Source organism: Virgibacillus xinjiangensis, assembly GCF_042643145.1.
GTDB lineage: Bacteria > Bacillota > Bacilli > Bacillales > Amphibacillaceae > Virgibacillus_O > Virgibacillus_O xinjiangensis.
Genome location: NZ_JBHRSA010000058.1, coordinates 57,672 through 115,342 on the forward strand (window position 1 = coordinate 57,672; position 57,671 = coordinate 115,342).

54 protein-coding genes (2 of these 54 cut by a window edge) are annotated in these 57,671 nt (G+C 46.9%); all 54 read left to right on the forward strand.

From position 1 onward, the window contains the following. Window positions 1-592, forward strand: the 3' portion of a protein-coding gene (locus tag ACFOGI_RS16370; protein ID WP_390274934.1) for an SDR family NAD(P)-dependent oxidoreductase. 185 nt of this gene lie to the left of the window's left edge; 592 of the gene's 777 nt are visible here — the last part of the coding sequence; its start codon lies beyond the left edge, outside the window; it ends in the stop codon at window positions 590-592. A gap of 39 nt (window positions 593-631) precedes the next feature. Further along, the gene (locus tag ACFOGI_RS16375; RefSeq protein ID WP_390274937.1) at window positions 632-1,360 is read left to right on the forward strand and encodes a metal-dependent hydrolase; all 729 of its coding nucleotides are present in this window, start codon (window positions 632-634) and stop codon (window positions 1,358-1,360) included. An 11-nt stretch (window positions 1,361-1,371) separates the two neighbouring features. Beyond that, window positions 1,372-2,799, forward strand: coding sequence for an FAD-dependent tricarballylate dehydrogenase TcuA (gene tcuA, locus ACFOGI_RS16380; protein WP_390274940.1), 1,428 nt, complete (start codon window positions 1,372-1,374; stop codon window positions 2,797-2,799). 157 nt (window positions 2,800-2,956) lie between these two features. After that, window positions 2,957-4,471, forward strand: coding sequence for an FAD-dependent tricarballylate dehydrogenase TcuA (gene tcuA / locus ACFOGI_RS16385; protein WP_390274943.1), 1,515 nt, complete (start codon window positions 2,957-2,959; stop codon window positions 4,469-4,471). Window positions 4,472-4,566: 95 nt separating this feature from the next. Then, a complete protein-coding gene (locus tag ACFOGI_RS16390; RefSeq protein ID WP_390274945.1) occupies window positions 4,567-5,406 on the forward strand; it encodes an alpha/beta fold hydrolase in 840 nt (279 codons plus the stop codon). Window positions 5,407-5,661: 255 nt separating this feature from the next. Beyond that, window positions 5,662-6,918 (forward strand): MFS transporter, encoded by a 1,257-nt coding sequence (locus tag ACFOGI_RS16395; RefSeq protein ID WP_390274948.1) that lies wholly within the window; start codon window positions 5,662-5,664, stop codon window positions 6,916-6,918. Between the two features lie 53 nt (window positions 6,919-6,971). Continuing rightward, window positions 6,972-9,269 (forward strand): arylsulfatase, encoded by a 2,298-nt coding sequence (locus ACFOGI_RS16400; RefSeq protein WP_390274951.1) that lies wholly within the window; start codon window positions 6,972-6,974, stop codon window positions 9,267-9,269. Between the two features lie 107 nt (window positions 9,270-9,376). After that, entirely contained in the window at window positions 9,377-10,324 is a 948-nt protein-coding gene (locus ACFOGI_RS16405; protein WP_390274954.1) for a formylglycine-generating enzyme family protein, read from the forward strand. Between the two features lie 103 nt (window positions 10,325-10,427). Next, on the forward strand, window positions 10,428-11,435 hold the full coding sequence (locus tag ACFOGI_RS16410) for a TRAP transporter substrate-binding protein (protein ID WP_390274957.1): 1,008 nt from the start codon (window positions 10,428-10,430) through the stop codon (window positions 11,433-11,435). 75 nt (window positions 11,436-11,510) lie between these two features. After that, window positions 11,511-12,002, forward strand: coding sequence for a TRAP transporter small permease (locus ACFOGI_RS16415; protein WP_390274961.1), 492 nt, complete (start codon window positions 11,511-11,513; stop codon window positions 12,000-12,002). Then, window positions 11,999-13,276, forward strand: a complete 1,278-nt coding sequence (locus tag ACFOGI_RS16420) for a TRAP transporter large permease (RefSeq protein ID WP_390274963.1) — start codon at window positions 11,999-12,001, stop codon at window positions 13,274-13,276. The genes ACFOGI_RS16415 and ACFOGI_RS16420 overlap by 4 nt, the downstream gene beginning before the upstream one ends. 145 nt (window positions 13,277-13,421) lie before the next feature. After that, a complete protein-coding gene (locus ACFOGI_RS16425; protein ID WP_390274965.1) occupies window positions 13,422-14,618 on the forward strand; it encodes an acyl-CoA dehydrogenase family protein in 1,197 nt (398 codons plus the stop codon). 183 nt (window positions 14,619-14,801) lie between these two features. Further along, window positions 14,802-16,214 (forward strand): hypothetical protein, encoded by a 1,413-nt coding sequence (locus ACFOGI_RS16430; RefSeq protein ID WP_390274968.1) that lies wholly within the window; start codon window positions 14,802-14,804, stop codon window positions 16,212-16,214. Between the two features lie 210 nt (window positions 16,215-16,424). Further along, a complete protein-coding gene (locus ACFOGI_RS16435; RefSeq protein WP_390274971.1) occupies window positions 16,425-16,853 on the forward strand; it encodes a MaoC/PaaZ C-terminal domain-containing protein in 429 nt (142 codons plus the stop codon). 27 nt (window positions 16,854-16,880) lie between these two features. Then, complete coding sequence (locus ACFOGI_RS16440; protein ID WP_390274974.1) at window positions 16,881-17,867, forward strand: NAD(P)H-dependent flavin oxidoreductase; 987 nt, start codon at window positions 16,881-16,883, stop codon at window positions 17,865-17,867. 136 nt (window positions 17,868-18,003) lie between these two features. Then, a complete protein-coding gene (locus ACFOGI_RS16445) occupies window positions 18,004-18,429 on the forward strand; it encodes a hypothetical protein (protein WP_390274976.1) in 426 nt (141 codons plus the stop codon). A gap of 9 nt (window positions 18,430-18,438) precedes the next feature. Next, window positions 18,439-19,749 carry a sigma-54 interaction domain-containing protein gene (locus ACFOGI_RS16450; protein ID WP_390274979.1) on the forward strand — a complete coding sequence of 437 codons (1,311 nt, stop codon included), beginning with the start codon at window positions 18,439-18,441 and terminating at the stop codon, window positions 19,747-19,749. 726 nt (window positions 19,750-20,475) lie between these two features. Beyond that, window positions 20,476-21,792, forward strand: coding sequence for a GntP family permease (locus tag ACFOGI_RS16455; RefSeq protein WP_390274981.1), 1,317 nt, complete (start codon window positions 20,476-20,478; stop codon window positions 21,790-21,792). 19 nt (window positions 21,793-21,811) lie between these two features. Next, on the forward strand, window positions 21,812-22,255 hold the full coding sequence (locus tag ACFOGI_RS16460; RefSeq protein WP_390274983.1) for a MaoC/PaaZ C-terminal domain-containing protein: 444 nt from the start codon (window positions 21,812-21,814) through the stop codon (window positions 22,253-22,255). 131 nt (window positions 22,256-22,386) lie between these two features. Then, a complete protein-coding gene (locus ACFOGI_RS16465) occupies window positions 22,387-23,571 on the forward strand; it encodes an acyl-CoA dehydrogenase family protein (protein WP_390274986.1) in 1,185 nt (394 codons plus the stop codon). 28 nt (window positions 23,572-23,599) lie between these two features. Beyond that, window positions 23,600-24,400 (forward strand): 1,4-dihydroxy-2-naphthoyl-CoA synthase, encoded by an 801-nt coding sequence (gene menB, locus ACFOGI_RS16470; RefSeq protein ID WP_390274989.1) that lies wholly within the window; start codon window positions 23,600-23,602, stop codon window positions 24,398-24,400. An 18-nt stretch (window positions 24,401-24,418) separates the two neighbouring features. Then, window positions 24,419-26,050 carry an AMP-binding protein gene (locus ACFOGI_RS16475; protein WP_390274991.1) on the forward strand — a complete coding sequence of 544 codons (1,632 nt, stop codon included), beginning with the start codon at window positions 24,419-24,421 and terminating at the stop codon, window positions 26,048-26,050. A gap of 29 nt (window positions 26,051-26,079) precedes the next feature. Further along, a complete protein-coding gene (locus ACFOGI_RS16480; RefSeq protein WP_390274994.1) occupies window positions 26,080-26,829 on the forward strand; it encodes an SDR family NAD(P)-dependent oxidoreductase in 750 nt (249 codons plus the stop codon). Window positions 26,830-26,878: 49 nt separating this feature from the next. Further along, entirely contained in the window at window positions 26,879-27,625 is a 747-nt protein-coding gene (locus ACFOGI_RS16485; RefSeq protein WP_390274996.1) for an SDR family NAD(P)-dependent oxidoreductase, read from the forward strand. A 433-nt stretch (window positions 27,626-28,058) separates the two neighbouring features. Next, window positions 28,059-28,928: a 3-hydroxyacyl-CoA dehydrogenase gene (locus ACFOGI_RS16490; RefSeq protein WP_390274998.1), complete on the forward strand. Its 870-nt coding sequence runs from the start codon at window positions 28,059-28,061 to the stop codon at window positions 28,926-28,928. Beyond that, complete coding sequence (locus ACFOGI_RS16495; protein ID WP_390275000.1) at window positions 28,918-29,697, forward strand: enoyl-CoA hydratase/isomerase family protein; 780 nt, start codon at window positions 28,918-28,920, stop codon at window positions 29,695-29,697. Before ACFOGI_RS16490 ends, ACFOGI_RS16495 begins: the two co-directional genes overlap by 11 nt. Before the next feature lie 14 nt (window positions 29,698-29,711). Further along, on the forward strand, window positions 29,712-30,875 hold the full coding sequence (locus ACFOGI_RS16500; RefSeq protein ID WP_390275002.1) for an acyl-CoA dehydrogenase family protein: 1,164 nt from the start codon (window positions 29,712-29,714) through the stop codon (window positions 30,873-30,875). A 33-nt stretch (window positions 30,876-30,908) separates the two neighbouring features. Then, window positions 30,909-31,682, forward strand: a complete 774-nt coding sequence (locus tag ACFOGI_RS16505) for an IclR family transcriptional regulator (RefSeq protein WP_390275005.1) — start codon at window positions 30,909-30,911, stop codon at window positions 31,680-31,682. A 38-nt stretch (window positions 31,683-31,720) separates the two neighbouring features. After that, complete coding sequence (locus tag ACFOGI_RS16510) at window positions 31,721-33,397, forward strand: sigma-54 interaction domain-containing protein (RefSeq protein WP_390275008.1); 1,677 nt, start codon at window positions 31,721-31,723, stop codon at window positions 33,395-33,397. A gap of 20 nt (window positions 33,398-33,417) precedes the next feature. Next, a complete protein-coding gene (locus tag ACFOGI_RS16515) occupies window positions 33,418-34,365 on the forward strand; it encodes a ketopantoate reductase family protein (RefSeq protein ID WP_390275010.1) in 948 nt (315 codons plus the stop codon). 335 nt (window positions 34,366-34,700) lie between these two features. Beyond that, the gene (locus tag ACFOGI_RS16520; protein ID WP_390275012.1) at window positions 34,701-35,849 is read left to right on the forward strand and encodes an acyl-CoA dehydrogenase family protein; all 1,149 of its coding nucleotides are present in this window, start codon (window positions 34,701-34,703) and stop codon (window positions 35,847-35,849) included. An 8-nt stretch (window positions 35,850-35,857) separates the two neighbouring features. Further along, window positions 35,858-36,628 (forward strand): SDR family oxidoreductase, encoded by a 771-nt coding sequence (locus ACFOGI_RS16525; protein ID WP_390275013.1) that lies wholly within the window; start codon window positions 35,858-35,860, stop codon window positions 36,626-36,628. A gap of 17 nt (window positions 36,629-36,645) precedes the next feature. Next, window positions 36,646-38,610 (forward strand): TRAP transporter permease, encoded by a 1,965-nt coding sequence (locus tag ACFOGI_RS16530; protein WP_390275016.1) that lies wholly within the window; start codon window positions 36,646-36,648, stop codon window positions 38,608-38,610. 15 nt (window positions 38,611-38,625) lie between these two features. Continuing rightward, window positions 38,626-39,627: a TAXI family TRAP transporter solute-binding subunit gene (locus tag ACFOGI_RS16535; protein ID WP_390275018.1), complete on the forward strand. Its 1,002-nt coding sequence runs from the start codon at window positions 38,626-38,628 to the stop codon at window positions 39,625-39,627. A gap of 42 nt (window positions 39,628-39,669) precedes the next feature. Beyond that, window positions 39,670-41,271, forward strand: coding sequence for a long-chain-fatty-acid--CoA ligase (locus tag ACFOGI_RS16540; RefSeq protein WP_390275021.1), 1,602 nt, complete (start codon window positions 39,670-39,672; stop codon window positions 41,269-41,271). Between the two features lie 15 nt (window positions 41,272-41,286). Next, window positions 41,287-42,150, forward strand: a complete 864-nt coding sequence (locus ACFOGI_RS16545; protein WP_390275023.1) for a 3-hydroxyacyl-CoA dehydrogenase family protein — start codon at window positions 41,287-41,289, stop codon at window positions 42,148-42,150. A gap of 17 nt (window positions 42,151-42,167) precedes the next feature. Continuing rightward, the gene (locus ACFOGI_RS16550) at window positions 42,168-42,941 is read left to right on the forward strand and encodes an electron transfer flavoprotein subunit beta/FixA family protein (RefSeq protein WP_390275026.1); all 774 of its coding nucleotides are present in this window, start codon (window positions 42,168-42,170) and stop codon (window positions 42,939-42,941) included. Between the two features lie 26 nt (window positions 42,942-42,967). After that, a complete protein-coding gene (locus ACFOGI_RS16555; RefSeq protein WP_390275108.1) occupies window positions 42,968-43,948 on the forward strand; it encodes an electron transfer flavoprotein subunit alpha/FixB family protein in 981 nt (326 codons plus the stop codon). A 17-nt stretch (window positions 43,949-43,965) separates the two neighbouring features. Further along, window positions 43,966-45,150 (forward strand): thiolase family protein, encoded by a 1,185-nt coding sequence (locus tag ACFOGI_RS16560; RefSeq protein WP_390275028.1) that lies wholly within the window; start codon window positions 43,966-43,968, stop codon window positions 45,148-45,150. A 34-nt stretch (window positions 45,151-45,184) separates the two neighbouring features. Continuing rightward, entirely contained in the window at window positions 45,185-45,586 is a 402-nt protein-coding gene (locus ACFOGI_RS16565; RefSeq protein WP_390275030.1) for a PaaI family thioesterase, read from the forward strand. Window positions 45,587-45,764: 178 nt separating this feature from the next. Beyond that, window positions 45,765-47,345, forward strand: coding sequence for a long-chain-fatty-acid--CoA ligase (locus tag ACFOGI_RS16570; protein ID WP_390275033.1), 1,581 nt, complete (start codon window positions 45,765-45,767; stop codon window positions 47,343-47,345). 73 nt (window positions 47,346-47,418) lie between these two features. Continuing rightward, entirely contained in the window at window positions 47,419-48,594 is a 1,176-nt protein-coding gene (locus ACFOGI_RS16575) for an acyl-CoA dehydrogenase family protein (protein WP_390275035.1), read from the forward strand. Between the two features lie 26 nt (window positions 48,595-48,620). Then, window positions 48,621-49,385 (forward strand): beta-ketoacyl-ACP reductase, encoded by a 765-nt coding sequence (locus ACFOGI_RS16580; protein WP_390275038.1) that lies wholly within the window; start codon window positions 48,621-48,623, stop codon window positions 49,383-49,385. 18 nt (window positions 49,386-49,403) lie between these two features. Then, window positions 49,404-49,853, forward strand: a complete 450-nt coding sequence (locus ACFOGI_RS16585; RefSeq protein ID WP_390275040.1) for a MaoC family dehydratase N-terminal domain-containing protein — start codon at window positions 49,404-49,406, stop codon at window positions 49,851-49,853. Continuing rightward, window positions 49,850-50,254, forward strand: a complete 405-nt coding sequence (locus ACFOGI_RS16590; protein WP_390275042.1) for a MaoC/PaaZ C-terminal domain-containing protein — start codon at window positions 49,850-49,852, stop codon at window positions 50,252-50,254. Before ACFOGI_RS16585 ends, ACFOGI_RS16590 begins: the two co-directional genes overlap by 4 nt. A 49-nt stretch (window positions 50,255-50,303) precedes the next feature. Next, the gene (locus tag ACFOGI_RS16595; RefSeq protein ID WP_390275044.1) at window positions 50,304-51,509 is read left to right on the forward strand and encodes an acyl-CoA dehydrogenase; all 1,206 of its coding nucleotides are present in this window, start codon (window positions 50,304-50,306) and stop codon (window positions 51,507-51,509) included. Between the two features lie 18 nt (window positions 51,510-51,527). Continuing rightward, the gene (locus ACFOGI_RS16600; RefSeq protein WP_390275046.1) at window positions 51,528-52,301 is read left to right on the forward strand and encodes an SDR family oxidoreductase; all 774 of its coding nucleotides are present in this window, start codon (window positions 51,528-51,530) and stop codon (window positions 52,299-52,301) included. A gap of 36 nt (window positions 52,302-52,337) precedes the next feature. Further along, the gene (locus ACFOGI_RS16605) at window positions 52,338-53,507 is read left to right on the forward strand and encodes a thiolase family protein (RefSeq protein ID WP_390275111.1); all 1,170 of its coding nucleotides are present in this window, start codon (window positions 52,338-52,340) and stop codon (window positions 53,505-53,507) included. A 69-nt stretch (window positions 53,508-53,576) separates the two neighbouring features. Beyond that, window positions 53,577-54,164, forward strand: a complete 588-nt coding sequence (locus tag ACFOGI_RS16610; protein WP_390275049.1) for a TetR/AcrR family transcriptional regulator — start codon at window positions 53,577-53,579, stop codon at window positions 54,162-54,164. Window positions 54,165-54,195: 31 nt separating this feature from the next. Continuing rightward, a complete protein-coding gene (locus ACFOGI_RS16615) occupies window positions 54,196-54,600 on the forward strand; it encodes an acyl-CoA thioesterase (RefSeq protein WP_390275051.1) in 405 nt (134 codons plus the stop codon). Between the two features lie 36 nt (window positions 54,601-54,636). After that, window positions 54,637-55,695, forward strand: a complete 1,059-nt coding sequence (locus ACFOGI_RS16620; RefSeq protein WP_390275053.1) for a phosphotransferase family protein — start codon at window positions 54,637-54,639, stop codon at window positions 55,693-55,695. A 21-nt stretch (window positions 55,696-55,716) separates the two neighbouring features. After that, a complete protein-coding gene (locus ACFOGI_RS16625) occupies window positions 55,717-56,508 on the forward strand; it encodes a 2-phosphosulfolactate phosphatase (protein ID WP_390275056.1) in 792 nt (263 codons plus the stop codon). Further along, window positions 56,474-57,268: an enoyl-CoA hydratase/isomerase family protein gene (locus ACFOGI_RS16630; protein ID WP_390275058.1), complete on the forward strand. Its 795-nt coding sequence runs from the start codon at window positions 56,474-56,476 to the stop codon at window positions 57,266-57,268. Before ACFOGI_RS16625 ends, ACFOGI_RS16630 begins: the two co-directional genes overlap by 35 nt. 41 nt (window positions 57,269-57,309) lie before the next feature. Then, on the forward strand, window positions 57,310-57,671 hold the beginning of the coding sequence (locus ACFOGI_RS16635) for a long-chain fatty acid--CoA ligase (protein ID WP_390275060.1). 1,309 nt of this gene lie beyond the right edge of the window; 362 of the gene's 1,671 nt are visible here — the first part of the coding sequence; it begins with the start codon at window positions 57,310-57,312; its stop codon lies off the right edge, out of view.

The window sequence follows — 57,671 nt, forward strand, 5'->3', positions numbered from 1 at the left end:
AGCGATCGCTGTGTCCATTGATGTCACAAAGGAAGATAGCGTGGATCAGGCCGTCCGTAGCGTCGTGGATACTTATGGGAACATAGACATCCTGCATAATAATGCGGGTGCTATGCTTCGGAAGCCTTCTGTGGATACAAGGCTGGAGGAATGGCAACGGATCATCGATGTCAATCTGACCGGCTCATGGCTGGTCGCCCGCCGGGTCGGCAGGGAGATGCTCCGTCAGGAAAGCGGGAAGATCATCAATGTTTCTTCCCTCTATTCCAATTTGGTCGGCCCGTTGCCGGAGCCTGCCTATTACGCATCCAAATCGGGGGTCGTGAATTTGACCCGTGGGCTTGCTTCAGAATGGGGCAAAAGCAATATCCAAGTAAACTGTATCGCACCTGGCGTGTTTTATCCGACCAATATGACGCAGCCGCTTGCCGACCAGCCGGGCCGTCTGGAAGCCATGGCTGAGCGGACGCTTCTCGGACGGCTCGGCAAACCGGAAGAAATCAAGGGTGTCGTCCTCTTTCTGGCATCCGCGGCTTCCGACTATATGACCGGCCAATTATTGTTGGTGGACGGTGGATGGAGCGCCTGGTAAGCCGACAGGAAAAAATTATGCAAAGGAGATGGACAAACAATGGCAGAGAACTATATCAAAACAAGATGGATGGGACATTCCTCCTGGGAATTGGAGACAGCGAAAGGAAGGAAACTGGTCATCGATCCGTGGTATACGGGAAACCCGAAGAATCCTGGCGATGTGGAAGATGTCGAGGCAGATTATGTCTTGATTACCCATGATCATTGGGATCATGTGAAAGACGTTCCGGCACTGATTGAGAAAGGGGCCAAAGTGGTGGCACAGCCCGAGGTGGAGAAACGGTTCGTTGAAGAGCACGGCGTGAGCGGTGAATCGTTCATCCGTATCAACATGGGCGGTACCGTAGAATTGGAAGAGGACTTGAAGGTAACCCTTTTTCATGCGTTCCATAGTGCGGATAGCGGAGCACCGGGAGGCCTGATCATCCGCAGTGGCGGGGTTACGATCATGAATGCGGGGGATACGGCTTTGCATAAGGATTTGGAACTCTATGGAGAAATCTATGAACCTACTTTATTCATGCTTCCGATCGGCGACCGTTTCACCATGGGGCCACGTGATGCCGCGCGGGCCGTTTCCATGGTACAGCCAAAGTACTATGTGCCGATGCACTATAATACCTTCCCGGCGATCAACCAGGATCCCAAAGGATTTGAGAAGCTGGTCAAAGAGACGGGGGCAGCCTCGAGCAGCTGGATACCTGAACCGGGTGAAGAAAAATTCTGGAGCAAAGATGGTTCTAAGGAAGCTACATCTGTAAAATAAGGAGGTTTATCATGGCGGAGAATACCAATGAAATGGATTTCGATATTGTTGTAGTGGGCTGTGGCGTGGCCGGAACAGCTGCGGCACTATCAGCAGCTGAGCAGGCAAAGGGTCTTGACCGCCCGTTGCGGGTAGTGATCCTCGAACGTTCCGGCTATGAAACAAGAGGAGGAAACTCGCGGGATACTGCAGCATACCTGCGAATGGAAGACGAAACGAAGGTAGCGGAAAACTTTGTGGAAGAAATGATGGAATTTTCTGGGGGGAGCAGTGATGAAAATTATATCCGTACCCTCAGTGAGAAAGCAGGAGAGACCATTTCCTGGGTGAAAGAAAGAGGCGTGGAGTTCGATTACCTGCCTACTTTGTTCCTGACGGCAAATCGGCCGCGTCTTTTACCAGTCGGAGGCGGCAGGGCCATTTTGGACCAACTTTCCAAGCATGCGGAACGTTTGGATGTACAAATCGCCTATCAATCTACAGCATGGCGCCTCGGAATTGGAGATGATGGCAGCGTAAATGAAATCTGGATTCGCAGTGAAGATGGCACTTCCACAAAAGTGACGACAAGGGCGGTCATTCTTGCTAATGGCGGATTCCAGGGCAACGCAGAAATGCTGACCAGATATCTGGGCAAGGATGCGTATAAACTCCCTACCATCGCACCTGGAGGGATGTTCAATAAGGGAGAGGGCATCCATATGGCATTCGATCTTGGTGCAAAAAGTTCAGGGCAGCTGGATTCCTTTCATGCGGAGCCATCCGACCCGCGCAGCAATCGCGGGGACGCTGCGGTGATGACCTATCCATATGGCATTCTTGTCGATCGTTCCGGCAGCCGTTTTGTTGATGAAGGTGTTTCCACCATCGATGAACAATATGAAGCGGTGGCAAGGAGGATATTCGACCTGCCGGACCATGTTGCTTATATGATCAGTGATCAACGGATGTTTGATATCGAGGATTATGAAAATGCCATTCAGACAGAGAAACCGCCAATACAGGCAGAAACAATCGAAGAACTGGCTGAAAAAATAAATATCCCGCCAGAGAAGCTGAAGAAAACAGTAGAAGAATATAATGCAGCTGTACAGCCGGGTGAGTTCGACCCTAAGAATCTGGACGGCAAATGCACGAAGGGGCTTACACCAGAAAAGTCGAACTGGGCAATTTCAATTGATAAAGGTCCATTTATTTGCTATCCGATCCAATGCTCCAATGTTTTCACCTATGGAGGGATTGCAACCGATAACCGTAGCCGTGTCCTTTCACAAGATGATTATCCGATCCCTGGGTTGTATGCAGCAGGAGAAGTGACTGGCCTTTATCATGGCAAGTATCCTGGTGGAACCTCTGTGATGCGCGGCTTGGTTTTTGGCAGGATTGCCGGTGAAGAAGCCGCTAAATTTGTTGCCGAAGTACCGGAAACAGTACGTTAAAGCGTAGAAATATTCATACAGGAGGACTCATTCCTCCTGTTTTTTTAAACAACAGAGGACATACATACACCCATGTCCCGGAAAGTACACAGCATATGTCCACCAATAAGGGGCGGGACCAGTCAACTAACAGTGATCAGAAAGGGAGGGTCTCCAATTGAGTGAAAGAGAACACTTGGAAACAGATGTGGTAATTGTCGGAGCAGGGAATGCAGCGATGTCTGCTGCTATTTCTGCGAGTGAGCATGGTGCCCGGGCGCTCGTACTGGAAAAATCCCCCGAGAAGCATAAAGGGGGGAACAGCACGTATACACATGGATCCATTCGTTTTGCTTATGAAGGTATAGAGGATATCAAGGAAGTGGTGCCCGATCTCACGGAAGAAGAAGAGCGGACAACCGACTTCGGAAGTTATCCAGATGAACAGTTTTTCGAAGATATGTGCCGTTTGACGGATTACCGGACCGATCCGGAACTGGCATCATTGCTTACAAGTGAAAGCTTGGCGACGATGAAATGGCTGCATTCTCATAACGTGCGCTTTGTTCCCATCTACGGCCGGCAGGCATTCAAGGTCGACGGCTTTTTCAAATTTTGGGGAGGTATGGTCCTGGAATCCGTTGGCGGGGGTTATGGACTGGTGGACACTCTCCATAAGAAGGCGGAGAAGCTAGGAACAAAGGTATTGTTCCAGGCCATGGCTACAGAGCTTCTATATGATGATGAGGGAGTCCATGGAGTGGTCTTCAAACATAAGGGGAAAACGAAAGAAGTGCATGCCAAATCTGTCATCCTTGCTTCAGGCGGGTTCCATGCCAATAAAGAGATGCGCACCAGGTATCTGGGTCCTGGATGGGATCTTGCAAAAACCCGTGGCAGTCGTTATAACACGGGAGACGGTATCCGAATGGCTCTGGATATCGGTGCAGCATCCACAGGAAATTGGTCTGGTGCCCATTCAGTTGGCGGGGATATGAATGCCCCGGAATTTGCCGAGGGGTTCCAAAAGCTAAGTTATCCTTTCGGGGTCATCGTCAATGCAGAAGGAAAACGCTTTGTGGATGAAGGAGCGGATTTCCGAAATTATACGTATGCCAAATATGGCAGAAGGATACTGGAGCAGCCTGGCCAGTTTGCTTGGCAGATATTCGATCAGAAGGTGACCGGGTTGTTGCGTGAGGAGTATAAAATCAGGCAGGTGACGAAGGTGACGGCCAATACGCTGCAAGAGTTGGCCGAAAAGCTGGTAGGAGTAGATGCCGAAGCCTTTATGAAGACAGTAGATGAGTACAATCAAGCTGTAAGGAAGGATGTTCCGTTCCATCCAAATATAAAGGACGGACGCTGTACCGAAGGACTGGAGGTGCCAAAATCGAATTGGGCCAACACGCTGGATGAAGGGCCGTTTGAAGCTTATCAGGTCACTTGTGGAATCACCTTCACCTATGGAGGCCTGGAGATCAATACAGAAACGGAGGTCCAAGATATACTGGGGCAATCGATTCCTGGCTTATATGCGGCTGGAGAATTGGTGGGTGGTTTGTTCTACTTCAATTATCCTGGAGGTGCAGGTCTGATGGCTGGCTCCGTGTTTGGAAGGATTGCCGGTAGAAATGCAGCGGAATTTGTCGAAAAGGTGGAGAATGGCCAGTTGAACCAAGTCAACCACTAAAAATTGTTGGAAACCACCAGCTTTTTAAGTGATATTTCTTCTAGATATAGTAGGTAGAATATTTTTAAAATTAGAATACAAGGAGGCTGGTTTACATGCAGAATAATGCAACACAAACCATTCAGACGAAGAATTTTAAAACTTACGTAAACCGATCCGGTGAAGGGAATCCGGAGACGATACTATTCCTCCACGGTTCAGGTCCTGGTGTAACGGCTTATGCCAATTGGAGATATCAATTGGAAGAGTGCAGTGACCAATATGACTGTGTGGCGCCGGATCTCTATGGGTTTGGGGATAGTGGACATCCGGATCCTTTGCCGGAGAACAGGCAAGGATGGATGCGCTACTGGGTCGACCAGATGATTGAATTGCTCGATGAATTGGAGGTAGAGAAGGCTCATGTAGTCGGTAACTCTCTGGGCTGCTCCGTAGCACTGGAACTTCTTCTGGAACATCCGGAAAGATTCGAGCGAGTCGTACTGATGGGACCAGGAGGCACCCCGAATACAAAATTAAGTCCGGAATTGGCGCGGGCGAAAGGATTCTACAACGAACCTTCGCCTCAGAAAATGCTTCAGATTCTCAGCTGGTTCGTCTATGACTATAAAGGAATGGCTGATGAAATTGAATCAGTAACAGAGATAAGATATGAGACGGCCATGCGTCCGGAAATCAAACGTTCCAATGCCTCCATCTTTTCGACTGCTGCCGTTCCGGTACCCGTAACGGCCATGGAGCGGATAGAACAAGAGGTCATGCTAGTGCATGGACGTGATGACCGTGTATGCTCCATTGATGCCAGCTATTATCTTCTTTCACATCTTTCGAATGTCCAGATGCATGTATATAGCCGCTGTGGACATTGGACGCAGATTGAGCATCATGAAAGCTTCAGCAATCTGCTGAAGGATTATTTTTCAGAGAATATATAAATCTCCAAATGAGGTGTTGTCCAGCCGTGATGTGATTCTTTTGTAAAGGAGCAGATCACGGCTTAGCTATAGTAGGGGACAATAGAAAGTTGGAATTTTTCCAGCATGAAAGGGGGGAACATGCGCATTTAATTACCAGAATATTCTGTTTAGAAGAAATCTGTCTACAGACTCTGTCACTGGTTTTTGACAGGACTGACTGACAGGCAAGGAGCATCCGGGTACAAAAATTGAATAGGGGAAGTGGGTCTGTTAATGCGATTGAAAACGAGTGAAGTGAAGTATGAATCAATGCTGGTGCTAATGTTCTTTCTGGCATGGGGATTTTTGTTTTTGGATAGACAGGCCTTATCGATGCTCATGCCTTTGATGATCGAAGATATTGCGATGACCAATACACAAATAGGGCAGGTCAACATGTGGCAGACCATCGGATTTGCTGTATCTGCCCCAGTGTTCGCCATTCTCTCAGATAGACTGGGGCATAAAAAGCAGATTATCTTCTGGGCTACGATGGTAACCTCCGTCCTTGCATTGATTACGATGTTTGCTGGTTCATATGGCTATCTCTTAATCGTCCGTACACTGCTTGGGGCTAGTGAAGGTGTAATCCTGCCGATTGCTATTTCCATGCTTGCAGCTGTTTCGCGGCCAAAGAAGCTTGGAAGGAATATGGGATTGATCTATGCAGGCAGTGCAGTAATCGGAGTTGCCATTGGACCTGTAGTAGTGACCCAACTGGGTGAACTGTTCAATTGGAGATGGTCTTTTCTCTTTGTAAGCTTCCCAAGTTTTGTAACCGCTTTATTGATGCTCAAATATATCAAACCTGATGTGCCATCCACGGAAAATCAACCATCTGGCAGAGAGTCGGTCAGTTTCCAGCAGATTTTCTCCGTCCTGAAGAACAGAAATATCCTTATTTGTGTTCTGTTAAGCATCTGTTGTATGGGTGCCATGTGGACGTTCAACTCATTTATACCATTGTACCTGACACAGGTCAGCCTGTTGTCCGTAACCAAAATGGGATTGGTCATGGGCCTGTTCGGTTTACTGACTATTTTCTGGCAGGTGTTCATCCCTTTTTCTTCGGACAAGGTGGGAAGAAAGCCGGCCATGATCGGATATGCTTTCTTGGCAGTAGGTACGCCAATGATGCTTTTCCTTTACCCGGAGTCATGGATGAGTCTGGCTGTATACGTGATGATCGGTGGAGTGATTCTTGCGCTTAACACAATCTATCAAAGCATCATTCCAGTAGAGAGTGTGCCAGGATCTGTCATGGCTACAGCCAATTCCCTGATCATGGGCACAGGGGAATTGATTGGGGCTCTTTCCATCGGTTTGTCTGGAGTGCTGGCTGATGCGTACGGATTAACGGCAGTCATGGTCGTTATTGCTGTCTGCTTCTTAACTGCCTCTATTGTTTCCTTCACATTAAGAGAAACATTGAAAGGAAAAGAGAAGCCGGTTAAACATGTACCAATGCCGGAAGCGGCCGGGAGTGAATAATGAATGGGTATCAAGTGAAATGATTTGGATCCAAATAGTTAAGGAGTGATTGTTTGCTGAAGTTGAAGGACGAAATAAAGTGGTCATCACCACTCAAAAGATTCACAGCCACAGCTGCAACATTAGCCCTGATATCGGGGTGCACTACAGGGAATGCTTCTTCGGATAATGCAGGGGATGCAACTGCCAGGACGGAATCAGAAAATGCTGATCAAGGAAGTGAGGTAGAACCCGATACCAATATTGCATACATCGTACTGGATGATTCGGGATTCTCTGATCTCGCCAGCTATGGATCGGAAATCGAGACTCCATATACAGATGCACTTGCCGATAATGGTCTTCGTTACAATAATTTTCATGTGAATCCAACCTGTTCGCCAACTAGAGCGGCCTTGCTTACGGGAAGACAGGCCCATTCAGTAGGCATGGCAACAGTAGCCAACTTCGATATGGGATCTGACTATCCAAACAAACGCGGTCGTATCAGTCCTAAAGCGGGAACGATTGCCGAGGTGCTGGGTGGTGAGGGATATAACAGTTATGCGTTAGGAAAATGGCATTTATCCCCATCCCATCAAGCGACCCCCTCCGGCCCTTATGACAACTGGCCGCTTGGCAAAGGGTTTGATCGGTTCTATGGGTTCTTGGAAGATTCTACAGATCAGTTCCAACCAGAAATTGTCAACGATAACACCTTTGTTGATGTTACAGAGGAAGAGGATTATCACTTTTCAGAGGTAATGGTCGACCAGGCTAATCAGTACATTACCGATCATGTTTCGACCAATGATTCTCCTTTTCTTATTACCTTGAACTTCGGTTCCCAACACCAGCCAGTACAAGTACCTGATGAATATATTGAAATGTACGAAGGAAAGTATGATGAAGGTTGGGATGTCATCAGGAAACAGCGATTTGAAAGACAGAAGGAACTCGGAATCATCCCGGAAGATGCCGAATTCGTTGAAAGGAACCCGGGCATACCGGCATGGGACGATCTATCTGAAGATGAGCAGAAACTATTTGCCCGTTTCCAAGAAGCCTATGCAGGAATGATGACCCATACAGACGAGCAGATTGGCCGGTTTGTCGAGCACCTTCGTTCGGTAGGTGAACTCGACAACACCATCATTATGGTCATGTCGGATAACGGGGCAAGTGTATTGGGTGGGCCAAATGGTTCCATCAATCATACCTTAACTTACAATGTCATTCCTCAGGAAATGGATGAACTGATGGACAACTACGACAAAATAGGCACCAATGAAGCAAAGGTGGAATTCCCGAATGGATGGGCACAGGTAAGCAATACACCCTTCAAGATGTATAAGGCAACGACATATGAAGCTGGAATCCGTTCACCATTGATCGTTCATTATCCGGAAGGCATTGACGATAAGGGAGAGGTCAGAGGGCAATATCAACATGTAAGTGATATAACCCCAACTATTTACGATCTTCTCGGTGTAGAGCTACCGAAGGAAATTGACGGGGTCAAGCAAATGAAACTCCATGGAGAGAGCTTCGCTGAGTCCCTCGTAAATCCTGAAATAGAAGGTAAACAAACACAGTTCTATGAATCTAATGGAGTGAGGGCCATCTATGATGGAGGCTGGAAAGCGATTGCCAGTCATCAGCTTGGAGAACCATTCGAGGATGATCCGTGGGAGCTTTACCATGTGGCTGAAGATGTAACAGAGATTAAAAACCTTGCAGAAGCAGAACCGAAAAAACTGAAAGAGATGCAAAAGTTATTTGAAAAGGAAGCGAAGAAGTATGATGTTCTGCCAATGACAGACTTGGGACCAGATGGATTTCTATCCGTGCCAGAGGATTCACAGCGGGCAAAAGATAAATTTATCTTTTATCCGAATATGTCCCACCTGCCGGAAGCTGCCAGTCCTTTCATTTTGAATAGATCATTCTCTATTACCGTACCGCTTCATAGGGACAGTAAAGAAGAGGAGGGTGTCCTGGTAGCTCTTGGAGGTTACCAAAGTGGGTATACCCTTTATTTAAAGGACAACCGATTGGTATATGAATACAACATGGGAAATGAAATATATCGGGTTGAATCAGATGAGGAAATACCTGAAGGAGAAACCACTGTGAAAATGCATTTCGAGAAAACAGAGGATCATCAAGGCATTACTAGTTTATATGCGGATGAAAAACAGATCGGAAAGGGAGAAATTGCCCAAACCCACCCATTCAAGCTTTCCTTCGAAGGATTGAGTATTGGAAAGGACAGTCTCTATCAAGTAACACCTAATTATGGGGAGAATGGTGTATTTGAGTTTGGTGGAGAGATAGAGAAAGTAATCTATGATCTGGAAGGACAGAAGTAAATAGGTGAATGGTAGTTTCTGATAATTACTTCCACTCTGGGACTTGGATGTGAGTTCCGGAGTGGAAGCAATCTTTATAGATAGGGAAGCAGAGAGGGGGATTCATCATGGGAAACAAAAAAAGTTGCTTTGCTGCCAGTCGGGGTGGTACCCAAGGGAATATACAGGTTGCAGAACCCTCGAAAACTAATCGCATGGACAAACAGGGAATGGCCTTTATCCCCGGAGGGAAGTTTCTGATGGGGACGGATTATAAATATAGTTTTCCAGAAGATGGAGAGAAGCCGATACGCGAGGTAGAGGTGTCTTCTTTTTATATGGACATCCATGCGGTGACCAATAGGAAATTTCAGAAATTCATAAAAGATACCGGCTACAAAACAGAAGCAGAAAGGTTCGGATGGTCTTTTGTATTTTATCAATATATGAGTCCGAAAACGGCCAAAAAAGTCACCCAGCGGGTGGAGTCTACTCCCTGGTGGTGGGTGGTCAAAGGAGCCTGCTGGAAGAGGCCTGAGGGCCCGGACTCCAATATATATGGCCGGATGGATCATCCAGTCATCCATGTCTCTTGGAATGATGCCATTGCTTACTGCAGATGGGCGGGAAAGCGGCTGCCAAGCGAAGCAGAGTGGGAGTTTGCAGCCCGTGGGAGACTGGAGCAAAAGATGTACCCATGGGGAGATGAGTTGACCCCGGGAGATAAACATCAATGCAATATCTGGCAAGGGAAATTCCCTATTAAGGATCAAGCAGAAGATGGCTATGCAGGAACATGTCCTGTGAATGCATACTCCCCGAATGGCTATGGACTATATAACATGGCAGGCAATGTATGGGAGTGGAGTTCCGACTGGTTCACCAACAGGGTTGGCAAACGCGGAGGAACCAAAAACCCGAGAGGACCGAAAAAAGGAGAGACAAAAGTAATGCGGGGAGGGTCCTATCTTTGCCATCGCTCCTACTGCAACCGCTATAGGGTAGCGGCGCGTACTTCCAATACACCAGACAGTTCTACCGGAAACATTGGCTTCCGCTGTGTGGCGGATGTTTGAAGATGAAAATGTGAAAGGAGGATATGATGGAGAAAATTCCACGTTCCTCATGTCACAGGATAACAAGCAAGTAATTTAAATAGGAAAGGAAGATGAGTGCCGTATGAGAAAGATGATGTTAATGGTGGGAGCAGTATTTCTCCTAGCCCTATTGGCTGCCTGTGATGGAGGAACGGATGAGACAAGCGCCAGTGGAGATGCTTTGACACTGAAATATGGCCATTCAGCTCCTGCTGCAGATCCAGGCGGTATATTTGCAGATAAAGTTGCTGAGGAACTGGGTGAGACAACCGAAGGAGCTCTTGAAGTAGAAGTGTTTCCGGCCAGCCAGCTTGGCGGAGAGGTGGAAATGGTCGAACAGCTTCGGTCAGGGACCATTGACCTGGCCTTCGTGACCAGTGGGGCGCTGTCTAACTTCGTTCCTGAGATCGGCGTACTGGACATGCCTTTCTTATTCCGTGACCTTGATCATGCCCATCAGACGCTGAGAGGAGAAATCGGAGAGGAACTAAAAGATCTGGCCAGGGAGCAGGGATACGAAATTTTGACTTTTTTGGACTATGGGGAAGGGCATCTAGTTAATAACAAACACGAGATACGGACGCCTGCGGATGTGGAAGGACTGAAGATGAGAACCTTGGAGAATGATATTTTCGTTGATACCTTCAAGGCGCTCGGAGCCGATCCCGTGCCCATACCTTTTACTGAATTATATACCTCAATTCAGCAAGGGGTGGTTGACGGAACGGATGCCGTCAATGTGGTGATGACCGGCGGCAAGCTGTATGAGGTGACCGACCATTATACAGAAATAGCCATGAATTACCGTGCCGGTGTACTGTTGATGGATAAAGAGCAATTTGATTCGCTGGAAGATGGCATACAGGCTTCACTGATGGAAGTAGTGGAAGAAAATAATACCCATTACCATGATGTTATTTTTTCAGAGTATGAAGAAGGGGCCCAGGAACTGATTGCTGAGAATGGCGTGAAAATCATCTCGAATGATGAAATTGATCGGGAGCCGTTCAGAGAAGCTGTTCAGTCTGTCTATGATACACATGAAGACAGATTCGGAGATCTGGTGGAAAGGATTACAGAGGTTGAGTAAAAGTGCCATTCAGTAATTATCAGAGGCAGAAAGCAGGCGGCCAGCTTGCTTTCTTGCTGTTGAGGGGGGAGAAGTTTGGATAGAATTTTACATGTGATCAACCGGGCGACAGAGATTATTACCATGTCTCTTTTGCTCGCCATGGTCGCTCTCGTTTTTCTACAGGTATGCACCCGTCTCCTGCTTGATTCATCCTTTTCCTGGACGGACGAGCTTGCGCGTTACATGTTTATTTGGGTGGTTTTTCTGGGAGGGGGCATAGCCTTCCAGCATGGGACTCATATCAGTATTGAAGCAATGAAGGAAAAATTGCCATTCCATTTACAGAGGGTATTGCAAGTGTTCGTTACTGTTGTTTGTATTCTATTCTTTATTTTATTGATCACCACAGGGATCCAATTGATGAACTCCTCCATGAGTCAGACTTCCCCGGCATTGTCATTGCCGATGGGGTTGATGTATTCTGTTATACCTGTGAGCGGGCTGCTTCAGATTTGGAATGTCATCGATATTAATAGAAGGAATTGGAGCCAGCCAAACGGTAGCGTGGAGAGGTTGGAGACATGATTATTACATTGCTGATTATTCTGTTCGTCTTATTCATTAGTAATGTTCCGATTGCCGTCGCTTTAGGTCTAGCTACGTTCATCGTCGTTTTTTTGTCGGGCAGTGTAGATGTCAGCACAATGCCCCAACGTATGTTTTCAGCACTTGATTCCTTTCCTCTGTTGGCTGCCCCGTTCTTTATTCTGGCAGGTAAAATTATGGAGCATGGAGGAATCTCTGAGAAACTGGTCCATTTTGCCGGGAGTCTGGTTGGCCATATGAGGGGCGGGCTGGCTCATGTATCGATTGTGACCTGTATGTTTTTTGCTGCATTATCCGGTTCATCTGTTGCTACCACCGCTGCAATTGGCGCTATTTTGATTCCAGCGATGGTAAAAGCAGGCTATGACCGGAATTTTTCGGCTGCTGTACAGGCTGCCGGCGGGACGACCGGGGTTATCATACCGCCCAGTGTTCCCATGGTGTTATTTGCCGTTACTGGTGGTGTTTCCATTGGTGATCTGTTTCTTGCAGGAATCATACCGGGTGTGATGGTCGGACTTTCCTTGATGGTGGTAGCCTATATCTATTCTGCCCTGAAAGGCTATAAAACAAGCAAACAGCAGAAGTTCAGCCAGATGGGAAGAAGTTTCCTCGATGCCGTCCTAGCTCTCTTAATGCCGGTCATAATACTGGGGGGCATCTACGGTGGATTCTTCACCGCTACGGAGGCATCGGTTGTTGCTGTTGTGTATGGACTGCTTATCGGGATTTTCGTCTATCGGAAAATCACGTTCTCGGTTTTCAGGGAGATACTGCTCAGTACCGTGCTGATGGTATCGGCCCTCTCTCTGATTGTTGCTTCGGCATCATTTTTCGGTTTATGGCTCACGGTCGAGCGAGTGCCCCATATGATGGGGGAGTATGTAAGTGGAACCGATATGCCTTCTTTTATCATTTTCATCATGATTGTTATTGTTTTGTTAGTGATTGGCATGTTTATGGAAGCACTGTCAGCAATTATTATCCTGACACCGATCCTGCTCCCAATTGTGACTTCCTTGGGAATGGACCCAGTTCAATTCGGTATTGTCATGGTGGTTACTCTTTCAATCGGACTGATTACCCCGCCAGTCGGCATGAACTTGTTCGTGGCTGCCAAGGTAGGAAACACCAGATATGAGTCGCTGATTCAGCCTGCTCTTCCGTTTATCGCGGTGTTGATCCTGGATGTTATCATTTTCATCTTGTTTCCGCAATTAAGTGCCGGCATAGCTGCTATGTTGAGTAGATAAAGATGAGGCAGGAAGAAAACAAATAAATTTCACTTGAAAATGCAAAAATATCCAACGCTTTTTTATCTATCATTGGTGGGTTTTATTACTTAAAATTTAACTATAGTTAAAGATGATTCAGCCGTGATGAAAAGGAGAGATTCATATGACAAATGCGACGCAATTGGAAGCTTCCTTTCTGGAAAGAGCAAAAGCTATGGTTCCCAAGCTGAAAGAAAGAGCTAAAGAAACGGAAGAACTAGGCAAGCTGCCTCAAGAGACCATCGAGGAATTGAAAGAAAGCGGACTGTTTACCCTGCTTCGTCCAAAGAGGTATGGAGGGCATCAGACAAATATCCAGACATATTCAGATTGTGTAGTGGAATTATCCAAGGGGTGTGCATCCACCGGGTGGATCATGGCCTTATGCGGTATCCGCGAATTGATGGTAGCCGAGTCTTTCTCAGAAAAAGCCCATGACGAGATCTTTGGCAGTAATCCAGAAGAGGTTTTGTTTGCGGGGGTCTACGAGCCTAGGCAATGCAAAGCGCAGAAAGTTGAAGGCGGTTACATGGTGGAGGAAGGTTTTTGGATGTTCTGCTCGGGATCCCGCCATGCAACCTGGGGGTACTTCGGTATGCCGATCACCAATGATCAAGGAGAATTGGTCGATCAGGTGTTGATGACTTTGCCGTTCGACCATATGGAAATCCAGGATGACTGGTATGTCATGGGGTTGAAAGGGTCAGGAAGCAACAGTGTAAAAATGCAGAATGTCTTCGTTCCGGATCACCGGGCGGTGTCTTTCTCGGAGGCATTGAACGGTAACTTCGAATCCGAGCACTTGCGTGATATTCCCTTATACAACACGGCATTGTTCCCAGCACTGATCCTGTCTTTGGGCCTGCCTGCACTCGGATTGGCTAAAGCTGCGCATGAATCTGTCATCGAATTCCTGCCGAAGCGGAAAGCAGCCCATATCGGTGTAGAGTATTTGAAGGATGCGCCAAGTATGCACCTCCAGCTTTCAGATGCTGCGATGAAGATCGATTCCGCTGAGATGCATTTCAAGCGTGTGGCGGAAGATTTGGATAAATGGGCAGCAAGCGGGGAGTACATGGACCGTCAGGCGCGGGTCCGGACACTTGCAGATATTGGTCATGCCAATGAACTATGCAGAGAAGCATTCGATATTGTCATGCTGTCCAGCGGGTCCGGGTATGTATATGAAGGACATCCGCTGCAGCGCCTGTTCCGGGATTTTTGGACCTTGCACTCTCATCGTTCGCTGTCCCCATCCATCACCAAGGAAAACTATGGCAGGGTTTTGGTAGGTTTGGAATCAAATGCGCTCCGATATTAGGTGGTGAGCCACATATGCCTTTGAAAAACTGGAAGTCCTAGCGGGCTTTCAGTTTTTTGCGGTATTAATCTTTTAATCTTTAATTATACAAAACGACCAGTTCTCCGGACATCTTGCGCTTTCAGCTATACGTGATAACATGGAAGAGATTTGGGTCATCATTCGGGAAGAAGGGGAAGTGTTATGCAGTCTTATATCACACTAGCTTTAAGGGTCTTCATTATCATGTATGCATTATTGCATTTCTTTACATATTTCTATGAAAATGAGTTTCTCCTGCTGGCGTTGGGGGTTGCCGGCCTGGGCATTTTTATCTGTGCTGTCTTGTATTATACACCAGGGAAAATAAAGATGCCGCTTACCTTGTTTCTGATAGGAGCCATGCTGATCATCTTTTCAGAGGGCTCGTCATTTGCTGGCCTGCACGGTGGATTGATCCAAATGCGCGATATGATCGGGCTGATCGTGGTCATTCCTCTCATCGGCTGGGTACTGAGAGGGGAAGCATATATGGAAGCCATCATGCAGGCAGGTCACCGGTTTCTTGATACTAGCCGGAAATTCTATGCCGGTATGATGTCGCTGACCCAGGTGATTGCCTACTTCCTCATGTTTGGTGCCATTCCAATGATGCTTCAATTTGAAAATTGGCTGCTGGAAAAGGAGAAAGGGGAGGCATGGGAGCATTTGAAGGGCACGGCTGTGCTTCGGGGGTTTTCTTTATCTGTCCTTTGGGTCGTCAGTATTCCCAGTTTTGCTTTTGTCGTCGAAGTCATGGATGCTCCATTGGGAATATCGATCTTCCAAGGGATGGCTGTATCCATCTTTGGAGTGATTCTCGCTATCATTTTTTCAACCTTTGAAGAGAAACGATATCAGGTAGATTTGACGAAGGGGTTGCAGAGGGAAATAGGAGAAGTATTGAAAGACTCTGCCGGTACAGAGGAAGTCAATCGTCTCGTGAAAGAGTTTGTCATCCTGTTCATTACACTGTTCGGAACTATTTTTCTCCTCAACGGACTTGCAGATATGCCACTCCTTGTCCTGATTCCGCTGGTAGTGCTGGTTTGGATCATTGCCTACTACTTGATAAAGCGAAGGATTCCGACACTGATGTTGGAGGCTAGAAGGCATTATGAAGATGGTCTGGCTCCCCAGGCGTACCAGCTCTGTATCATGCTTGGTGCAGGTACCATGATTTTCGGGCTGAACCAAACAGTGTTCCCGGATAAGATGGTGAATGGTCTTTATGCCTTTCAACAGGCCGTACCATTTATGAATGTGCTGCATATTCTGCCGTTTATGGTGATTATCCTTGGGTTCTTCGCCTTAGGACCACTGACTGTCATGGTACTTGTCGGCGGTATTCTGGAAAGTATTCATCTTCCCTACCCACCGGAATTAATTGTGCTGGCGATTACTACAGGCAGTGCTATCTCCATTCTTCTTTCCCCGTTGATCATGCCATTGATCATCCTTAGTGGGGCGAACGGACTGAGTGGATTGAAAAATGGTATCATATTCAACTGGAAATATGCCCTGGCATTGTATGTTGGTGTACAGATCTATATACAAGCAAGGGTTGCTTTTGGCTGAGATACGAAGGGAGCCAGGTTATCCTGGTTCTTTTTTTTGTTCGATAATGTTTAAATTTTCGGAAATTTATCTTGACATCTTTCTCATTAGTTACTACTATGAATGTAAGCAGTTTTGAAAGCGTTTGCCGTCTCCGTGATTCTTTCCTCTTTCTCTACCTTCTGAAAACAAGCTATAATAGAAAGATAAAGTAGGGAGAGGGGTAATTACATGAAGTTTCATGAATTCACGGTAGATGATACGTATTTTACGGACGAAATTCATATGACTACAGAAAAAATAAAAGGTTTTGCCGATACATATGATCCACAGTTTCTTCATACAAATGAGGAAGCGGCAAAAGAAGGGCCGTATGGTTCCATCACTGCATCCGGATTCCATGTCTTGACTGCCGTCTGGAGCGAATTAATCAAGATGGATATTCTAGGTGAAGATGCCAGGGGGAGTCTGGGGATGGACAAGATCCAATGGCAGGGACCAGTGCGTCCAGGAGATACTTTGACAGGAATATTCAAAGTCATCAACAAAAAAGAAATCACGGACAAGACCAGGGGAATCATTTCCTTCGAGACAACTGTACTTAATCAGCGCGGCCAAGAGATAATGAAAGGCAAAATAGAAGTGTTTATAGCCATTTAAACTGTAAGGAAGAAAGGATGTTCCGTTATGGCCGATGGTAAAGCCCGTTCTCTCAAGCATTCGATGAAGCTGCCGGTAATCATGGCACCGATGTTTCTCATCTCCAAGCCAAAGATGGTGGTGGAGGCTTGTGTGAATGGTATTGCGGGAACCTTCCCAGCCCTTAACGCCCGTACGGGAGAGGATTTGGAGAAGTGGATGGAAGAAATTAGTACATCTCTGGAAAAAAGGAGAAGAGAGGATCCTACTGCAACTGTTGCCCCTTGGGGGATCAATTTCATTGTACATCGCTCCAATAAGCGTTATGAAGAGGATTTGAAGAGAATCGGGAGGTATCAGCCTCCGATTGTCATCACTTCTCTGGGAGATCCCAGTCCAGTTATCAAAGTCGTCCATGAATATGGAGGAACTGTCTTTTCGGATGTCATCAATCCGACATTCGCCAGGAAGGCAGTCGAGAAAGGTGCGGATGGACTTATCCTGGTTGCCAACGGAGCGGGCGGACATGCCGGTGTACTGAACCCGGTTTCTTTCTTGCATGAAGTCAGGGAATTCTTTGATGGACCGGTGGTTCTTGGTGGTGGATTGTCAAAAGGGGAAGATATCCTGGCGGCAGAGGTGCTGGGCGCGGACTTTGCTTATATGGGAACAAGGTTCATTCCGACTGCAGAAAGTGCTGCACCAGAGGAGTATAAGGAAATGATTGTTGACTCCGCCATCGAAGACATCATTTATACAGATGCCTTCAGCGGAATCCATGCGAATTACCTGATACCTAGCATTACAAAGGCCGGCCTTGACCCATCAAAGCTGGAAAAAAAGGAAGAAATCAATTTTAATAAATCCGGATCGGATACAAAAGCCTGGAAGGACATTTGGGGTGCCGGACACGGTATCGGATCCATCCGAAACATTCAGACAGTGGCGGAAATAGTTGCTGAGCTGGATGATTCGTATCAGAAGGCAGTAGACAGGCTGGAACGGAGATTCAATTTACAGGGAAGCCGGCCTTAACGGCTACTCAATAGGATAGCAGCTTATCAGGAGGAACAGGGCACCATAGAGGTAGATGCCTTGTTCCTTTTTACGTAGGTAAGACTGGTGAAGACATGTTTTGTAAGCATATTCTGGAACAATGGGAGAAGGTAAAATGAGTTATGCAATCACTGATTTATATAATGGACAGACAGCAAGGCTGAGCAGAATGTTTACAGAGGAGGATGTCCGGCGATGCAGTGAACTCACGCAGGATTATAATCCGGTATATGACCAGGATGCACAGGTATGGGCAGGGAGATACAGCAAAGCCCCGGTGCCAGGGCTGCTGACGGAGGGACTGATCACTCAGGTGATCAGTGACAGACTCCCGGGCGTTCCCTGTATCCTTGTACAGAAAGACCTTGTATTTTATTCACCAGTACATGTCGGTGAGGATATCACCGCGGAATTGGTAGTCATTGATATCAATGAAGAAAGAAATTGGGTGACGCAAAAGGTAACCTGTCTTAATCCGGATGGGGTAGAAGTGATCAAGGGGCAGGTTGTGGTATATATACTATCCAAAGCGGATGAATAGGTGATAAGGATGACCAATGATATCGGACAATTGGAGAAACAAGTACAGGCTGCAAAACTGGTGACGGACCACACAGGGAGAATCAAGGATATATCGCCGGCTATGTCCTATCATTTTTCATTAAAAGAGGAGGAAGTGTTGAACTGCAGTGTTCATGCAGTCATCAAGGAAGCCGGCACTAGGAGGAAGGACGGAGTGTTTTACGGAGTAATCGCAGGTGTCCCCTGTCTGTACCAATCAGAAAAAACCGTTGGTGGCCGGACGTACCAAGTTTTGTTGAGAGAAAACGATGTACATAAAAAAGAACTCCAATTCATGCTGCAGGCCATGGACAGGACGAAAGGCAAAGGGAAAAGGGACAACCGTTATGGGTTTGGAGAAATATTGGGCAACAGCGCCTCCATCTGTCAGGTGAAGGATCTTGCTGCAAAGATTGCCATCAGCAATTCAACGGTGCTTTTGACAGGTGAGAGCGGAACAGGCAAGGAGCTCTTTGCCCAGGCAATCCATGATTTGAGTTCACGGAAAAACCATCCATTTGTTGCAGTCAACTGTGTGGCTATTCCCGATGATTTATTTGAATCGGAGATTTTCGGCTATGAGGCGGGGGCCTTCAGCGGAGCAAAAAAAGAAGGGAAACCTGGCAAGATCGAATTGGCACAGCATGGCACCTTGTTCTTGGATGAAATCTCCGAACTAACATACCAGTCACAAGGGAAACTTCTTCGTGTGCTCCAAGAAAGGGAAGTGGAAAGACTGGGGGGAACAGCCAGCAAAAATGTGGATATCCGTGTGATTGCGGCTACCAATAGAGACTTGAAGTCACTTGTGAAAGAAGGGAAATTTCGACAGGACTTGTTTTACCGGTTGTACGTCTTTGATTTGCAAATTCCAGCATTACGTCAGAGGAAGGATGATATTCTACTCTTGGCACAAGCTTTTATCGAAGAATATAACCGGAAGATGGGGAAAGAAATTGAAAGAATGGACTTGGAATTAGAGGAGTGGCTGGTCCATTATGATTGGCCCGGAAATGTGAGAGAACTGAAATCGTATATCGAACGGGGGATGAATATAGCTGAAGGCAAAACGTTAAAAATGGATCATTTGGCTTTTCCTTCCTTCTCCGGACAAATTCCCAAAGAGGAGGAACAGCCGACTGCCTTGGAGAGTTTGGAAGCTGAAGTGAGGAATGCTGAAATCCATGCCATCCAGAAGGCGCTTAAAGAGGCGGATGGTGACCGTTCATTGGCGGCCCACTTGTTGAGGATCCATGTAGCCAGCCTCTACCGGAAAATCTCCAAGTACAACTTGAAATAACTCCGTAGTGGTTATATCAAACAGAGATGGATTATCGGCACCCCTGCGACAAAAATACTCCGCTGAACGTGAATTTCTGTTTTCAGGAGAAGGAATGACCATGGCGATCATCTTTATCTAATCTCTTATTAAAAATGTTAAGGACTGCCTTCGCTGCGATAAAATACTTCGCTTTCCGTGGCACGGCCTCAGTCTCCTCGGAAGCAAAGAGCGCTTCCTGTGGGGCCTTTGGACACGTGCTGTTCCCACTGGAGTCTACGTATTTTATCTTCGCTGGGTGTAGCTTTCTGATTTTGGAGTTGAGAACCACCTTTAGAGATATGTCTCAAAAAATTAAACTCCGACCGTTTCATTTTATAAAGCAACTAGCATAAGCACCTAACCAACCAGCGGAGGAAATCCACGGAGACTTCTAGGGGAATAGTGGCAAGGTGAGACCTCGGAGAACGTAGTCGAGGAAGTTTACGTGTCAACCATGGAAAGCGTAGTGGAACCTCCGTAGCGGCACATCTAACGTATGCTTACATGTTTTCCCAACAACATAGACTACGAACATGGCAACCTTGAAATTTCGCATTTTAAGGTTGTTTTTTTATTAGATTCGCGGCCTGGTTTCGCAAAAGTGATAAAAGACTCGACCATGAGAAACCTACTATCTGTCCCCTCGGTATTTCCACTGGCACAGTTTTTGCATAGTAGTAGAAAACGGAAGAGGGGGAGATGTTTTTGGAGTTTTACAGTGTAGCAGTGATCATATTTTCACTGGCTTTTCTTATGTTTCTCGCATTAAAAGGCTTCAGCATTATCATCATTGCACCAATGGCAAGCCTTGTGGTGGTTTTCCTGACACAGATGCCGCTCTTGGAAACGCTCGAAGAAACCTATATGGGCGGATTTATCAACTTTGCAAAAAACTTCTACCTGATATTTCTGTTTGCAGCACTCTTCGGGAAATTCATGGATGACAGCGGTGCTGCCAGGGTGATTGCAGAGGGGATTCTGAAAGCGATTGGGAGAAAGAGCAAATTAAGGGTGCTTATTGCAATCGTAGCAATCTGTGGCTTATTGACGTATGGAGGCATCAATGTCTATGTCGTAATATTTGCTGTCCTTCCTATTGCCAAGCCGTTGTTCAAAGAACTGGATATTCCTTGGCATTTATTTATGGCAGCATTTTTCTTTGGCTCAGCTACTTTTACGATGACCATGCTGCCAGGAACACCCTCCATCCAAAATATTATACCGACGGAATACTTTGGTACTACTGTCGGTGCCGCTCCACTCGTCGGGATTGTAGCAGCAATCTTTTTAATCACCTTCAACCTCTACTATCTCAAACACATCTTGAAGAAATCCGAGATTAATGGAGAAACCTATGACTCCATGAAAAATCTAGAACAAACTACCGACAATGAAGAAGAACGTTCCTATCAAACGAAGAGAAAACCGCATTTTTTGGTCAGCCTGATTCCACCGGCATCCCTGCTGATCCTTCTCAATTTATTTCATATCGAAGTGCTCTACGCATTGATGCTGTCCGTATTACTCTGTATCGCCATTTTCTGGCCATATATAGAGAAAAAGATACGCACCATCAATGTCGGAGCCACCAATACAGTCCTTCCTATCGTCAACACCAGTGCGGATGTTGGGTATGGTGCAGTCATTGCTGCCTCCACCGGGTTTGCCGTACTCTCTCAGGCATTGACTGATATTCCTGGAAGCCCATTGATTTCCCTGTATTTATCCACATCCTTGCTGGCAGGGATCACCGGTTCAGCATCCGGTGGATTGGGGATTGCCATGGAGGCATTGTCCCAGACTTATTTGGACTTGGGTCTTCACCCAGAGGTTCTCCATCGGATTGCCGTGATAGGGTCGAGCGGCTTTGATGCATTACCACATAACGGAGGAGTGATTACTTTCCTCGCTGTTGCAGGGCTGACGCATAAAGATGCCTATAAGCATATCTTCATGACCGGTATCATTGCTCCTACACTTGCCGCAGTACCAGCACTACTAACCGCAATACTATTCTATTGAAGAAAGGCAGGCGAATGTCGTGATCGATAAGTATTTTGATGAACTGAAAATGGGGGATGATTGGTTATCGGAAGGACGGACTATTACAGAGACAGATCTTGTTATGTTCTCGGCGTTCAGTGGAGATTGGTTTCCCATCCACTCGAACAGAGAGTATGCCAAGGCAACACCCTATAAAGAACGGATAGCCCATGGGATGCTTGTATTGTCTGTTGCTACTGGCTTGATGAGGTTCAACAGTTCGACGGTAGCCGTTTTTTACGGGATGGACGGCCTTAGGTTTGTCCAGCCCACTTTCATTGGGGATACCATCTATGTCAAGGCAGCTGTACATGAAAAGGAAGAGCATCAGAAAAAGCGGGAAGCAGGTTTGGTGACACTCGAAGTCACCATTCAAAATCAACGTGGAGAGGGTGTTGCCCTTGGATATATGAAATTTGTTGTCAATAAGAAGCCGGACTGATTTGCAGCCTTTTTTCGCAAATCTGCAAATGATACGTAGAATTGCAAATTCTAGTGGTCTTAAAAGCTGTGATATCAAGAAAACATTTTGGCATGCATTTTGCATTATAAAAGATGAAGAGGAGGGGTAGCATGGTTGATTTCTCGTTTACAGAGGAACAAGATTATTTTCGCAAGATGCTCAAGGAGTTTGCTAAGGATGAACTCCTCCCGAATTATACCAAATGGGACCGGGAAGGGATCACACCGGCACATTTATGGAGAAAGCTCGGAGAATTGGGAGTCAATGGCCTGCGCATTCCTGTGGAGTACGGTGGTAGTGGCGCCGACTGCGTGACCACCGGTATTGCGGCAGAAGAAATAGGACGCGGGGATTTCAATTTAACCTATGCGGTGATGCTAAACGGATTGATCGGAGAGATCATCACCAATCATGCAGATGAACATCTGAAGAAGGAATGGCTGCCGGAAATAGCTGCAGGCAATAAGATTCTTGGCATTGCCATTACGGAGCCGGATGCAGGAACAGATGCAGGCGGCATCAAGTCGACAGCTGTCCGTGATGGTGACAACTATATACTCCAGGGAGAGAAGTCGGGCATCAGTGTAGCTGTGGCAGCCGATGCATTTATCATTTTTGCGAAAACGGATCCATCCAAAGGGAACCGAGGCATCAGCGCTTTCATTGTACCTTCTGATCTTCCAGGGGTCGAGTGCAAGGGATATGAAGACATGGGAAATATTCCAATCGGCAGGGGATCCGTCTACTTGAATGAAGTAAGGGTGCCCGCAGATCACTTGATCGGTCTGGAGGATAAAGGGTTCTCGCAAGTAATGAACGGTTTCGATCTGTCAAGACTCTTGATTGGCCTGCAATGTACCGGTGCAGCCTTGCAAAGTTTGGATGAAACGATCGAACATGTGAAAGTCAGAAAATCCTTTGGCAAGCCGCTGGCCACTTATCAAGGAGTATCTTTCCCGCTTGTTACCCATTATACCAAGCTGGATATGCTGAAATGGCAAGCGTATCGCGGCTTATGGCTCAGGGACCAGGGAAAGGAGCACACCAAGGAATCTGCTTCCGTGAAATGGCTGGGACCTTTGTACAGCCAAGAGGCGATTCATGAGTGTCTGCTGTTGAACGGTCACTATGCCTATACCAAAGAGATGCCGCTGGAGCAGCGACTTCGGGATGTCATTGGTCTGGAAATCGGTGACGGTACTGCCCAGGCCAATCAGATGGTCATCGCCAAACATGTGATAGGAAAAGAGTATCGATCCTATGAACCACAGATGCCGACTACAGGCAAGAAATGACAGATTAATAATATAGGAGGTTATCAACATGGAACTGACTGATATTTTATACGAAAAAGAAAATGGAATCGCTACCATTACCATGAACCGCCCGAAAGTGTATAATGCTTTCCGCGCGCAAACCATCAAGGAACTGATTTGGGCTTTCCGTGATGCCTGGGATGATAACCGTATTGGTGCCGTCATCCTTACCGGGGCCGGGGAGAAGGCATTTTGCGTCGGCGGCGATCAGAAAGAAAAAGGTGATGAAGGCGGTTACGGATACAATGGCGGACTTGGAGGGGGAATCGGACTCGAAGTGGAGAACCTTCATCAGACGATCCGCAATATCCCGAAACCTGTCATTGCAGCGGTGAATGGGTTTGCCATCGGAGGAGGCCATGTTCTTCATGTGATTTGTGATTTGACCATTGCCGCCGATACGGCAAAATTCGGTCAAAGCGGCCCAAAGGTAGGGAGCTATGATGCCGGGTTTGGAAGTGCCTATTTAGCACGTATTGTCGGTGAGAAGAAGGCAAGGGAAATTTGGTATCTCTGTGAACAATATACGGCAGAAGAATGCAGGGAAATGAAACTCGTGAATAAAGTGGTGCCAGCAGAGAGTTTACAAGAAGCTGCAAAGGAATGGGCTGAGAAGATTTTGGAAAAAAGCCCGACGGCGATCAAGATGCTGAAGTACTCCTTTAATGCTGATTCAGCCAATATCCAGGGCATTTCCCAGTTGTCGATGGGGAGTCTGGCTATGTTTTATGACACGGAGGAATCCCAGGAGGGCAAGAACGCCTTTATGGAGAAAAGGCCTGTAGAGTTCAATAAATTCCGTAGATAAAAGGGGAGGAGCCTGCCGATGAATGTTGAAACTTTGCTGACAGAGGAATATATCCGTAAATATGAGGATGTTTGGCCGAACAAAACAATTCTGGATTACCTGGAAGCTGCGGTCGAGAAGAACCCAGAAAAGGATGCCATCATTGATAAGAAGAGTCGATATACCTATCAGGAATTAAGGGAAAAGGTGGATCGTGTGGCACTTGGCTTGTTGGAATACGGAATTGGCAAAGGCGATGTCATTTCCATCCAGCTCCCTAATTGGAACGAGTTTATCATCCTGCATTATGCGGCTACGCGCATTGGTGCTGTTACCAACCCGTTGATTCCTATTTATCGCGATCGTGAAATCGGATATATGGTCAGGATGGCAGAATCCAAAATGATCGTTGTCCCTGATACCTTCCGGGGATTTGATTATCCAGCCATGATTCAAAGGCTGCGACCAGAATGGGAAAGTTTGGAACACGTATTTGTAATCGGTGAAAATGTACCGGATGATATGGAGGCATTTTCCGAACTGATGGATATACCATGGGAGAGAATCAATGACCCATCCGTTCTGAAAGATATCGAACATGACCCGAACGAATTGACCGAAATCATTTTTACATCCGGCACCACCGGCGATCCAAAGGGAGTCATGCATACCCATAACACACTCTGCGTCTCTACGGAATATTGGATCGACAGGCTCCGTTTAACCGATGAGGATGTCATGTTCATGCCATCCACCTTTGGACATCAGACCGGATTCGGCTATGGTGTCAGACTCCCTACCCATTATGCCGGAACCGTTGTTTACCAAGATATATGGAACCCAACAGAATTCATTGAATTGATTAAAAAAGAAAACATCACCTTCACGGCAAGTGCGACACCATTTCTTCAAGACTTGGTCCAATATGAAGGGATTGAAAGCCATGATATACGTTCACTAAGGGCATTTGTGGCTTTGGGGGCCCCTGTACCCCGCCCATTAGTCAGGGAAGCGAAGGAAAAGGTGAATTTCAGTATACTCGCAGGCTGGGGTCAGACAGAGAATGGACTGGTGACGTTGACTTCCCTTGATGACTCGGAAGAGAAACTTACCAATACAGATGGTTTTCCATTTCCAAGCATGGAAGTGAAGGTGGTTGATCCCAATGGCGAAGAATGCCCTCCTGAAGAAGAGGGAGCCCTGCTGAGCAGAGGTCCTGGTCAATTCATCGGATACTTGAAGCGAATGGATATAACGAGACAGGAACATGTGGATGGATGGTTCATCACCGGGGATCGGGCGACCATGGATGAAGACGGCTATATCCGCATTACCGGTAGAAATAAGGACATCATCATCCGAGGCGGGGAAAATATCCCTGTAGCCTACATGGAAAATATTTTATATGAACAGGAAGACATCCAGGTCGCACAGCTTGTTGCTGTGCCGGATAAACGTCTCCAGGAAAAAGCCTGTGCCATCATAAGCATGAAACCCGGCAGGGATCCTCTTACCTTGAAGGATATCCAAGTGTTTCTGGAGAGTAAGGGAGTAGCGAAGCAATATTGGCCGGAATATTTGGAGGTAGTCGATGATTTTCCAAGGACACCAAGTGGGAAAATACAGAAATTCAAACTGAGGCAGATGCTGCAAGAAAAATCGAATGTCTAATCGCAAACCAAAAAACGGGAGGGAATTGCATGACAAAACAGACAGCTTTCATCACTGGTGCAGGCCGGGGGATCGGCCGGGAAATAGCCAAAACTTTAGCAGCCAAGGGAATGAACATTGTCGTATCAGATATCAATATGGACAATGCGGAAGAGACAGTTTCTATATTGAAGAAGGAGGAGAATGCAGAGGCAGCAGCCGTAAGATGTGATGTCACCAGCCTGGAAAGTGTCCGGAAAGCTGTGGAGGAAGCCGTTTCCCGGTTTGGAACAATTAATGTCCTGGTGAACAATGCCGGGTGGGATAAGGTCGAGCCTTTTCTGAAGAGTGAACCGGATACATGGAAGACGATTGTAGATATCAATCTGATGGGCCAAATTCACACCTGCAAGGAAATACTGCCTGTAATGATTGAGAATGGTTCAGGCAAAGTAATCAACGTGGCATCTGACTCCGGCCGGGTAGGATCCAGTGGAGAGGCTGTCTATTCTGCGGCTAAAGGCGGCATCATATCTTTTACGAAAACAATCGCCAGAGAGATGGCCAGGCATAAATTGAATGTCAATTGTATTGCTCCTGGTCCAAGTAACACCCCGCTCATAGAAGAAATCGGGTCGTATAATGATGGGATTGTGAAGGCATTGGAGAAGGCGATCCCGTTCCGGCGGCTGGCAGAGGCTCGAGATATTGCAAATGGAGTGGCATTCTTCGCCTCGGAAGAAGCAGATTATATTACCGGTCAGACGCTTTCGGTCAACGGCGGCCTGACAATGTGTTAGGGGGATTGCGCACGGACATGAGGAAATCCACAGGAAGTGAGGTGACGGTATGGAAGTGGATCTAGCAGGTAAAAACATCCTGGTGACAGGGAGCGCCAAGGGCATTGGCCGTCAGATTGCCCTTGCGGCCGGGAAGAATGGCGCCAATGTCGCCGTTCATTATCATACCTCGATAAAGGAAGCAAATGAGACGGCAGATGAGATTTCTTCTTATGGAGTCGAGAGTGCAGTCGTTCAGGCTGATATTTCTGATTTTCGGCAGGTGGAACGAGCAAAAAAAGAACTGAACCAGAAACTTGGTGCCATACACGGTATTGTGAACAACGCAGGGATGGCACAGGTGAAGACATTCTTCCACTATGAACCGGAAGAATGGAAAAGAGAAGTAGATGTCTGCCTGCACAGTGTGATGAATTTGGCATATTTGTTCATTCCTGACATGAGGGAAGCAGGGCAGGGAAAAATGGTCAATATTGTCGGGGATTCAGCGAGGACAGGTGATAAAAACCTGATAGTTTCTGGAGCAGCCAGGAACGGTGCCATCAGTTTCATGAAATCACTTGCAATAGAGACAGGCAAGTATAATATCCAATGTAACAGCATGGCATTGGGAATGATCGATCAGGGAGACCTGGATGATGAAATCAAGGGAAAGTTGATGAGGCAATACCCATCTAGAAAGCTTGGAAGTTCAGAGGATGTCGCTGAAATGGCCATGTTCCTGCTCTCCAGCTCAGCAGATTGGATCACCGGCCAAGTTATGGCGGTGAATGGCGGATACAGCATGTTGGGATGAAAGAACCAGGAAACCTCTGGTTCTTTTTCTTTTGCCCAAAATAGAATGCTTGGCCACCGCTGCGGCAGGATAATTCGCTTTCCGTGGGCACGTCCTCAATCTCCTCGGAAGCAAGGAACACTTTCTTTGGGGTCTTTATTCGTGCTGTTCCTGCTGGAGTCTACGTATATTATCTTTGCTAGCTGTAGTTAATCGCCGTAACCTCCCAACTAGCGAAGGGGTTTCAGCAGCGACATGCTACTACGCTATTTGTGATATCGTGTCAAAATAAATTTCAAAAGGACTTGTGTTATAACAATATTTTAATTAGAATTAAAAGTAGAAATTAACAGAATCTTAATTCCGCATGATGGAATGACAGCACCTGATGGAGGAGTAATCCTTTCCGTATTTTTGAAAGTATCTGAAAGCGCATTCAATAAGGAGGCTAATTATGGCACAAGTGACAGTGGTAGGGTCTGGAGTGATGGGCAAAGGAATAGCATATGCATTTGCCACTTCCGGCTCCAAAGTGGTACTGAATGATCTGAATGAAGAGATTCTGGAAAAGGCAGCAGATGATATTACCGGTTTGATGGAAAAAAGCCATCAGAAAGGCTTTTTATCGAAGGATGAATTGGAAATTGCCCAGTCGAACCTTCAGTTGGAACCGGAGATATCCAAAGCAGCCCGTAACGCAGACTTGGTTGTGGAAGCAGTACTGGAGAAGATCGATTTGAAAATCAGTATCTTCCAGCAATTGGATGAAATCTGCGGGCCGGATACCATATTGGCCACCAATACATCGACGATGAGCCCGACAGAGATAGGTGCCCAGACCTCACGGCCGGATAAAGTGATTGCGATGCATTTCTTCAATCCTGTCCATAAAATGAAATTGATTGAAGTCATTCGCGGGCTGGAAACATCCGATGAAACCGTTAATAAGATCATGGATATTTCCCGGCAGATTGGGAAGGAACCAGTCGAAATCCATGAGTTCCCGGGCTTTGTTACTTCCAGAATGAATTGCCTGATTGGGAATGAAGCCATGAATATGTTGATGGAAGGAGTAGCATCTGCGGAGGATATCGATAAAGCAATGAAACTTGGTTTGAACCACCCGATGGGACCTTTAGAGCTTGCCGATCTGGTTGGATTAGATACAAGGCTGCGGAATATGGAGTACCTCCATGAAACGCTTGGAGAGAAATACCGTCCATGCCCATTGCTCACAAAATATGTAAAAGCCGGAAAGCTGGGAAGGAAAAGTGGACAAGGCTTCTATGACTATTCCGAAGGGAGAGTTGCACATGGAGTATAACAATATAAGGGTGAACGTGGAGGAAGGCATATATTGGCTGACCCTGAACCGACCCGATGCTCGGAATGCCTTGGATGCCGGCATGCTCCAGGAAATCGGGCAAGCAATGGAGGAGGCGGAGAATCAGACCGAGGTTAAAGTAATAGTCCTGCAAGGGGCTGGCGGAAAATCCTTTGCAGCAGGTGCGGATATCAAGCAGCTGTATGAAAAGCAGCCTTTGGACGCGTTAGTGCCAGGAATGCAGGGATTGTACAACCGGATAGAGAACTGTCCAAAGGTGACGATTGCAGCTGTCAATGGATTTGCACTCGGCGGTGGATGCGAGTTGGCCATGGCTTGTGATATACGAGTGGCAACGAAGAAGGCAAAATTCGGGCTGCCCGAACTGAATTTGGGTATTATTCCAGGGGCCGGGGGCACCCAGCGACTGGCGCGTATCGTAGGCAAGGGAAGGGCGATGGACATGATTCTCACCGGCCGCATGGTAGATGGAGAAGAAGCGGAACGGATAGGGTTGGCGACCTATTTTGTTGAAGAGGAAGCGGATCTTCCTACACGAATCGAATCGATTGCCAAGGCTGTGTTGAAGAAAGGTCCGGTTGCCGTTCAGCTTGCCAAGATGGCTGTCCACAAAGGGTTTGATGTGGATGAGGGAACGGCCCAATGGATTGAGAAGCTCTCACAGTCGGTAGTTTTTGGTACGGAGGATAAACAGGAAGGAACCAAGGCATTTATCGAAAAAAGGAAGGCAGTATTTCAAAATAAATAAAAGGGGATGTACACATGGATTTCAGTTTACCAGAAGATATCCAATTTCTGCGGGAGAATGTAAGGAAATTTGTCAGAGAAGAAGTAGAGCCGGTTGCTATGCAGATCGAAGAGGAAAACCAAATTCCGGAAAGCATCATTGAACAGTCGAAAGAGATGGGACTTTTCAGTTTGAGTATACCGGAAGAATATGGCGGACTTGGCCTCGATATGGTCGGGAAATGTGCGCTCTATGAAGAACTGGGGAAAACACATAATGGATTTACCACACTGATCGGGGCACATACCGGGATAGGAAGTGTGGGGATTGTGGAGCTTGGTACGGAAGAACAGAAGCAGAAATACCTTCCTAAAATGGCCACTGGTGAATGGATCGGTGCCTTCGCCCTCACTGAGCCTAGCGCAGGTTCTAATGCGGCCAATTTGAAGACGAGGGCAGTCAGAAAGGGAGATAAATACATTATTAACGGTTCCAAGCATTATATTACCAATGCGGTGGATGGCCACGTATTCACGGTAATGGCAGTAACAGACCCGGACAAAGGGGCGAAGGGGATTACTTCCTTCATTGTGGAAAAGGACTTTCCGGGATTCAAATTAGGCAATATTGAGGAGAAAATGGGCTTGAAGGGGTCGCATTCTGCAGAGCTTTTCTTTGAGGATATGGAAGTGCCGGCAGAAAACGTATTGGGGGAAGAAGGCCAGGGCTATGTCAATGCGCTGAAGATATTGGCAAACGGTCGTGCCGGGCTGTCCGCACGGAATCTCGGCTCATGTGAGCGCCTGTTGGAACATTGTCTATCCTATGCCAGTGAACGAGAGCAATTCGGGAAACCGATATTGGAGGTGCAGACGGTACAGAACATGCTGGCAGATATCAGTATGCAGATCGAAGTGCTTCGTTCCATGACCTATCGAGTAGCCTGGATGACAGACCAGAAGCATCGTGTGGTGAAGGAAGCGGCAATCGCTAAATTATTTGGTTCCGAGGTATATAACAAAGTGGCCGATCTCGCCGTCCAAATCCATGGAGGAATTGGATATATGAAAGATTACCCGATTGAGCGCTATTACCGGGATGCACGGATTACCAAGATATATGAAGGGACCTCTGAGATTCAGCGGAATATCATTGCTGGGGAGTTGGTTCGGGAAATGAAAAAGAGTACCGTCCGCTAAACAACTCATTATAAAAAAGGACGGGGGCCGAAGATGAGTCAGAGCCTTTTAAAAGCGGTCAAGCTGCTGGAGTGTTTCAAGGGAATAAGAGAGTTGTCACTGATGGAATTGGTTGATCAATCCCGATTGCCGAAAACCACCGTATTCAGGCTGGTCTCTTCGCTGGAAGAGGCCGGTCTGCTGGTCAAGGAAAAGAGATCGAGCCATGAAGTCCGATACAGACTGGGTCTCAAACTTCTTGAACTCGGAAACCTTGTAGTTGAACAACTTGATTACAGGAATATAGCGATACCTCATATGTCAGAACTGAACAGAGAGTTGAACGAACTCGTTTTTCTCACAGTAATGGAAGGGGAAGAAGCAGTTTACGTGGAAAAAATGGACAGTTCCAAGCCCGTACGACTAATCATTAAGACAGGTAGGAGATCTCCGTTATATGCCGGCTCAGCCCCTAAACTATTATTGGCTCATATGAATCCTTTCTGGCGACAGCAGTATATCGAAAAGATAGAAATACGGAAGCTGAATGAAAACACCATCGGGAGCAAGGAACTTCTTCAAGAAGAGTTGAGGGGAATCCGAGAATCGGGATACTCCATCAGCCGGTCCGAACATTTTAAGGACACGATGGGCTTCTCCTGTCCTATCCGGGATTATCAAGGCGATGTCATTGCCGCTGTTGGTGTAAGCATTCCCGTCACCGAATATTCTCCAGACAGGGAGACATTCATTTTGGAGAAAGCAAAACAAACGGCAGAAGGGATTTCGAGAGACCTGGGATACACAGGAAGTATGGTTCCTGAGTGATGGGTGTAGGAAAGTTTCATGGAAGCGGAGGTTTGGCGATGATAGAAACATATTCCTTGGAGACGGTTCCCTTTCCGGCCTTTGTCCTGGATGCGACAGACAAACTACTTGGATACAGTGGGAAATTGGAAGAGATGCTTGGCCAAATATGCACACTGGGTACACCAGTAACTGATTTGTTTTCCATGTGGATGAAAGAAGAAAATTCCAAGCTGATTGAGGCTGTCCATGAAGAGAGAGTATTTGTTTTTATGGAAAGCAAGCTGGATAAAGAGGGACATAGACTGTTGGTCGGAACAGAAACCGAGGAGCTCTTCCTTCTTCGAAAGCAGAACAAAGAACTCCGGAATTTGAACAGGGAGCTAGATGCGGTGATAGAGAATTCCTATGATGGAATCTATATCACCGATGATAAGGGAATGACCTGGAAGACAAATTCGGCCATTGAACGAATTACAGCCATTCCCAAAGAATATTACATTGGAAAGAATGTTGATGAACTGGTGGAGCGGGGGATTCTCAAAAATTCCGTTTCCAAAAAAGCGTTGGAATTGAAACGGACAGTTTCCTATGTGCAGAAGAATTATGCTGGCAAGGAAACGCTTCTGACAGGTACGCCGGTATTTAATGAAGATGGCAAAATCGGAAAAATCGTCACCAATATCAGGGACCTTTCCGATCTGAATGAGCTTCAGGAGAAATTATCGAAACTGAATCAGCTGAATGACAGATATAAAGAAGAGTTGTCACAGTTGAAGAATCAGCAGCAGTCAAAGCGGTTCATCGCTCAGAGTCTGGCCATGAGAAGAATCTTTGAAACGGCTGACAGGATTGCGAATATAGATGCAACTGTTCTCATTCTCGGTGAAACGGGGGTTGGTAAGGATGTACTGGCCAACTATATCTATGAGGAAAGCACCCGATCAAAGGAAGGGGAATTCCGCAAAGTAAATTGCGGGGCTATTCCTCCTGAATTGCTCGAGTCGGAACTGTTTGGTTATGAAGCTGGTGCTTTTACCGGTGCAAGCAAAAAGGGAAAGCCAGGTATGTTCGAACTGGCCGATCAAGGAATCCTCTTTATGGATGAGGTCGGGGAATTGCCGCTCAACCTCCAGGTGAAGTTGCTGCGCGCCATTCAGGAAGGAGAGATACAGCGGATTGGCGGTGTTCAGACCAAGAGTGTCAATGTCAGGGTTATTGCTGCGACCAATAGAAATCTCAAGGAAATGGTGGAAGCCGGTGAATTCCGAGAAGATTTATATTACAGACTGAATGTCATTCCTGTTCATATTCCACCATTGAGGGAGAGGAAGGATGATATCCTGCCGTTGATCCGGCTATTCTTGAATCAAGTAAACACAAGGTATCGACTAAACAAGAAATTCGATAAAGGAATGAAGGAGTTTTTCCTTTCCTATGAATGGCCTGGTAACATCCGGGAATTATCCAATCTTATTGAAAGATTGGCAGTGACGGCAGATGGAGACACCATCCAGATGGATCATCTGCCTGAAGAATATCACCGGCAGGGAGGCAGGAGAACAAAGGCTGAAATCATGTCGCTTAAGGAAGCTGCCGAATCAGCGGAAAGGGAAATGATTGCCATTGCTGTAGAGAAATATTCAAACACATATGAGGTTGCAAAGGCATTGAAAACCAGCCAGCCTACAGTTGTCAGGAAAATGAAAAAATATGGGATCAACTTTTATGATTAATAAAAAAGGGGATGTGTTATATGAAAATCGGCGTGGCCGGAGCTGGAGCTGTCGGCAGCTTCTTTGGCGGTACCCTTCAAAAAGGAGGGCATGATGTTACCTTTTTGGCAAGGGGTAAAAACCTTGAGGTCCTGAAGGCTAATGGGCTTTCGATTAAGGGGGAGAAAGAGGAAATACATATAGACGGAACATTCACCGATGATGTTGCTGAATTGGCTGATTCGGACCTTGTTTTGTTTTGTGTTAAATCCAACGATACAGGCCAAATGGGCAGGCAACTGCATTCAATCCTGAATAAAGACGCCCTAATATTGACCCTGCAGAATGGTGTGGATAATGAAGAAGTACTACAGGAAATCTTCGAACCGGAAAAAGTGCTGTCTGCAGCAACCTATGTTCAGGCATTCAGGGAAGCCCCCGGTCAAATACGCCAACAGGGGAGAGTGAAACTGGTAATAGGTGAACTGGATCCAAACATGGCAGAAAGGACTCAATATCTAGCAGAAGCCCTCCATCGTACAGGAGTGGATACTAAATACGCGAGTAACATACTAGAGAAAAAATGGCGGAAGCTGCTGTGGAATGTAACATTCAATCCTCTTTCGGCTGCGGCGGGGGCGAGGGTTGGAGAAGTGCTTGATTCTCCCGCGCTACGCCAGACGGCGGAAGCCATTTGCAGGGAGGCACTGGGCACTGCCGCTGCTATCGGAATTAAAATGGACATGGATCGTGCTTTTTCCACCATTTTTTCCAATGCGGAGCTGGCCAGGGAGCACCGGACCTCCATGCTTCAGGACCGGCTGCAGGGACGGCAGATGGAAGTGGAGTCCATGTGCGGCTATATTGTTAAAAAAGCCAGTGAGATGGGAGTGCAAGTTCCGACGTTGACAACAATCTATCATTTGTTGACCTTTGTAAACGATGGCAATCCGGAAATAAATACAATAGATGGAGCACCAATCAAATAATGAGGAAACGTACGCGCATCTTACACTCAGGTTTAAGAATGTGGAGCAGGACCACCCGAATAGTCTGCCAAGACCTTCAGGGGGTCCTTTTTTAACTGTTTCGATTCAATAATGAATCGATAATCCAAAAATGAATCGAAAAAACAGGTGATTACCGCGTTATTGATTCAATTATGAATTTTTTATTGATACAAATGGAAACATTCAAAAGTGTCTAATATTTTTAAACCCTTGATATGAAAGCGTTTACTTGCAATAGTGGTCTATTCGGGGGAGAGTTGGCATGATATTTGCAATATAATTAGTGAACATCATAAAACAGGGAGGAATTAATCATGACGGTGGCTGTAACGGACGAATTGCAACAAATGAAAACAATGATAAAAAACTTTGCAGACAAAGAAGTGGAACCATATGCACAACAGATTGAAGATGAGGATGCTCTCCCACAACATTTAATCGAAAAGGCAAAAGAGCTGGGATTGTTCGGGATCAGCATCCCTGAGGAATATGGCGGGATTGGATTGAATGCAGTTGGCAAGACGGTCGTACTCGAGCAGCTGGGGAGGACGCATAATGGATTCGTCTCATTGATCAGTGCCCATACAGGGATTGGAAGCACCGGCCTGGTCAAACTGGCATCCGATTACTTGAAACAGAAATATCTTCCGGACATGGCTGCTGGAAATAAAATAGGCGCTTTTGCCCTGTCTGAACCTGGTGCTGGCTCTGATGCGACCAACCTATCCACACAAGCGGAGAAACGGGGGGACAGCTGGATACTGAATGGAACCAAACATTTCATCACGAATGCTCCAGTTGCCGACGTGTTTACGGTGTTTGCTTTGACTGACAAGGAAAAGGGAGCGAAAGGCGGCATAACTGCTTTTCTAGTAGAACGTGATTTTCCAGGATTGATCATTGGAAAGAAAGACAAAAAAATGGGGCTGCGCGGGTCTTATACAGCACAGTTGATTTTTGAAGACTGCGTCGTACCAGAGGAAAATGTCATCGGCGAAGTGGGCATGGGCTATATGAACGCCTTGAAGATTCTCGGAGAAGGTAGAGTAGGGTTGGCATCAAGGGCTGTAGGCTCCTGTGACAAGCTGATTGAGCTGTCTGCCTCTTACGCAAAGGAGCGCGTCCAGTTCGGAAAGCCGATTGCCGAGAACCAGGCCATTCAATGGATGCTGGCCGATATGGCCACAGAGACCGAGGCAGCTCGTGCACTTACAATGAAAGCCGCTGAAATGATCGATGAAGGAAAGAAAGTAATCAAGGAAGCTGCCATGGCAAAACTGTTTGCTTCCGAGGTTTTCAACAAGGTTGCTGACAAAGCATTGCAGATTCATGGAGGAATCGGCTATATCGGAGAATATCCAGTGGAACGTTTTTACCGTGACGCACGGATAACAAAGATTTATGAAGGAACGAATGAAATACAGCGCCTGATTGTAGCAAGAAAAATTCTGGATGAAAATTGAGGTGGAACATGAACACTTTTGATTTGTTTCAATTGAAAGGGAAGGTCGCGCTTATTACTGGAGGAGGCAGGGGAATCGGCTTCCAGATTGCCGAGGCATTATCTGATGCTGGCTGCTCGATTGCCGTGTGTTCAAGGAAATTAGAGGCATGTGAAGCGGCAGCAGCAGAACTCTCAGCAAAGGGAGTGGATGCTAAAGCCTATGCATGTGATCTGGGGAATGCAGAAGATATTGACCGAGCAATTCAGGATGTGCTCGCAGATTTCGGTAAGATTGATATTCTTGTGAACAACAGCGGTACAACCTGGGGGGCAAATGTCGAGGACATGCCATTGGAAGCATGGGAAAAAGTGATGCGGGTGAATGTCACCGGAACCTTCCTTATGTCCCAGGCTGTAGGGAAGACGATGATCGAGCGGGGGGCAGGAAAGATCATCAATATAGCATCTGCTGCTGGGCTGAAAGCTGAGCCACCGGAAGTATTGAATGCCATAGGCTATAGCACCAGTAAGGCTGCTGTGGTACATTTCACGAAAGACTTGGCCAGGAAGTGGGCACAGTATGGCATTTATGTCAATGCAATTGCGCCGGGATTCTTCCCGACCAAGATGACGAAGGCGGTTCTGGAAAAAAGCGGGGATACCATAAAGGATAAGAATCCGCTGAACAGGATTGGCGATGACCATGCCATTAAAGGGACTGCTCTGCTGCTTGCGACAGAGGCAAGTGACTTCATAACAGGCCAGGTACTTAGCGTGGACGGCGGCAGTACGTTATAGGAAATGGGGTGAATGACATGTCAGCTGAGGCCGTAAATACTGGGAAAATCGACACTACTATTGAGGAAAAACCGTCGTATGCAGAAGAGGTTTGGAAAAACAGAAAGGTTAAATGGAATAAGTCCAGGTTCATCGTCCTGCTGATCTCCCTACTGGCTGTGGGATTATCTGTTTTTCATATATACACAGCTGGTTTCGGTACACTGCCATCTTGGGAGCAGCGTAGTGTTCATGTTTTATGGGCGATGTTATTGATCTTTTTGTTGTTTCCTTTCCGCAAAGGAAAAAGTTTTGGAATCATCGATATTGTGGTCGTTCTGCTCACAGTGGTGACAGCCACATACATGATTGGCCAGGCGGAAGCCATTCAAAGCAGGCAGGGGAACATCAATAGTTCAGACATGCTGTTCGGTTCTCTGTTTATCGCACTGGTACTGGAAGCAACCAGAAGAACAAATGGTATTTTGATGGCTGGCATTGGCATCTTCTTCCTAATCTACACCATGTTCGGGCAATACTTTCCAGGTGCTTTGGCACATCCCGGTATCCGCTATGAGAAAATGGTGGATCATATGTTCAGCGGTACTCTGGGAATCTTCAGTGAACCGATTTATGTAAGTTCCACGGTATTGATCTTATTTGTCATCTTCGGCTCCTTTTTGATGAGGTCAGGAGGGGGACAGTTCTTCACGGATGCAGCATTCGGCTTGCTTGGAAACAAGACAGGAGGTCCCGCCCTTTCATCCGTCGGTTCCAGTGCCCTGGTAGCTACCATTACAGGGAATGGGGCAGCGAATGCCGCTATTACAGGATCATTTACCATACCGTTAATGAAGAAGCTTGGGTATAACAAAAAGTTTTCCGCGGCAGTGGAAGCGGTTGCTTCCCAAGGCGGGCAAATCATGCCGCCGATCATGGGAGCTTCCGTGTTCATCATGGCGGAAACCATCGGCATCCCGTACATACAGCTGGCATTATTTGCCTTGATACCAGCTGTCATTTACTTCTTCATCGCAGGAATGGTGGTTTATTTCCATGCAAAACGCATGAAGATGGCTGGTATTCCGAAAGATCAGCTGCCAGACTTTAAAATGGTGCTGCTGAAGCAGGGGTATTTGTTCCTGCCGATTCTGATCATCATCGGGTTGATGGTCTATGGCTTCAGTCCCATGAAGGCAGGCTTCTACGCTGTTATAGCCACACTTGTCCTAAGCTGGGTACGGAAAGCAACACGGATGAATTTTCTGGATGTCCTTGCAGCCTTGGAAAGTGGTGCGAGAAGTGCATTGACCGTAATTGCAGCCTGTGCGACAGCTGGTATCATCGTAGGAGCTGTGTCACTGACAGGGCTTGGCATTACATTTTCCAGGTTTGTCATTGATGTAGCGGGACAGAATTTGCTGCTTCTGCTGATCCTGGTAGCTATTGCTTCCATCATTATGGGGATGGGGATGCCTACTGTTTCCGCTTATGTCATCCTGGCGGTATTGGGGGCCCCGGCCTTGATTGAACTTAATGTAAATCCTGTGGCAGCGCATATGTTTGTTTTCTACTTTGGTGTCCTATCCGGATTGACGCCTCCGGTTGCAATTACTGCATATACCACAGCCGGAATAGCAGGTGCAGACCCATTCAAGACAGCCCTATATGCGATAAAAATTGGTCTAGGAGGTTTCTTCGTACCGTTCATATTCGCCTATAATCCTGTGTTGCTTATGCAGGGAGGAAGTACGGTTGAAATTATCGTCGCAATTGGAAGCGCATTCACCAGCTGTATCTTTTTTGCAGCTGCCCTGGAGGGGTATCTGTTTGGTGACCTTGTACCGATTAAGAGAGTCATCAGTCTACTTGCTGCCGTATTCCTAGTGATGCCGGGGGTTTATGGGGATTTCATCGGACTTGCATTGGCTCTAGGATTAGTCATTTATCAGTGGAAGATGAGAAAAGCCGGCATAGAAGAAATGAAAAAAATAATTGGTTGAATGGAAGGTGAAAACATGAAAAAATTTTTAACATTCGTCGTCCTCTCCCTTGCTGTCCTACTGGCAGCATGTGGAGGAGAACAGACATCTGGATCAGGTGATAAGCCCTCTGCACCTGACAAATTCCTCCAGATAGGTTCTGGTCCAATGGGGTCGGGTTGGTATCCCATCACAACAACCATGACGGAAGTCTATTCGGAAGGGTTCAGTGGACTGAACGCCACGCAGCTTGAGGGGGGATCCACGGCAAACCTGAAATCCCTTCAAGTGGACGATATTCAGATGGGTATAAACTATACGCCTGATTTCATCTCTGCCCTTGAAGGAGGAAAAGGCTTTGACGAACCGATTGAAGAGATTGCGGCCATTGCAGCAATTTATCCTGTCTATCAAACGATTGCCACCTCTGCCGATAACGATGACATCAATACGATTGAAGATATCGTCGACAAGCATATCTTCCTCGGTCCTAAAGGTGGAGGAGGACCGGTAGCATTTTGGAAGATGATGGAGGAGTATGGGATTGATGAACAGACCATTGAAGAGGCAGGCGGGCAGATTTCTTATGGAAATTATTCTGATGGAGCCTCGATGATGAAGGATGGAAATGTCGATGTCTTTTTAGGAGGCGGGGCACCATTCATACCGGCTCTACAGGAGATGGAGCTGACCAGTCCAATCAAAGTTATTCCAATTGATGAGCAAAAGTTGCAGAGCATTGAGGAAAAGGGGATCGGTATCACTGCCGGTGCACTGCCAGGGGGCACATACGAAGGGATCGATGAAGAAGTGCCGACCTATGTGATGGAAACCATGATCACTGTGCGATCCGATTTGGAAGAGGATTATGTCTATCAGCTGACGAAAATGTTCTGGGAAAATCTCCCTGCTTTTGAAGAACAGGTGCCAGAACGTGCTGAGAACTTCACATTGGATACAGCATTGAATGGTATTGATCCAGAGACTCTTCACCCTGGAGCAAAAAAATACTATGAAGAAGAAGGTGTACTGGAATAAGTGGAAAGTAGCACCAATTTAACAGGAGGAGGGGGAGAGCCTTTGCAGAAGCTTGAGGAACGTAGATGGTACCAAGCCTACCCTGAGGCGATGAGGAGAGACATTCATATTCCGGAACTGCCAGTTTACTCCTTATTGGAAAGAACTGCTGCCCGTTTCCCGGACCGTCTTGCTATCGTTCAGGAAGAGGATAGGTTGACCTACAAAGATTTGAAGGGGCAAGTGGACCGGCTAGCGGGAGCCTGGGATCGACTTGGGTTGACGAAGGGCGAGCGGATCGGCTTGATGATCTCCAATGATCCGATATATATCATCACCTATTACGCAGCCATGAAATTGGGACTGGTGGTAGTTCAAATCAACCCGCGTTATACGTCAAGAGAGTTGCTGCAGATTGCCAATGATGCAGAAATGGCTGCGATTGCTGTAGAAGAGGAAATAGCAGCAACCGTAAGACAGCTGAAAGGACTATATGCCTTCAAACATTGTTTCATTGCCGGGTCTCCGGCAAGTGAAGAGTTGTCCCTTACATCTTTGATTGAACAGACTGAACCGCTGAAAAAGAACGTACCAATGCATACGAAAGATGATATTGCTGTCATCCAGTACACCGGAGGCACGTCCGGTGTCATGAAGGGGGCGATGCTGACCCATTATAACCTCGTGGCAAATGTCGTCCAGAGTTATGCCATGTACGGAGCTGATATGGAATTCGGTAAGGAGACGGTGCTTACCGCCACCCCACTCTATCATGTATACGCAATGACGAGCGGTATGAATCTAGGCATCTATATTGGAGCCACGAATCTATTGATCAAGAAGTTTGTTGTGGATGATGTTTTGGAAAAAATCAAAGATCATCAGCCAACCTTTTTTCCCGGGGTGCCCCGCATGTATAATGCCTTCATCAATCATCCGCAGGTCCGGGAATATGGCTTGGATTGCTTGAAATTCTGTTCCAGCGGCTCGGCTCCCTTGCCGGTTGAAGTGATTAGGAAATTCGAGAACATAACCGGTGCAGTCATCGGGGAAGGTTTCGGTTTATCAGAGGCTTCGCCATCCACTCATCGAAACCCGCCTAAAGGAGTCAGGAAGGTAGGAAGCATCGGAATCCCGCTTCCTGGCACAGACAGTAAAGTGGTAGATGATGACAATAAGGAGCTGCCAGTGAATGCTGTAGGAGAACTGGTAATCAAGGGACCGCAGATCATGAAAGGGTATTGGAACAATGAAGAAGAGACACAAAAGAGCTTGCGTGAGGGCTGGCTATATACAGGTGATCTTGCCATTCAAGATGAGGATGGATATTTCTTCATCGTCGGCAGAAAAAAAGAAATGATCATCAATGGTGGTTTCAATGTTTACCCACAGGAAGTGGAGAACGTTCTGTATGAACATCCTGATATAGAGGAATGCGCTGTGGCGGGAGTGCCAGACCCTGAAAAAGGAGAACTTGTGAAAGCATATGTTGTTGCCAAACAAGGGGCATCCGTTGACTTGGAAGAGTTGAAGGGTTTCTGCTATCGCAGCCTCACTCCCTATAAAGTACCGAAATTGTTTGAAGTGTTGGAGGCATTGCCGAGAAACACGGTAGGGAAAATATTAAAGCGCAAGCTGGTCGGGGCGGAGGAAGAAAGAAACTGAAAGGAGGAGATCTGAATGGGAGTAGAGAATATAAACACCATTGGAGTAATAGGTGCCGGCACAATGGGCGCACAAATTGCAATGGTTTGCGCGGTGAACGGCTATGAAGTGATCCTGCAGGATATAGAAGAAGCGAGCCTCCGGAAAGCAAAGGAATCATTGGAAGCCCGAATGGCTCGTTGGGTGGAAAAAAAGAAGAAGACAAAGGAGGAAGTGGATCAGGCATTCGGACGGCTGTCCATGGAAACCGACCTGAATTCCGTCAAGGACGCCGACTTTATCATTGAAGCTATCGTGGAAAAGCTGGACGTGAAAAAAAGTTTGTTTGCCGAGCTGGAACGTCTGACGCAAGAAGATACGATTCTTGCGACAAATAGTTCAACCATTGTCAGTTCCAAAATAGCGGAAGGACTCCACAGACCACATAACGTATGCAATGTCCACTTTTTCAATCCGCCACTGAAGATGGAACTGGTGGAAGTGGTGAGAGGAGAACATACCTCGGATGAAACAGCTAATACGGCGGTGAAGCTGATTGAATCTCTGGAGAAAATACCAGTGTTGCTGAAGAAGGAAATCTCCGGATTTGTTGCCAATCGCATTCTCGGGAAGCTGATGGACGAGGCGGTCTATCTTTTAGAAAATGGCTATGCCACTCATGAAGAAATCGATTTGGTTTGTAAAAAAGCATTGAATCATCCAATCGGTCCGTTCGCCCTGATGGATTTGACGGGGATAGATGTGAATTATTTTGTCAGACTGCAGCGTTATCAGGAAAGTGGAAAGGAAGAAGATAGACCCGCACAGATCGTTGCAGAGAAAGTGGAAAAAGGAGAACTTGGGCGTAAGACCGGTAAAGGATTCTATCAATATACTTAAAGAAGAGGAGTGGGAATATGAATATCTATGTTTTATTGAAGAAAACGTTCGATACTGAAGAAAAAATCAATGTAGCCAATGGGCAGATCGAAGAAGACGGAGCAGAATTCATCATCAATCCTTATGATGAATATGCCGTAGAAGAGGCAATCGTCCAGCGGGATGCACATGGGGGAGAAGTGACAGTAGTTACTGTCGGAGATGAAGATTCAGAGAAACAGTTGCGCACCGCCCTTGCCATGGGAGCTGACAAGGCAGTGTTGATCAATACGGAGGAAGACCTGGAAGACGGTGACCAGTTCACAACAGCGAAAATCTTGGAGGCCTTCTTTGAAGATAAAGAAGCAGACTTGATTCTAGCAGGAAATGTGGCCATTGATGAAGCTAGCGGCCAGGTTGGGCCAAGGCTTGCAGAGGCATTGGACATCCCTTATGTCACCACGATCACCAGCCTGACGATCAATGGAGATACAGCCAGTATCGAAAAGGATGTGGAAGGGGATGTAGAGGTGATCGAAAGTGCCCTTCCGTTGCTTGTCACTTGTCAGCAGGGACTGAATGAACCGCGGTACCCTTCCTTGCCGGGAATCATGAAAGCGAAGAAGAAACCGCTGGAAGAATTGGAGATTGATGACCTTGACTTGGATGAAGATGAACTGGAACCAAAGACCAAAACGATAGATATTTTCTTGCCGCCGGAAAAAGAAGCAGGAAAGGTTCTGGAGGGAGAAGTTGATGATCAGGTAAAAGAGTTGATCACTCTATTGAAGGAAGAGAAGAAAGTACTGTAAAAAAATAGATTGATGGAGGGAGAATGATCATGACAAAATTATTGGTTATCGGAGAGAGCAGAGAGGGAGAATTAAGGAATGTCACCTTTGAAGCAGTTGCAGCGGCGAAAAAAATGAATGCGGATGCAGAAGTGGTCGGAGTCATTTTGGGAGCCGGCAGTTTAGAGGAACAGGGAAAGGAAATCATCCGTTATGGAGCAGACCGCGCTATTACGGTCCAAGATGAGAAACTGGAAGATTACACATCTGAGGGATATGGCCAGGCAGCTCTTGCTGTAATTGAGGATGAATCGCCAGATGGAATAGTCATGGGTCATACATCCATCGGGAAGGATTTGACACCGAAACTAGCTGCAAAAATTGGCAGTGGTCTTGTTTCCGATGCGGTGGATATTTCCAATGAGGACGGAGAGGTACTTTTCACCCGTCCGATCTACTCAGGAAAAGCATTTGAAAAGAAAGCCATTACGGAAGGGGTGGCCTTTGTTACCATCCGGCCGAATAACATCAAGCCATTGGAGCGGGATGAGGATCGTACTGGTGAGGTTACGGCCAAAGATGTGGATATATCAGATGTACGTACCATTATCAAGGATGTCATCCGCAAAGCCTCGGAGGGTGTTGATCTCTCAGAAGCAAACGTCATTATAGCCGGTGGACGCGGAGTGAAGAGTGAAGAAGGCTTCCAGCCGTTATATGAACTTGCCGAGGTACTAGGGGGAGCAGTTGGAGCATCCCGCGGGGCTTGCGATGCCGAATATTGTGATTATGCTCTGCAAATTGGCCAAACCGGGAAAGTGGTTACGCCTGATCTGTATATAGCTGTCGGTATTTCCGGTGCCATTCAGCACCTCGCCGGCATGTCCAACTCCAAGGTCATTGTTGCAATCAACAAAGACCCTGAGGCAAATATCTTCAATGTAGCTGATTATGGCATTGTTGGTGACTTGTTTGAGGTGGTACCGAAGTTGACGGAAGAACTGAAACAGCTGAACGTCGGTGTCTGATAGTTAGGGGGATGAATATGCAGGAAAACTATGTAATTGTAAGTGCTGTACGGACGCCGATCGGAACATATGGAGGTTCGTTTAAGGATATCAGTTCCGGTCATCTGGCTTCCATCGTTATCAAAGAAGCAGTAAACCGATCTGGTTTGCCTGCCGACCAAATCGATGAAGTGATAATGGGAGAGGTCCGGCAAACTACAGAATCATCCAACCTTGCCAGGGTGGCTGCACTGAGAGCTGGTGTGCCGGAATCATCACCAGCTTTTACAGTGAACCGCCTGTGTGCTTCAGGCATGCAGGCAGTCACCTCCGGCATCCAGCAAATTGCTTTTGGGCATGCGGGTATCATAGCTGCCGGTGGAACGGAGAGTATGAGCCGCTCCCCCATTTATCTGAGAAATGCCAGATTTGGTGGGGATCGGCCGGAAATGGTGGATTCCAATAAAGAAGCAGGACAACAGCCGAAGGAAATTTATGGAGAGAACCTTGGAATGGGCATGACAGCGGAAAACGTTGCAGAGAAATACGATATTTCGCGGGAGGACCAGGACGCTTTCGCTATCGAAAGCCAGCGAAGGGCAAGCAGTGCTATAGCAGACGGACGCTTCAAAGAAGAAATTGTTCCAGTTGAGGTCAAACAAAAGAAAAAATCTTTTTTAGTGGAGGATGATGAGCATCCTCGTCCACAGACCACTTTGGAAAAACTGGCTAAATTGAAGCCTGTTTTCAAAGAAGGGGGAACAGTGACAGCCGGAAATGCGTGCGGTCGAAATGACGGTGCCTCCGCATTGATCATAATGAAAGAGGAAAAAGCAAACGAATTGGGGTTAACACCACTGGCACGGATTGTCGATTGGGCAACCTCCGGAGTGTCACCGGAGATTATGGGAATTGGCCCGATTCCAGCGGTGAATCGGCTGCTGGAAAGAACCGGCAAACAGGTTGGAGATATTGACCTCGTTGAACTGAATGAAGCATTTGCCGCACAATCGCTGGCCGTCATACGGGAGCTCTCCCTTGACCCGGAAAAGGTGAATGTTAACGGAGGCGCTATCGCCTTGGGGCATCCGGTCGGCTCGAGTGGTGCAAGAATTATCACCACTCTGCTCCATGAGTTGATCAGAAGGAAGGAACAGACGGGGATCGCAACCTTGTGTGCAGGTGGCGGCCAGGGGATGGCCATCATGATCGAACAAATCTGAAGATAGGTAACAGATGCAGGCAGGTGAAGGTGGATTGACGACACGTTTAAATGATGTACGAGAGAGCTTTGAATCCAGTCCTTTCTTTTCGCATATCGGCTTTGAAATCCTGGAATTTGAGGAAGGGAATATACGACTCAAACTTCCGATCAGGAGGGAGTTGCTGAACGCGAATGAATCCTTGCACGGCGGGGTGCATGCTACCATGCTCGACCTCAGCCTCGGGATGGCAATTCGTTCAGTGACCAAAACCAGATGCACGACCATCAGTCTCAACGTCAATTACTTATCCCCTTCTATAGAAGGAGAAGTATTTGCTACCGCAAAAATCGTGAAACAAGGATACCGTATGGTCGTAGCAGAAGGGGAGATGATGGACGAAGCCGGTAATTTACTGGCAAAGGGAATTGGGACCTACAAGCTGATCAGGGATTAAAAGTGGAGAGTTGAGCAATGTGTCTCGACTCTCTTTTTTTGTTTTTTAAGAAATTACATAAAATTCATTGTAATATTTCTGTGCTTTGTTATAATATATTATAAATATTCAGAACATACCAACCGGTTAATATGTTCAATCAAACAGAACAAATATCAATCAAAGGAAGGAAATGTGAATGGAAAAACCATGGCTTAAGCATGTTGCCGAAGGAAATCCACAGGAAATAGAAATTCCGGAAATACCTTTGACGAAATTATTCCATGAATCCGTGGAGAAATACCCGAACCATACAGCTGTTACCTTCCATGACAAATCCTATACGTACAAGCAGCTTAACCAGCTGATTCAAAATGTGGCTGCCTCCCTGAAAAACATAGGAGTCGATAGGGGGGACAGGGTGGCTCTGATGCTACCAAACTGTCCACAATACCCAATCGGTTATTATGCTGCATTGCTTTGTGGTGCAACAATTGTACAAGTCAATCCCATGTACAAGTCGTCAGAGCTTCTCCATGTGCTGAATGATTCAGGGGCAGAAGTCCTGATTGCCCTGGATCGGCTGCTTCCAGCCGTTGAGGAAGTGATCGACCGGACGGAAGTGGAGGCACTGATTCCGGTCTCTTTTGAAAGCGATTGCAAATTCAATGAATATATGGAAGATCGTGGCTTGCCAGTACCGAATGTAATGATAAACCCACAAGAAGATATAGCGGTCCTGCAGTATACAGGTGGGACGACAGGGCGTTCCAAAGGAGCCATGCTTACCCACTATAACCTGGTCGCAAACACGCTGCAGAGTTATGCAACATCCAAGGTGCGGACGCGTCTTGGTAAGGAAAGGGTTCTCACCATTTCCCCCCTTTTCCATGTGTACGGGATGACCAGTTGTATGAACCTGACCTTTTACATGGGAGGAAACCTGATCCTTGTTCCGAAATTTGATGTGGAACAGACAGTGAAAGTGATTGAAAAGACTAAACCGACCATCTTCCCTGGTGTACCTACCATGTTTATTGCCTTGTTGAATCATTATAAGGATCAGCCATTCGATTTAACCAGTTTGAGGACCTGCACCAGTGGCTCTGCTCCTCTCCCGGTTGAAGTACTGAATAAATTCAACAAGACGAGCGGCACGAATGTTGCAGAAGGATTCGGTTTATCCGAAGCTTCTCCTGTCACTCACCGGAACCCTATCGCAGGTTTGCAGAAATCAGGGAGTATCGGAATCCCCATCCCTAATACAGATGCAAAGATAGTGGATTCTGCTACCGGCGATGAAGAACTGGAAATCGGTGAAGTCGGTGAACTGGTGATTAAAGGCCCACAGATCATGAAGGGCTATTGGAATATGCCGGACGAAACGGAGAATGTCCTGAGAGATGGCTGGTTGTACACCGGTGATCTGGCGAAAATGGACCGTGACGGCTTCTTCTATATTGTCGGACGAAAAAAGGAGATGATCATTGCCAGCGGATATAATGTCTACCCCGTGGAGGTGGAAGACGTGATTTATACCCATCCAAATGTTCTGGAGGCAGCAGTGATCGGTGTCCCGGATAAGTACAGAGGAGAAACGATCAAAGCAGTAGTAGTTCCCAAAGACGCAAAAGAACTTGACGAAGATGAACTGATAGCCTTTTGCCGACAGAGGCTGGCGGCATATAAAGTTCCACAATCCGTGGAAATGGTCAGTGAACTTCCGAAAACCACGGTTGGGAAAATTTTAAAAAGATCATTGGTGGAAACATATTCCTAGTGTTAATCCGCATATAAGAAACTAACCAGTTAGTATGCAGTCAATAAAAATCGGTAAAACAGGAGGGAATCATATGCATTTAAGGTTGACGGATGAACAAAAAATGGTACAGGAAACCATTCGTAAATTTGTCGAGAAAGAGTTAATGCCATTGGAAAATGACGTCTTGCGGAATGAAAGGGAAGGAAGGCCTAGCCTGCCGGCCGAGAAGCAGGAAGAGCTCCAGCAGAAAGCGAAGGAAGCAGGATTCTGGGGGATCAATACACCGAGCGAGTATGGCGGGGCTGATCTTGGACAAATGATGCAGGCCATCGTTTCCATGGAAGTTGCCAAGACATTCGTTCCTTTTTCTTTTGGCGGTTCAGCGGATAATATCCTTTACTATGCCAACGAGCAGCAGAAGGAAAAATATCTGCTTCCTACCATCAATGGAGAAAAGAAGTCCTGTTTTGCCATGACAGAACCAGATGCCGGCTCGGACACCCGCAACATTAAAACAACCGCCGTTCAAGACGGCAATGACTGGGTGATCAACGGGGAGAAGACGTTTATCACTGGTGGGAATGAAGCGGATTTTGTCATGGTCATTGCTATTACGGACAAGGAAAAGCATGAACAAACAGGGCGTGAAGGTGTCACCTGCTTTATTGTCGATCGTGATATGGGCTGGAGATCGGAATACATTGATACGATGGGAGAATGGGGGCCTGCTGCACTTGTTTTTGACAATGTCCTTGTACCGGAAGAAAACATCCTTGGCGAATTGCATGGAGGGTATAACCTAGGGTTGGAATGGATCGGCTTTGCCAGGTGGATTGTAGGCGCCCGCGCTGTCGGAGCAGCTGAGCGACTGCTGCAGATGGCGATCGACTATTCCAAAGAACGGAAAACATTCGGACGGCCTATCGGAGACAGACAGGCCATCCAATGGCAGATTGCAGATTCTGCTGTAGAGATTGAGGCGGCCAAATGGATGGTTCTCAATGCTGCATTCACCCTCGATCAAGGAGAGGACAACCGGCATCTTGCATCAATGGCCAAGCTGTATGGGTCCAATATGGGCAACAGGGTGGTTGACCGTGTCATGCAGATTCACGGGGGCATGGGTTACACAAGGGAACTTCCGATTGAACGCTGGTACCGTGAAGCAAGACTGTGGAGAATCTATGACGGCACCGATGAAATTCAGCGGATGATCATTGCAAGGAATCTATTAAAAGGCCATGTAAAAGTTGGTCAATTCATTTAAATTCTATCATTCTAGGAGGAATGGACATGTCCGGAAGATTTGAAGGAAGAGTAGCATTAGTAACAGGCGGAAGCCGTGGGATCGGAAAAGGCGTAGCAAAGCGGTTCGCTGAAGAAGGGGCCAAAATCGCTGTACTCGATATCAACGAAGAAGCACTGGCGGAAGCTGAGAAGGATTTCAAGGATCAAGGGTTTACTGTACTTGCAAAGAAAGCGAATGTCGTCGAAGCGGAAGAAGTGGAAAAAGCTGTGCAGGAAGTAGTAGAGACCTTTGGGAAGCTGGATATATTAGTCAATAACGCGGGGATCATCCGGGATAATATGTTATTCAAAATGACGGACAGCGACTGGCAGCAGGTTATGGATGTCCATTTGAAAGGTTCATTCAACGCCTCACGTGCCGCTCAGAAACATATGGTACAGCAGAAGTATGGACGAATCATCAGTATTTCTTCTACCTCAGCACTTGGAAACCGCGGGCAGGCCAACTACTCAACAGCTAAAGCAGGACTGCAGGGATTTACTAAAACACTGGCAATTGAACTGGGAAAATACGGAATTACCGCTAACTCGGTAGCACCTGGCTTTATTGAAACGGAAATGACGAAGGCCACTGCCGAACGGGTTGGCGTTCCATTTGAAGATTTTGTGAAAGGAGCTGTCAGTCAAATTCCAGCTGCCAGGAGCGGCAAGCCGGAGGATATCGCCAATGCGGTCGCATTCTTTGCGGACGAGAAATCATCCTTTGTCAATGGGCAGGTCATTTATGTCGCAGGCGGCCCCAAGGATTAATAGGGAGGTAAGGTCAACATGTATAAAGATATGATCGGGAGAAAATCTGACAAGGTGAAAAATATGGTAGAACGTGGGCTGGTCCGGCGCTTTGCCGAGTCCATCGGGGACCCGCACCCTATTTATATAGATGAGGAGACTGGAGAGAAATCCAGCTATGGTCGCAATATTGCGCCGCCGACCTTTCCAAGGGTCTTCGATTATGGAACGGTGGAAGGGCTTCGATTGCCGAAAAAAGGCCTGATCCATGGGGAGCAGAAATATCATTACGAACGGCCCTTACTCGTGGGAGAAGAGCTTTACTGTCATACCGTGGTGGAAGATTACTATGAAAAATCAGGCGGTAACGGGCGAATGGGATTCCTTGCTATTAAGAGATATGGCGAAGATGTCCAAGGAAATATAGTTTTCACAGAGGAAATGGTCACTATTATTACGGAAACGGTAAGGAAGGCGATGAATGTATGAAGAATATAGCAGAACTGCATACAGGTGAATCACTCCAAGAGGTGACACTTGAGCCTGTCAGCCGGATGGATCTGATTAAATATTCGGGTGCTTCCGGTGACTTCAACCCTATCCATACGATTGATGAAGAGGCAGAAAGGGCAGGACTGCCAGGTATCATTGCACATGGGATGTGGACGATGGGCAACCTGGCAAAGCTATTTACCCCTTACTATGAAGAAGGGTTTATCCAGGATTATAATATAAGGTTTTCTGGCATGGTTTTTCTAGGAGACGTCCTCACATTGAAGGCTGAAGTGGAGGAGCATACTGGTTCGTATGTGGATTTTCGGGTGAAGACGGTGAACCAGAAAGAAAAAGAAGTAATCAAAGGAAAGATCCGTTTCTCTAAGCATGTCTGAGGACACAGCAGAAATGGCAGCGGATTAAAACTTATAGGGAGTGTCGGCCATGGAGTTCGAGTATTCCGAAAAAGTGAAGGATTATCAGGATCGACTGAACCGATTTATGGATGAGCATATTTACCCGAACGAGCGTACCTATGCAGAACAATTGAACGATGAAGATCGATTTTCCACCATTCCGCCGGTCATGGAAGAGCTGAAACAGAAAGCGAAAGAGGAAGGACTTTGGAATCTATTTCTTCCTGAAAGTGAATATGGAGCAGGTCTCACCAACTTGGAATATGCGCCTTTATGTGAAATCCTGGGGCGATCGGCTATGGCACCTGAAGTATTCAACTGTGCTGCTCCTGACACCGGAAATATGGAAGTGCTTGTACGGTATGGAAGTGAAGAACAGAAGGCAGAATGGCTGAAACCGCTTCTTCGTGGAGATATACGTTCTTGTTTTTCCATGACGGAGCCGAATGTTGCCTCCTCTGATGCCACGAATATTGAGGCAAGCATCACTCGGGATGGTGATGAATATATCATCAATGGAACGAAATGGTGGTCATCCGGTGCCGCAGATCCTCGCTGCAAGATAGCGATCGTCATGGGGAAGAACGATCCAGAAGCACCGAGGCATAAGCAGCAATCAATGATTCTCGTTCCACTCGATACCCCCGGTGTGACAGTCAAAAGGGCACTGCCGGTATTCGGTTATGATCACGCGCCACATGGGCATGCGGAGATTGAATACAACGATGTACGCGTTCCAGCCTCCAATATGCTTCTCGGGGAAGGAAGAGGTTTTGAGATTGCCCAAGGAAGACTGGGACCAGGTAGAATTCATCACTGTATGAGGACGATCGGTGCAGCGGAACGAGCGTTGGAACTGTTGTGCAGACGAGCGCAGGAAAGGGAAGCTTTTGGAAAGAAGCTGGCGGAACAGGGAGTCATCCGTGAATGGATAGCAGATGCACGCATCCAAATTGAACAGGCACGCCTGCTGACTTTGAAGGCAGCCTATATGATGGATACCGTAGGAAATAAAGAAGCAAAAGCTGAAATTTCCATGATAAAGGTGGTTGCTCCTAATATGGCACTGGATATTATTGACCGGGCGATCCAGACATTCGGTGCTGCTGGGGTTAGTGATGATTATCCACTTGCTTCCAGCTGGGCCAGCATCCGGACGTTAAGATTGGCTGATGGACCAGATGAAGTTCATCGCCGCACGATTGCCAGGCAGGAGTTGAAAAAATATCAATAATACGGGGAGGACATGTGCATGCATGTAAAGGATCTTTTCGATCTGAGCGGTAAAACAGCGATCGTCACTGGAGGTGGTCGTGGCCTCGGCCAGCAAATTGCGGAAGGTTTTGCTGAAGCGGGGGCTAGAGTGGTTGTCTGTTCAAGAAAAGAAGAGAACTGCAAGGAAGTCAGTGAGGCGCTCAAGAAGAAAGGAGCAGAGTCTCTAGCGGTCGCTTGTGATGTTACCGATCCGGACGATGTCCAACGGGTCATCGACAGGACAGTAGAGGAATTTGGGACAATCGATATCCTGGTCAATAATAGCGGTACTTCCTGGGGAGCACCAGTAGATGAGATGCCTTTGGAAGCTTTCCAAAAAGTGCTGAATGTCAATGTGACTGGCACATTTCTTATGTCGCAGGCAGCTGGCAGGGTGATGACGGAACAAAAATCTGGAAAAATCATCAACATAGCTTCAACCGCCGGCCTGACAGGATCTGATCCGAGATTTATGGATGCTATCGGCTATAATTCCAGCAAGGGTGCAGTGATTACCTTCACGAAAGACCTAGCTGTCAAATGGGGGCCTCGCGGGATCCATGTAAATGCCATTGCGCCTGGGTTCTTCCCTACAAAAATGTCCAAAGTGCTGTTGGAGAAAGGCGGCGATAAAATCTTGGAAGGGACGCCGCTCCGTAAATTCGGCGGCGAGGACGACTTGAAAGGTGTGGCCCTATTCCTGGCGACGGCTGCTTCCAACCATATAACGGGAGAGACGATCGTGGTGGATGGCGGTTCGAATGCGATGTAGCAAGATACAAGAATGAAGAAGGGATGGATCGATAAGATGAATAGAGAAGCTGTAATTGTATCGGCAGTCCGAACGCCGATTGCCAGGCAGGGTGGTGCATTAGCATCCGTACCTGCACATGTATTCGGAGCAGAAGTCATCAAGGAGGCAGTAAAACGGGCCAAAATCACACCTGATGCAATTGATGATGTAATCTTCGGCAATGTATTGAGCGGTGGGGGAAATATCGCCAGGTTGACGGCTCTTCAATCAGGATTATCCACTTCTCTGCCAGGTCTCACTGTGGATAGGCAGTGTGGCTCGGGTATCAATGCGGTCGTACTTGCAGCCCAGGCCATCCGTGCAGGGGAAGGGGATGTATTCATTGCCGGAGGGACGGAGAGCATGTCACGGGCACCATATCTGATGGACCGTCCTACTAAAGCGTACAGCCCGGCGCCGCCTAAATTCCGCAAATCACAGCTATCACCGGAGGAAATCGGCGACCCGCCAATGGGTACCACCGCAGAAAACCTGGCCGACCAATACAATGTTTCCAGGGAAGAACAGGATGAATTTGCTCAACGAAGTCAGGAGCGGATGGCCAGAGCGATGGAAGAAGGCCGTTTCGATGAACAGATTGTCCCGATAACAGTGCCTGTCCGGAAAGGCAGCCCTATTGAATTCAAACTAGATGAACATCCTCGGCCAGGTACAACGCTGGAAAAGCTGGCCAAACTCCCACCTGCATTCCGCAAGGATGGAAGCGTGTCCGCTGGGAACAGCTCCGGGCTCAATGATGCAGCCTCTGCACTGGTGATCATGTCGAGGGAAAAAGCAAACCAATTGGGTCTTGCACCACTGGCAACCGTCAGGGCTTCCGCTGTGGCAGGGGTGGATCCGAATATTATGGGAATTGGTCCAGTACCGGCAACCAGAAAGGTGATGGAGAGAACTGGTTTCAAGCTCGAAGATATGGATCTCATCGAAATCAATGAAGCATTTGCTGCCCAAGTAATCGCTTGTGACAGGGAACTTCAGATGGACCCGGCAAGGGTGAATGTGAATGGAGGGGCGATCGCCCATGGCCATCCACTTGGAGCAACGGGTGCCATCCTGATGACCAAAGCAGTCCATGAATTGCAGAGATCAGGCGGAAGATATGCCTTGATTACTGCCTGTATTGGAGGCGGTCAGGGGATTTCCGCTATTATCGAAAGAGACTGAAGAGGCTGTAGTCGGCAATTTCTATATGCTGTAAGATAGAGGTACATTTTGTAGAGAGGAAAATGGCATATGAAGGGTAAGATCATGCGAGCTAGTATCCAGTTGTTTGATTCACAGGGATACAGCGAGACATCCATACAGGATATTGTCGACGCTATCGGCGTTACCAAAGGAAGCTTCTATTACTACTATAAAAGCAAACAGGAACTCTTGAAGGATATACACCTTAATTATATTGAAGGACTGCTTGAAAAACAGGAACAGATCCTAGGTGATGCCGATAAAGGATCCAAGGACAAGTTATACAGCATCATTTACATGGTAATCAGCAGTATCCGGACACAAAGGCAGAGTGCTAGGATTTTCAACCGCGAGGGCCGCAATCTGGATGAAACACATACGGAGGAAATCCGGCAGAAACGGCAGAAATTCAGGTTGGAAGTTCAAAAAATGATAGAAGAAGGGATAGATAGAGGAGAATTCAAGCCAGGTTTACGGGCTGATATTCTCACTTTCGGCATTTTGGGCATGACCAACTGGAGTTTTTACTGGTTCAATCCAGAGGGGGAATTATCTGAAGAGGAGCTTGCTGGTATCTATATGGATACCTTCTTGAATGGAATTGGAAATGAAATGGCTGGGGCCTATCAAAAGTAACCACGGACAGCTGGAAGAAAGGAGGGATTTGATGGCTTCCCATGAAATTGACGTTTATGTCCGTTTCGCTGAAACGGATGCTGCCGGCCATGTAAACAATGTCAGTTATTTTTTGTACTTTGAAGAGGCTAGGACTAAATTTTTCCAGGAAATATGTCCGGAAAGGGATCATTCCTTTAATTTCATTCTGGCGTCCATTTCCTGTGATTATGTCTCCCAGGCCTATGCCGGTCAGGAGCTGAAGGTATTGACAGATGTGGAGAAAGTAGGAGGGAAAAGTTTTACGGTCTGTCATACGTTGGTGGATCCGGCGACAGAAATAACTCTAGCAAAGTCTCAGGCCGTCACTGTCTGCTATAACTATGAAGAACAGCGGTCCATCATGATCCCGGACAAAGTACGGTGCAAGCTGGAAAACTGTCTAACCGTACAATAAAATAGTTCAGAATATTCGTTCTATAGGAGGGGAGAAATGTCACTAGAGACAATCCCGGTTCGTAAAGGAGAAGAACTGAATCAGGAAAAACTGGAAGCCTATCTGCGGAAGCATATCCCTGAACTGCCAGATGAGCGGCTCGAAATATCCCAGTTTCGAGCGGGTAGATCCAACTTGACGTACCAACTGCAAATGGGGTCATGGGAGGCTGTCTTGCGGCGGCCCCCACTTGGTCCAGTGGCGCCTAAAGCACATGATATGGAGCGGGAATTCACGATCATCAAGGAAATTCATCCACATTTTCCGCCTGCCCCAAAGCCATATCTGTTTTCTGATGAACATCTGTTGGGCAGTCCCTTTTTCATTATGGAGAGAAAGCACGGGAGAGTTCTCGACACTTCTTTTCCCGAGGATGTACATGTCACAGAAGACCTATGTCGCAATATCTCCCAGCAGATGATAGATAATCTTGTTGCATTGCATGATATTGATTATTCCAAAATGAAGTTGAAGGAAATGACGAAACCTGAGGGGTTCATGGAACGCCAAGTACACGGCTGGATCAAAAGATATGACAGGGCTCGCACGGACGATATCAAAGGAATGGATTGGCTGAAGAAGTGGTTGGTTGACCATATTCCTGTTTCACCGGCACCAACGGTCATCCATTATGATTTTAAGCTGAATAACGCTATGTTTAATGAGGACTTCAGTGATTTGATTGGATTGTTCGACTGGGAAATGACAACGGTGGGGGATCCATTGGCAGATTTGGCAGTATCAATGAGCTACTGGACACAGGAAGGGGACTCTCCACTGCTGAGCAAAGGAATGGGAGAAGAATCTGTTACTGTCCGCCCTGGATTCATGACAAGGGCAGAGTTCATGGAGGCGTATGCTGCAAAGAGTGGAAGAGATGTTTCCCATATGGATTTTTATTTGACTTTCGCTTATTTCAAATTGGCGGTCATCTGCCAGCAAATCTATTACCGCTGGAGGAAAGGACAGACACAGGATGAACGGTTCGCCCAACTAGATTCGTATGTCCATAATCTCATTCAATATGCACAGGAGACAGCCGGCAGCAAGATATGATGGATAAAAAGGTGGGAAAGAATGGGGAAATTACATGTCCTTTTGAAGAAGGAAGAATTGGATGCCCAAAGGCTGGATGACAGTAAAATCGTGGTAGTGTTTGACATACTTCTTGCCACATCAACCATTACAGCTGCCCTACATTACGGTGCACGGGAAGTGGTACCTGTGATCGACGGAGCAGCGGCAATGGAAGAAGCAGCACAAAGAGAGAAAGGAGGTTTTGTTTTAGCTGGTGAGTATCAGGGAGTAACGATTGAGGGGTTTTTAGCTCCATATCCACAAGGGCTGAAACAGAAAGTTGCCGGAAAATCAGTGGTGCTATCTACTACCAATGGTACGGTTGCTATCCGCAAAGCTGTCGGAGCTAAAATGGTCTATACTGCTTCCATGCTGAATACCCTGGCTGTTGTCCAGCATCTGCTAGAAAGCCATAAGGATGAAACCATTCTGTTGGTTTGCGCCGGCTCTTCCGGTGAATTCAATATCGAGGACTTCTATGGTGCAGGTTATTTCATTGATGCTTTGACGGAAAACTCCAGACAGAACTGGAAGTATACCGATGCCTCTTTTGCAGCGCATGAATTCTACAAAGGAGCTGTAGAAAACGGACGGAAGCTGTTCCACCAATCAAGCGTAGGGAAGATGATCGGAAAGCATGGGTTTGAAGAGGAAGTCGATTTCGTGCTGCAGAAGGATATCTATCCAATAGCGTCTTATGTGAACAGTGATCTAGCGGTGATTGCCGAACAAATAAAAGAGGATGGGAGCGAAGTGCATGCAGTCCACGGAAACCAATCATTTAATGATTAAGAAAGAAGATGGCATTTTGAGTATTACGTTGAACAGGCCGGATAGCTTGAATGCTTTCAGCACCGAGATGATCTCAGGGATCTCGGATGCCATCCGTGAAGCAAAAACGGATGATACCGTACGTGCGGTTACCATCGCAGGTGCAGGCCGCGCCTTCAGTGCGGGTGGAGATGTGAAACGGATGGGCAGTAATACTCCAATGGACACCTATGCCCATCTTGGAAATCTAAACAACTTGATTCTGTCCATGAAGGAATTGGAGAAGCCGATCATAGCGGTCGTTCATGGCTATGCGGCAGGTGCCGGTTTCAATCTGGCGATGGCATGTGATTTGATTCTCGCGGAAGATGATACCAGATTCATCATGAGCTTTTCAAAAGTAGGATTGATTTCAGACGGAGGTGGACTGTACTTCCTAACCAGACAGATTGGTCCGTACCGGGCAAAGGAATTGATGTTTAATGCGGAGCCGATTACTGCCGAGGAGGCGTATCATCTGGGCATTGTCAATCACGTGTATCCTGCAGGGGAGCTGAAGGAAAAAGCCGACAATTTTGTCCGGCGAATAGCGGAAGGGCCTTCTACTGCTTATGGGTTCATTAAGAAAATTGCAGACAAAGCATTGACATCCAACCTTGAAGAAATCCTTGAACAGGAGAGGATCACCCAGGCTACTGTCGCCACTTCTGCAGAGCACCGGGAGGGGGTGCAGGCATTCAAAGAGAAACGGCAACCGGATTTCAAAAGAAGCGGACAGTAAGATGGCAGATATTTGACTCATAATCAAGGGAGAGTGAATACATGTTAACCCGTCATTATGACTATTGGCCGAAACTATCTAAGTCACTGACCATTCCAGAAACACCTCTCTATGACAATCTGGCTGTCAGTGCCAGCAGGTATCCGGACCACCAAGCCATCTATTATTATGGAAATGAAATCAGTTACCGGCAGCTAGAGCGTGAGGTAGATTCACTTGCCGGCTATTTGCAGGCAGAACTCGGGGTGTCCAAAGGGGAAAAAGTGCTGTTGTATATGCAGAACTCCCCCCAATTCGTCATTGGCTTTTATGCCATTTTGAAAGCCGGTGGAGCAGTAGTCCCGATTAACCCTATGTTGACAGCAGACGAGCTTGAATTTTATGTGAAGGATTGCAAGATCGT

Excerpts from the sequence above, each read along its gene's own strand:
- ACFOGI_RS16375 (WP_390274937.1), top strand. The coding sequence starts at position 632 with ATGGCAGAGAACTATATCAAAACAAGATGGATGGGACATTCCTCCTGG.
- tcuA (WP_390274940.1), top strand. The coding sequence starts at position 1,372 with ATGGCGGAGAATACCAATGAAATGGATTTCGATATTGTTGTAGTGGGC.
- ACFOGI_RS16390 (WP_390274945.1), top strand. The coding sequence starts at position 4,567 with ATGCAGAATAATGCAACACAAACCATTCAGACGAAGAATTTTAAAACT.
- ACFOGI_RS16395 (WP_390274948.1), top strand. The coding sequence starts at position 5,662 with ATGCGATTGAAAACGAGTGAAGTGAAGTATGAATCAATGCTGGTGCTA.
- ACFOGI_RS16405 (WP_390274954.1), top strand. The coding sequence starts at position 9,377 with ATGGGAAACAAAAAAAGTTGCTTTGCTGCCAGTCGGGGTGGTACCCAA.
- ACFOGI_RS16410 (WP_390274957.1), top strand. The coding sequence starts at position 10,428 with ATGAGAAAGATGATGTTAATGGTGGGAGCAGTATTTCTCCTAGCCCTA.
- ACFOGI_RS16420 (WP_390274963.1), top strand. The coding sequence starts at position 11,999 with ATGATTATTACATTGCTGATTATTCTGTTCGTCTTATTCATTAGTAAT.
- ACFOGI_RS16425 (WP_390274965.1), top strand. The coding sequence starts at position 13,422 with ATGACAAATGCGACGCAATTGGAAGCTTCCTTTCTGGAAAGAGCAAAA.
- ACFOGI_RS16430 (WP_390274968.1), top strand. The coding sequence starts at position 14,802 with ATGCAGTCTTATATCACACTAGCTTTAAGGGTCTTCATTATCATGTAT.
- ACFOGI_RS16435 (WP_390274971.1), top strand. The coding sequence starts at position 16,425 with ATGAAGTTTCATGAATTCACGGTAGATGATACGTATTTTACGGACGAA.
- ACFOGI_RS16440 (WP_390274974.1), top strand. The coding sequence starts at position 16,881 with ATGGCCGATGGTAAAGCCCGTTCTCTCAAGCATTCGATGAAGCTGCCG.
- ACFOGI_RS16445 (WP_390274976.1), top strand. The coding sequence starts at position 18,004 with ATGAGTTATGCAATCACTGATTTATATAATGGACAGACAGCAAGGCTG.
- ACFOGI_RS16450 (WP_390274979.1), top strand. The coding sequence starts at position 18,439 with ATGACCAATGATATCGGACAATTGGAGAAACAAGTACAGGCTGCAAAA.
- ACFOGI_RS16465 (WP_390274986.1), top strand. The coding sequence starts at position 22,387 with ATGGTTGATTTCTCGTTTACAGAGGAACAAGATTATTTTCGCAAGATG.
- menB (WP_390274989.1), top strand. The coding sequence starts at position 23,600 with ATGGAACTGACTGATATTTTATACGAAAAAGAAAATGGAATCGCTACC.
- ACFOGI_RS16475 (WP_390274991.1), top strand. The coding sequence starts at position 24,419 with ATGAATGTTGAAACTTTGCTGACAGAGGAATATATCCGTAAATATGAG.
- ACFOGI_RS16480 (WP_390274994.1), top strand. The coding sequence starts at position 26,080 with ATGACAAAACAGACAGCTTTCATCACTGGTGCAGGCCGGGGGATCGGC.
- ACFOGI_RS16485 (WP_390274996.1), top strand. The coding sequence starts at position 26,879 with ATGGAAGTGGATCTAGCAGGTAAAAACATCCTGGTGACAGGGAGCGCC.
- ACFOGI_RS16490 (WP_390274998.1), top strand. The coding sequence starts at position 28,059 with ATGGCACAAGTGACAGTGGTAGGGTCTGGAGTGATGGGCAAAGGAATA.
- ACFOGI_RS16495 (WP_390275000.1), top strand. The coding sequence starts at position 28,918 with ATGGAGTATAACAATATAAGGGTGAACGTGGAGGAAGGCATATATTGG.
- ACFOGI_RS16500 (WP_390275002.1), top strand. The coding sequence starts at position 29,712 with ATGGATTTCAGTTTACCAGAAGATATCCAATTTCTGCGGGAGAATGTA.
- ACFOGI_RS16505 (WP_390275005.1), top strand. The coding sequence starts at position 30,909 with ATGAGTCAGAGCCTTTTAAAAGCGGTCAAGCTGCTGGAGTGTTTCAAG.
- ACFOGI_RS16510 (WP_390275008.1), top strand. The coding sequence starts at position 31,721 with ATGATAGAAACATATTCCTTGGAGACGGTTCCCTTTCCGGCCTTTGTC.
- ACFOGI_RS16515 (WP_390275010.1), top strand. The coding sequence starts at position 33,418 with ATGAAAATCGGCGTGGCCGGAGCTGGAGCTGTCGGCAGCTTCTTTGGC.
- ACFOGI_RS16520 (WP_390275012.1), top strand. The coding sequence starts at position 34,701 with ATGACGGTGGCTGTAACGGACGAATTGCAACAAATGAAAACAATGATA.
- ACFOGI_RS16525 (WP_390275013.1), top strand. The coding sequence starts at position 35,858 with ATGAACACTTTTGATTTGTTTCAATTGAAAGGGAAGGTCGCGCTTATT.
- ACFOGI_RS16530 (WP_390275016.1), top strand. The coding sequence starts at position 36,646 with ATGTCAGCTGAGGCCGTAAATACTGGGAAAATCGACACTACTATTGAG.
- ACFOGI_RS16535 (WP_390275018.1), top strand. The coding sequence starts at position 38,626 with ATGAAAAAATTTTTAACATTCGTCGTCCTCTCCCTTGCTGTCCTACTG.
- ACFOGI_RS16545 (WP_390275023.1), top strand. The coding sequence starts at position 41,287 with ATGGGAGTAGAGAATATAAACACCATTGGAGTAATAGGTGCCGGCACA.
- ACFOGI_RS16550 (WP_390275026.1), top strand. The coding sequence starts at position 42,168 with ATGAATATCTATGTTTTATTGAAGAAAACGTTCGATACTGAAGAAAAA.
- ACFOGI_RS16560 (WP_390275028.1), top strand. The coding sequence starts at position 43,966 with ATGCAGGAAAACTATGTAATTGTAAGTGCTGTACGGACGCCGATCGGA.
- ACFOGI_RS16570 (WP_390275033.1), top strand. The coding sequence starts at position 45,765 with ATGGAAAAACCATGGCTTAAGCATGTTGCCGAAGGAAATCCACAGGAA.
- ACFOGI_RS16575 (WP_390275035.1), top strand. The coding sequence starts at position 47,419 with ATGCATTTAAGGTTGACGGATGAACAAAAAATGGTACAGGAAACCATT.
- ACFOGI_RS16580 (WP_390275038.1), top strand. The coding sequence starts at position 48,621 with ATGTCCGGAAGATTTGAAGGAAGAGTAGCATTAGTAACAGGCGGAAGC.
- ACFOGI_RS16585 (WP_390275040.1), top strand. The coding sequence starts at position 49,404 with ATGTATAAAGATATGATCGGGAGAAAATCTGACAAGGTGAAAAATATG.
- ACFOGI_RS16590 (WP_390275042.1), top strand. The coding sequence starts at position 49,850 with ATGAAGAATATAGCAGAACTGCATACAGGTGAATCACTCCAAGAGGTG.
- ACFOGI_RS16595 (WP_390275044.1), top strand. The coding sequence starts at position 50,304 with ATGGAGTTCGAGTATTCCGAAAAAGTGAAGGATTATCAGGATCGACTG.
- ACFOGI_RS16600 (WP_390275046.1), top strand. The coding sequence starts at position 51,528 with ATGCATGTAAAGGATCTTTTCGATCTGAGCGGTAAAACAGCGATCGTC.
- ACFOGI_RS16605 (WP_390275111.1), top strand. The coding sequence starts at position 52,338 with ATGAATAGAGAAGCTGTAATTGTATCGGCAGTCCGAACGCCGATTGCC.
- ACFOGI_RS16610 (WP_390275049.1), top strand. The coding sequence starts at position 53,577 with ATGAAGGGTAAGATCATGCGAGCTAGTATCCAGTTGTTTGATTCACAG.
- ACFOGI_RS16615 (WP_390275051.1), top strand. The coding sequence starts at position 54,196 with ATGGCTTCCCATGAAATTGACGTTTATGTCCGTTTCGCTGAAACGGAT.
- ACFOGI_RS16620 (WP_390275053.1), top strand. The coding sequence starts at position 54,637 with ATGTCACTAGAGACAATCCCGGTTCGTAAAGGAGAAGAACTGAATCAG.
- ACFOGI_RS16625 (WP_390275056.1), top strand. The coding sequence starts at position 55,717 with ATGGGGAAATTACATGTCCTTTTGAAGAAGGAAGAATTGGATGCCCAA.
- ACFOGI_RS16630 (WP_390275058.1), top strand. The coding sequence starts at position 56,474 with ATGCAGTCCACGGAAACCAATCATTTAATGATTAAGAAAGAAGATGGC.